Raw genomic sequence first — 57,671 nt, 5'->3', positions numbered from 1 at the left:
GCGTCAGGCGGAGTCGATCGCCCGTGCCGCTCGCGACGGGCGCGCGGGGTTGCTGCGGCTCACGTACGAGGCCACGGCCATGCGGAGTGGTCTGCCGAACCTGATCCAGTCGTTCCGGAAGGCCGTTCCAGACGTAAAGATGGATCTTACGGAGGTCGACACGCACACGCAGATCCGCTCCCTCCGCGAAGAGCAATCGGATGTCGGCTTTCTATTCTTACCGATCGACGAGCGCGGGCTCCGCGTCCGGTCCCTCCACGTGGCCCCGATGATCGCCGTTCTACCAGAGACGCATCGCCTTGCCGGGCGGGACACGGTTGCTCTTCGCGAAATGGAAGCCGAGCCACACGTGATGTGGGCGCGGGACGTCGCCCCGAGGATTTTCGACGCGTATGTTCGGGCGTGTCACGACGTGGGATTCGCCCCGCGCATCGTTCAAGAGATCCGGGGCGGGGAGAGCTTCCTGGGTCTGGTGGAGGCGGGACTGGGCGTGTCCATCGCTCATCACTCGAACCTCCAGATTCAGCGCCCCGGCGTCCGCTACGCCGTGATCACCGAACCCGAGATCCCGCTGAACCTGGGCGTTGCCTATCGGCAGCAGGATGACTCGCAGGTCGTCGCGCGACTCTTAGAGATGCTGGAGCAGGCGAACGCTTTTGGGGAGTAGATTGTGGGTCGTTAATTGTTAATTGGATGGGAGTCGGGTGCGGTGGTGACAGCGCTCGGAGAGAATGATTCCTGATTCTGAATAATTACGTCTAAATCGGCAGCGACCGTAATGCACGGAACGAGCGGGCTCGCATTTTAATGAGGAAGCGCAGAGCGCTTCAACGGAAGATAGGTTCTGATTGGATTATATCTGGTCGTAGGATTCAACTGGATTGTTCGATCATGCTCCAATCCACAACGAATCAACGCCGCAGTGTGGAGGGGTTTGTCGCGGGTTGTTAGAGGTCGGTAGGATTGATCCCGCTGGGAGTAGCAGCACGGATCGCATGGAGTGCACAATCCTAAGAAGCTGTTTGGCGGATGGATCGATAGCCGAGACACAGTGGGCGAAGCCCGCGTGGAGCGCTCAAGCGAGTCATGTAGTGGAACTACCTGGCGAGCGAAGTAGCTCCACAGGGCAAGATCCACGAAGTCGCAGGCCCGAGACAGTCCGCCAAACAGCTTCTAAATCCCTAAATCCCCAATCGACAACGTCTGAGCGGTCTAACGTGCAACGAATCAACGGCTGAACCGTCGTTCGTTGATCGCAACTAGTTGACTGGATTACGTCTCGGCTTGAGTCGCTGGCCGAAGCGTTCCCTCAATGCTCCAATCCACAACCCGGAATCCACAATCGACCATCGTCTCCTACCCTTTCACCGGCGTCAACCGTTCGGCCTCGACCTCAGACGTGGGCGCGGACGCCGGGGCCATTTGCTCTAGCCGTTCGGGTTTCGGCGGATCGTACGACATCTCAAGGTTGCGGGTCGAGAGGATCGTGAGCAGTGGGATCGCGAAGAACACGGCGGCGATGTAGCCGATGGCGTAAGCCCGGTTGGTAACCGCCCAGTCGCCCAGTTTCTCTGCCAGTCGGATGGGAATCCGTCGGAGCTGGTCGATCGGGAGGAAGAGGGCGATGCCGTAGACGTTGAAGAAGAGGTGGGCCAGCGCGACTTTCACAGCTGCAATGCCCTGGAGCGCCTCCACGCTTCCCGGCGCGCCGGACGACGATAGCACCAGGGCCGCCAGAATCGCCGTCATCGTGGTGCCCACATTGGCGCCGAGAACGAACGGGTAGATCTGCGTGACGGTGAGGATGCCGGCGCCGACGAGCGGGACGGTGAGCGACGTGGTGATCGAGGAGCTTTGCACGAGGAAGGTGAGTCCCACGCCGAAGAGCATCGACACCACCGGGTGGCCGAAGATGTAGTCATGGAGCATCCGCTCCGAGCGGCCGAGGACCAGGCTCTTCAGAAGTTTGACGAGGAACCGCAATGAGAGAAACAGCAGCCCAAGACCAGCGAGCAGAACCAGGATGCCACTTTCGCCGGTCGCGGCGATGAGGAAGCCTGCGATGGGTTCGGTGATTTGCTTCACGGGGCTGAGCAGCTGTGTGCCACCGAGATTGGTCAACGACTCCGTGAAGTAGGCGGCCGGCGTCGAGACGACCTGAAACATCAGTTCGAGAGGAAACAGGACGGCGACGGCGAGGAAGTTGAAAAAGTCCTGCACCGTGGCGCCTGCCATCGCCCGCCGAAACTCCTCCTTGCGTGTCACCGACCCGAGGGAGACAATCGTGTTGGTGACGCTCGTGCCGATGTTAGCGCCCATCACGATCGGGATAGCGCCGGCGATGTCGAGGGCACCGGCTGCGACGAGCGAGACCGTGAGCGTGGTGGTCGTCGATGAGGACTGCACCAGCGAGGTCGCCAGAATCCCGATAAAGAGCCCCACAAACGGGTTCGACGTCATCTTCAGCAGCGACTCGGCTAACCCACCGCCCATCAGCTTGAACGAGTCGCCCATGAGCTCAAGGCTGGTGAAGAACATCACCAGGACGAGAGCGAGCAGAAGGAAGCGAAGAAGCTGATCCTGAGGGGAAGGAGTGGTCTTCGAAGCTTCGGAGAGAGGTTTCATAAGACAAGACGGGCAGTCGAGGAACGAGGGGCAAGAGCGTGAGCCTCGTTCCGATTAATCACTGTTGAGGCGAGAAGTGGCCGTTTCCATCAATTCTGCGAGTCCGGGTTCGTCGACCGTTGACAGCGCATCCGAGGCGGTTAACCACTGCCGCTGTCGCTCGTGATCTTCCGGCCATTCGTCGTGGATCTGCTCCACGTGTAGGAGCCACATTCGAATGGTCGTTTCCCCACTATGCCGGTAGGTGCCAAGCTCCGGCTGGACGAGTGTGCCTTCCACACCGGCTTCCTCAAGAGCTTCCAGGCACGCTGATCCTGGCTTTCCGTGTTCAGGCTCGATGTTTCCCTTTGGGCAAATCCATCGACCGCTCGTCCGCGTGGTGATAATCAGAAACTCCACGCGATCGGCAACGCGGCGAAATGGAATGGCACCTACCTGCTCGATGGACATGGCGTAGGGGATTGTCAGAAGGACATCTCGTACTTGCGGTTACATGCTACGAGGTTGAACCGTTCTGATCGTTTTTCGGTAAGATCGTGATGTTTTCGACATCGATCTCGGGTCGGCGCATAAAGGAGTTTTCGACCTCTCCGGAGATTTCGATCCGCGTATCGGCTCCAATCTCATGTTTGGGAAAGTCGTCGCTCTCGATCTCAATGCGGATCTGACCCGTCTCGTCGCTGAACATGTACTTTTCGGTGCTCAGTTGTTCGAGGATGGTCCCGCGGAGCGTCACCTGCTGATCGTCTTGCGGGTCTTCAAGAACCTGCGCGACAGTCGAGGGCGACGGGCTGGCGCCAGGTCCGGTGTATTGAGCGAGAACGGAACCTGGGAGGATGAGAAGTGCAACCAGCAGGCCAACGAGCGACGTAATTGCGCTGAAGTGAGAGCGAAGAGATATGTTTTTCATGGCTATTCGGGATGCGAGAAGCGGAGTGTTGCCGGAGCGGCCGATGCAAGTGGCGCGCTTCGTCCGATAATTCACTCCCGTATACCATTTGATCCTTACCACTCGCTTACGGCGAGCTTACAAATTTGTAAGGAAGGCACGGTAGGTGTCGAGGTGTGGAAGTATGGATGTGTGAACGTGTGGACGTGAAGCGAGGGACCTGGACCGAAACACTTCGCATTTCGCCCTTCACATTTCGAATTCGATGTCCACCTCATGACTCGACGGGCAGATAGACGCGAAATGTGGAGCCTTCGCCCGGGGTGCTGTCGACCGTGACGCGGCCGTCGTGTGCGTGAGCTATGGCACGGACGAGGCTGAGCCCCAGCCCGAGGCCTTTCTCCGACCGGCTCCGGTCCCCGCGATACAGTCGGTCCCAGATTCGTGGCAGGTCCTTTTCCGGGATGCCGATTCCGGTGTCGCGGATGGTGATGCATGCCGCCGCTTCGGCTCGCTCGGGAAACGACGTTTGCTCTGCCGTCACCGATACGGAACCGCCTTCCGGTGTGTACTTGACGGCGTTGTCGAGAAGGTTGGCGAGGATCTGACGGGTCCGGCCCGGATCGACATGCACCGTGAGGTTGGCGGGAACGTCGACGTGGAGCGCAACGCCTTTTTCTTCCGCGACCATCTGGTACGCATCCGCCACGTCCCGGACGAGATCCAGCACGGCCACGGATTCGGTGGCAAGACTCAGTGTGTCGGCTTCGGCCTCGGCGACGTCCATGATGCCATCGAGCATTTCGAGCACGACATCCGATGTGTCGACCAGGTCGGCAAGGGCCTCCCGCAGAGCCTCCGGGTCCTTCTCCTGTTGAAGTGAGAGCTCTGCCTGGGCGCGCAGCCGCGTCATCGGGGTGCGGAGGTCGTGGGCCACATTGTCGAGCGTGTCGCGCATTCCGCGGACGAGTCGCTCGATGCGGTCCAGCATCTGGTTGAACAGGTAGACGAGCGTTGCGAATTCGCCCGCTGCTTCGTCGGCCGGGGCGCGCGTCTGCACGTCGCCGGTTTCGATGACGGTATGGAAGGTCTGGACCAGCCGGCGGACGGGGCGAAGGGCGCGATAGGCCAGGATCGTCCCGCCGAGAAGAGCGATCAGGATGACGGGCAAAAGGATCGCGAGAAAGGCGGATTGCATCGACTGCAGCACATCTGCGCGCACGTCCGCGTCAATGCCGACTTGTAGCACACGGTCCGGTGCTACGCGAACGGCGAGTGCAGCGAGTGGGTCGCCATCACGGGCGGCGCCGAGCGGGATCCAGTCGCGGTTGTCCGGGGGTGGATGCTGGGTTAGAGGGACGATGTCCTCGCGAAGCCAGTCGTCCGGGTTATACAAGAAAAGCGTTCGGCCACTGGCGTCTGCGAGTCGGACGAGCAATTCCTGCTGGCGTTCATCCCCGGTACGATCGTTCAGAGTCACTCGTAGCTGCTGGACCCCTCCCGCTCGATACGCCTCAACGAGTTCGTCGGCCTGCTCTTCGATGAAGCCGCGATCTGGCTGCTGGAGGAAAAACAGCAGCAGTCCGTACGTGAGTCCGGCAAGGACAGCGACGCTCACGATGAAGATGAGCGCATAGCCGGCGACCAGTCGCACGCCCAGTGTGTGGGCGCGCCATCGATCCGAGAGCCGGTCAAGGAGTGCGGAGAACATATCCGGAGCCGCGGACCGTGTGAATGAGTTTGGGTTCGAAGCCGTCGTCGACCTTGCTTCTCAGACGGTGAACGAGTACCTCCACGACGTTCGTCTGCGGGGTAAAGTTGAAGTCCCAGACGTGCTCCAGGATCATGGTTTTCGACACCACCTTTCCCTGGTTGCGGACGAGGTATTCGAGCAGGGAAAACTCCCGCGGTTGGAGGTCGAGTTCTTCCCCGGCCCGTGTCACCGTTCGCGACATGCGGTCGAGTTCGATGGGGCCGGCAGAGAGAGTTGAGGAGTCCACGGAGCCCGTGTTGCGTCGGACGAGGGCTTGAACCCGCGCCAGAAGTTCGGCGAAGGCGAACGGTTTCGTCAGGTAGTCGTCTCCGCCGACCTGCAATCCTTCCACGCGCTCATCCACGGACCGCTTGGCGCTGAGGATCAGGACCGGCGTACTATCGCCTCGCTGACGAAGGCCCTGGATCAGGCTCAACCCATCGCGCGACGGCAGCATCAGGTCGACGATGGCGGCATCATAGTCTTCGTTGAGACCCATCCGGAAGCCCTCTTCACCATCTCCCGTGCGGTCGACCACGTAACCGGCTTCCTCCAGTCCCTGTTGGACGAACTGGGCGATCTGATCGTCGTCTTCTACCAGGAGAACGCGCATAAAAACGGGGGAGGTGAGGTGCGAGGATGGTTCGGACGCACTTCCAGGCACGAACGAGGTTCCTGTTGGAGCTGGACGCACGACGGCACGTTGGGAGTCCGACCTGGCTCGGTCGCTCATGGGGCATCTGGTTAAAAGGCGGAGCGCACCACGCCTCCATCCACGCGGAGGGCCGCACCGTTTGTTGCGGAGGCGTTTTCGCTGCAGACGTACGCGATCATTGACGCGATTTCTTCGGGCTCTTCGAACCGCTGCAGCAGAGAGGTGGGCCGGGCTTCGTTGAAGAACTGCTCCTCGATCTCCTCGGCGGTCAAGCCTTGCTCTTCCGCCAGGCGCTCGACGAAGTCGCCGACACCCTCCGATGCCGTCGGGCCCGGAAGGACGCTATTGACGGTCACGTTGCCCGCTCCTTTCGTTGTTTCCGCGATGCCGCGTGCGAGACCGATCTGCGCGGTCTTCGTCACACCGTAATGGATCATCTCCTCCGGAATCTGCACGCCGGACTCGCTGGAGACGAACACGACGCGACCCCAGCCGCGCTTCTTCATTCCGGGAAGGTAATGCCGGGTGAGTCGAACGCCGCTCATCACGTTCACCTCGAAATGCTTCATCCACGCCTCGTCGTCGGTGTCTGCAAAGTCCGATGGTTCGAAGATGCCGACGTTGTTCACCAGGATGTCGATATCGGGTTCGGCGTCCGTCACTTTTTCGACCCCGTCCGCCGTGCCAAGGTCCGCGGCCACACCGCGCACCGTCGCTCCTGCCACAGCATCCGTGATGCGTTCGACGGCAGCATCTACGCGGTCGGCGGTGCGTCCGTTAATAATGACCGTGGCGCCCTCCTCCGCCAGCTGTCGAGCCGTGGCCCATCCGATTCCGGCGGTTGATCCGGAGATGAATGCGGTTTTGCCTTCAATCTGCAAATCCATATCGGTGCTAGGTTTAGACGGTGTCAAGTGAGCGCTCCTTCGACGTTGGATTCCTTCGGTCCAATCAGCGGCTCTGCATCGCGTTCGGGCGCTCCTGGTGAAATAACATCCGTGTGACAGAGCGCGGATCGTGGCGAATGGCCATGTGTTGCGATTCGCCCAGTTACGCGTCGATCTTCTGCAGTTGCTCTGCCTCGGTGATCACCTCCCGGCTGAGGAGGAGGCTGCTTATCACGCTGGTGAGCCCGCCCGCAGCGAAGATCATCGCCATGATGACAAACTGGTAGAGCGCGGCGTAGATCGGGTTTTCTCCGGCCAAAATCATTCCCGCCATGATGCCCGGAATCCAGACCCAGCCCAGGCTCTTGAGCGAGTCGACGACCGGGATCAGCGACGCGCGGACGCTGTCGCGCACTCGTTCGGCCAGCACGGCCTGCGGCGGCGCTCCGAGCGACAGGCCAACCTCAATCACGTCGCGATTGCTGTCGATTTCCTCCTTGAAGCGGTCGAGCGCAAGGCCGTTGATCTTCATCGCGTTGGCGATCACCATGCTGCCTACCGGGACGAGGCTGCGGACGGTGGCTTCGATCGCGCCCGCCCAGGTCATCAGCACGATCACGATGCCCGCTCCGACGCCGATCGCGAGTAGTGAGATCCGCGTCACGCCGGGTAAGCCCTCGCCACGCTGGCGCGAGATCCACGTAGCGCCCGCGACCATGCCGATCAGAATGACCCCGCTCCACGCGAGCGGGACCGTCAGCAGCACGCCGATCAGCAAACCCATCGCGACGATCTGCACGAAGCCGCGAACGAAGGCGGTCGCGAGTTCGGTTTCGAGCTGAAGCTTGCGCCAGCGTGAGAGTCCGACGACAACGGTGGCGAGCACGGTTGCGGCTGCAACCTGTAGGAGGCCGTCCATGACGACCGGCTCCTGGGCTCTCGTCCAGACATCGGCAAACGTAGAAGAGAGATCCATGGGCAGCTCAGGTATCGAGAATGTCGTCGAGGGGGCCGGAAGCCTGGACACGGCCGTTGTCGAGCCGAATTCCGCGCGTGCCGAGGCGCCGGGCGCGGTCGGTGTCGTGTGTGACAAGGACGGCCGTGATCGACAGGTCGCGCATCACGTCGGCGAGGAGGGACTCGACCTGACGGGCCGCTTCCGCGTCGAGGCTGGATGCGGGCTCGTCCAGAAGCACGACCTCCGGTTCGTTGTAGAGCGTCCGGGCGATCGCGACACGCTGGGCTTCGCCGCCCGACAAATCTTCAGCGTCGCGGTCGGCAAATCCGGCGAGGCCGAGCCGCTTGAGCAGATCCGCCACGCGCTCCTCGTCGACCGGCTCGCCGCGGAGGCGCGACCCCCACGCCACGTTCTCGGCCACCGAGCCGTCGATCAGCGTGGGCTGCTGCGGCACCATGCCGACGCGCTTGCGGAGCGTCTGCGGTGGAATCTGGCGGTAGTCCTCGCCCTGCAGGTGGACGGTGCCGCCGGTGGGTTCGTCGAGGCGGTTGAGCAGGCGGAGCAAGCTGGACTTGCCGGCACCGGACGGGCCGAAAATGACGAACACGTCGCCGGCTTCGACCTCAAAGTCGACGTCATCGACGAGCGTCTCCCCGTCCACGGACCGGGAGAGCTGGTGAGCAGAAAGTACACTCATAGGCTGACGTTGCAGGAAAAAGCGAGTCGGTCTCGTTCACGTAGGGCGCATCGCAATGCGCCCGCACAAGCATCGCGATGCGCCCTTACGCAGCGGGCTGGCGTCGTGGTGCTGCGCAGGCCGGTTGACTGTGGGGCGCCTCCTGAAGAAACGCGACCGGTGCGGCAATGACAACCGCGTCGGTCGGAGAGGCGGGACGAGATCAGCCCGCCGCACGCCACAGGTAGAGGCTCGCCAGACTCCGCCGCGGGCGCCACGAATCGGCGATCTCACGCATGCGGGACCGGTCGGACTCGCCATAGAGGGTTGTCATGCCGTTGCGAATGCCCAGGTCTTCGACAGGGAATACGTCCGGCCGGCCCAGGGCGAACATCAAAAACATCTTGGCCGTCCAGATGCCCACGCCGCGGATGTCGGTGAGTGCGTCGATGACCATTTCGTCATTCAGATCTGCGAAGGAGGCGCGGGTCCATTCGTGCTGAAGGAAGGCTTCCGCGACGTTACGGACGTACTCGGTCTTCTGTCGAGAGAGTCCACAGTTTCGCAGACGCTCGGGCTCCGCTTGGAGAAGTGCCTGAGGAGTGATATCGCAGGTTTCGAACAGGCGGTTCCGGATCGTGCGTGCGGAGGCTACCGAGAGTTGCTGGTTTACGATCGAGGTCACAAGCCGTTCGAAAGGATCATCGGCGGCTTCGAGAGCAAGAGGTCCATTCGTCGCCCAGACGTCATCCACATGAGCCTGAAGTATATCGTCATCGAAGGGGTCGTGCATATCACATGTCTATACAATTCGTATGTGGAAGACGTCCGTTGCGTCTCGCACGCAATTGTCGGTGTCTCAAGCGGCTGCGTGGGCTCCTCCGTCATCGTGCTTTGACACGCCGGAGATCTCACCTTCAGCGACGCCGGGTGTTTCTGCACTGAACATCTGCCTGTAAATGTGCGAGCATGTGGTTTCAACAGCAGGGTCCGGTGTGCGTCGCCGGGGCGGGCTGCAGGCGACGGTCCGAGCGGGAAAATCATTCGTCGAAGGATAACGGGCACTCGTCGAATCGGCGCAACAAACAGGCGATGGATGTCCGATGCTAAGCGTCGAACAATCGCGGTCCCCAGTTTCCCCGACGCCTTCGATGACATACGCTTCTTGCATTCAGCGGCTCGCCTTCCCGGTTCTGTTCACGTTACTGATCGGTGCCACAGTAGGCACGTCGTACGCTCAACCGTACGCCGGCCCATCGCCCTCGACCTCCTCGACGTTCCAGAGGGTCTCTTCGCCTTCAACCGAAGGCCGGTCGGCCGCAGAGTCGTTGCCTGACTGGGCTTCTCCTTCCCACCATGGCTCCTACTCCAAGGGCGGTAATGGACGCGGCCCGGGTAACGGCAACCGGCGGCCATGCAGAAATCCCAATCCGCCGCCGTGGTGCGACGACGATGGATATGGGGGGATGGACAATCCCGATCCCGTACCTGTCGATGGAGGTCTGGTTCTGCTTGCCGCAGCCGGTGGGGTGTTCGCCGTCCTTCGCCTGCGTCGCAACGACCATCAGGCCGCGTGACGATTGCCGGTGAAAGCCGAGCCCGGTCGCTTTTCGTCACGGTTGTCGTCACGGGTAGCGACCCGATTGAGGTGTGGCTGGAGGTATGGACGTTTCGAGGTGTTGCGAGCCGTGCCGCAAACACCCAAACACCTGAACACCCAAACCTAGCTACTGGACACTTTCATTAAAGCGTGGGTCACTTCAGCATTCCCGGCGCGGCGGCTCCGAAATGCACGGGAGTATGTGGGTATGGGCGTGTGAGCCTGCGGCGTCATTGACCTTCACACCTCGTGTATGAGACGCACGAGGTCCGTTTCTCAATGACATACGGAGACCGTCCGGTTTGAAATTAAAACGGTCCGGTAGCGAGTACCCGAACACCTAAACCCCAAACACAAAAAAGAGGCACGCCGCGAACGGCGCACCTCTTCTTGGTTTGAGCATCATGTGTTGGAGTTCGATCCCTTGTCGGATACATCAGGAGGATTCGCTGAGCGGTCGGACGAGGCGTTCGAAGACCTGGCCGCCGTCGATATCCGTCGGGATCTCGTCGAGTCGGTCGTAACGCCGTGCGTCGATCCAGCGGTGGCCGCCCTCGGCCCAGAGCGAGTAGCGCCGCTGGAAGAGGATCTCGTCGATCAGCGAATCGCGGTCGGTCGGACCGGAGTAAGGACTGAGTCCCCACGTCTCGCGGATGATATCGATCGCATCGACGGCCTCCGTCGGCTGGTCGAGCTGTGCGTTCGCCTCGGCGTAGATCAGGATCAACTCCTCGTTTCGGATGAAGGGCACCGGCGAGGTTTGGGTCTCATACCGGTTGTCCTGGTAGAACAGCTCGACGCTGCCAAGATTTGGGTTGACGATCGGATCGGTCCGCTCGAAGAACTTATTGGCCACGCGCTCATCGCCCGGAAGAGCATCGTCGATCATCGACGGGTGCACCATCAAGATCTGATTGGTGTTGGCATCACGCGGGTAAAAGAGCGGGTTAAAAAGATCCGGCGGATTGCCGAAGGGATGGTAGACGCCGGCATTCATGCTGGCCTCCCCTTCTGTGAGCGACAGAAAAGAGTCATCGAGCGCGTCGAGGGCCCCCTGCCAGTCTTCGGCGTAGATGGCGGCCCGGGCGGCGATCGCGCGGTTGACCTCTTGCATGCCCTCCGGTGTACTGAAGCCGGTGAAGCCCGACGTGAGTGTGAAGTTGAAGGTGTCGCCCGCAGCGTCCAGATTGTTATTGCCCTCGTCGAGGATGGTTCGAATTTCCGCGAGAGCGTCGTCATACGGTAGGAACGGTCCCGGATTCAGCGGGTCGTTGACGTCGATCCGAATGGAGCCGTCCGGGTTTCGGTACTGCCCCTGGAGGGGAATCAGATACTGGAAGCCTTGAATGGTTTGCGCAAAGCCGATGTAGCCCGCGGCTTGTTGCTCATTGACAGCGTCGGTCGCGTTGACGGAGTTGATTAATGTGTTGGCCTGCTTGATCGCCTCATACGGCGTGTCGTAGGCGGAGCCGTCGACAAAGAACTCAGGATCCGGCGTCGTGCCGTCGAAGCCGAGCCAGTTCGTGATGAAGCGCGGGTCGGAGGCATAGGCGGCGTACACCTCTCGGCCGAACGAACCGAAGAGCTGCGTCAGGTCGGCGTTGCCATCGGTGTAGGCGCGGTGCTGGAATTCCAGACCTGCCACCAGGTCTTGCAACTGCGCCTGCGTGGCGTTTTCCTGAACGGCGTCCACGGACGGACTATCGGCATCGGTGACCTCGTCGGGGTCGAAGAAGTCGCACGCCGGCAGAAGCAGAGCGACGGCGAGAATCAGTATGGGAAGACGGTATCGAGTCATAATCTACAAATCGGTCGAGGCAACGGTCGGGAATGTGGGCGTCTCGGCCCGGGCGAGGCGGCGGCACGCGGCCGCCGGCCTCTGCGCGGGCGGGAACGGGATCAGTAGGTCAGACGCAGGTGGAAGGTGATGCGCCGTGAGCTCGGGTACGGCGATACCTCCACGGACTGCGCGATAGCCTGCGTTCCGAAGACCGAGACCTCCGGATCGTAGCTGGAGTAGTCCGAGAACAACAGCAGGTTGTTTCCGGATACGCCCACCCGGGCCCGGCTGAGGACGTTGCCAAAGGTTCTCTCGAGAAAGGAGGACGGGATGTTGTAGTACAGCGACGCTTCGCGGAGCTTTACGTACGACGACCCCTCGATGAACTGTGCTGCGCCGGGGCCGAACATGTCGGCACGGTCGCGTCCGTTGGGGACCCCGTCGTTGTCGTGGTCTTCGTTCCAGTCGGACGTGGTGCCGCCGCTGTCCGTGAGGAATCGTGTCAGGTTGATGTTTTCCCCGCCTTTCTTCCAGTGAAAGAGGAAACCGAGTTCGAAGTCGCGGAAGAGCGTGAACTGGTTCGAGAACGACATCTGGAAGTCGGGCTGCGCGTCCCCGTACACGGTGAAGGGTGTGTCGCCATCATCAAGCGCCGGCGTGCCGACGATGGTTGTTGGCGAGTACCCCTCCTGGATCAGGTACGTCCCGAGGGCTGCGCCGAAGCCGCCCGTCGTGAATCGGTCAATGTTCAGCTCCGTGATCTCGGAGGTGTTCGCCCAGAACAGATTGCGCGACGTCCAGGCGAAGCGCTCCGTTTGTATCGGGGCAAGCGTCAGGCCGACCTCCCACCCCACGTTGCGAAGCGTGCCGGCATTGACGGCGATCTCGGTGATACCGGTAGAGACCGCATTCTCGCGGTCCAGGATCAGGTCTGAGACCGTTTTGCGATAGTGTGTCAGTTCGAGGCTGACACGGTTCTCGAAGGCGCTGATGTCGGTGCCGAACTCGAACTCTTCCGCTCGTTCGGGTTTTAGCGTCGGGTCGACACCGCGGGTATCGATGGTGGAAGCCAGGTTTCCGTCAATGTTCTGGCTGGCGAGCGACTCGAAGGTTACGCCGTACTGCGGAAGGCCGCCGGTTTGTCCGAACGCGCTGCGCAGTTTCAACTGGCTCAGGAACGACGGCAGCCCGATATCAAACTCGTGCACGTTGACGGCCAGCGAGGCTTTCGGATAGACGTAGTACTCGTCCTGGGAGGCGTTCAGCGTGGAGCGGTCGAGGCGAACGCCCGCAGATCCGATGATGCGATCCCTCCAGTTGGCATCCTGCTGCCCGAAGAAGCCAATGTCCCGTACCTTGACGGTGTTGTAGACATCGTTAGGAAGTTGATTCACGATCTCCTGCACGCTGGCGTTGACCGGGTTCGTCTGCTCCGGCGGAAGGCCACGGCCGCGGACGAGTTGGCGATTCGTGTCCTGCGTGAAGCGGGAAAAACCGGTCTGGGTCGTCAGGTTCAGGTCCCCACCGCCGAGACTAGTGGCCTGATTGAAGACGAGCACAGCCTGCAGGTTGGTGTTGAAGTCGTCCTGCTTGCCCCGGATCACATCGCCGGGGTTCGCGCCGGCCTGCTGAAACTGGAAGAACGGCGGGAAATACACCGTGCTGTTGCTGTTCAGGTAGTCAAACCCGCCCTGACCGCGGAGCCGTAGCGATGTGCTGTTGCTCCGGATTAGATCGGCCTCGGCCGAGAAGGACTGGACGAAACGGCTGACCTCCTGGTTGTTGGTGGCACCGTCAATCACGCGCAGCGGGTTTTCCGCAAAGTACGGATTGTCCGGAAAACTGCCGTCCTCATTCTGGAACAGATCCGCATAGCTCCGAACGTAGGCAAGCGTATATCCGACCGAGCCGCCGGTGCTGTTCTGGTTTCCTGTAAAACCGCGGTCGTTGTCCGTGTACACGTAGTTGGACTGCGACGTCAGGCGCACCCGCTCGTGGAGCCGGTGGTCGAGGTTGGCACGGAGGGAGCGACGGACAAATCCGGTGTTCTCGATGATGCCCTCTTCATCCTTCAGGTTGCCGGACACGAAGAATTGGGTTTGGTCATCCCCACCGGATACGCTGAGCTGCGTGTTCGTCGTGAGGCCGGTGTTTCCGTAGACCTCATCCTCGTAGTCGGTGCTATTGCCCTCGCGGAAGCGGGCAATCTCATCCTGGAAGCTTTGCGTGCCAGGCTCTTCGAAGAGCGCGATCTTGTCTTCGCTCCAGGAGGCGGTGCCCAGCAGGTTCAGTGCCGAGACGGCGCCTACGTCCTGTGAGAAGCTGACGCTCGTACGGCCGGCCTGTCCGCGCTTTGTCTGGATGATAACAACACCCGCGTTCGCCCGCTGCCCGTAAATGGCCGCGGCGGAAGGGCCTTTCAGGACCTCGACACTCTCGATGTCCTCGGGACTCAGGTCCGCCAGACGGTTCGACACGTTATCCTGGCTCGGGCCACCGGCGTCGTCGAGTGTGGAGCGACCGGTCGTGATCTGACTGTTGTTGACGTACACGCCGTCAATGATGTAGAGCGGCTGGGAGGAGCCGGCGCCCAGCGTGCTGATGCCACGAAGCTGCACGTTGTTGCCGCCCCCCGGTGCCCCGCTCTGCGCGGTAATGTTGACACCCGGAATTTTGCCCTGCAGCGCGTTATCCACCGTCGTCGGATCCACGCGACCAGCAATCTCTTCCGCGTCGATCTTCGTCACGGCGTTTGCGAGGTTGCGGCGTTTCACAGACGTGGCCAGACCGGTCACGACGACCTCCTCCAATCCGGCGATATCCGGTTGTAGGGCGATCTCTACCCGCCCGGTTTCGGGAGTCACGTCACGTTCGAGCGTCTGGTACCCGACGAACGAAACGCGGAGCGTTCCTTCCTCGCCTGGCACCTCGATGGAGAATTCGCCCTGCGGGTCGGTCGCAACGCCGATACTCGTCCCGACGAGGACAATATTGGCGCCGGGAATCGGGTCGCCGTTATTTGCATCGGTGACTGTACCTTCGACGGTAAATTGGGCGTGCGCTGCAGGGATAAACCCGAGGCTCACAATCAGGAGAAGAACCAGCATGCCCAGGATGGGCTTTCTCGCTGGGGGCGAAGTGCATGGGCCCGTGCAGACGAATGGGCGTCGTACCTTGTATCGCATGATGAGAAGAATTCAGACGGGAAAACGGGCGAGCGGAGCGGGGGCACGTTGATGCGAGCCTTCGGGGCTACCTGTTGTTTGCAGCACAGGCAGTTCAGATTTCATGAGTGGGGGCAGAGGGGATAGGGAGCTATTCTGTGAAGTTTGTGTGTCTTGAGTATCAAGTCACTGTAAAGTAATACGAAGTCAGCATCGTGTAATTCGCAATTGCAACGGTGTTGCAAATATGGAATCTGTTGAGGACAGGGAGGCGAGAATTGGTTGCCCTCAATGATCCCACGAAGGCAAGAACTCGCCGAGCAGAACAGTCGCCAGAGGCGGTCGGCCTGTAAGAGAGGAAAATGAAGAACGGCCTCCAGGCAGCGCTTTCCGAAGCAACATCCCAGAGACGTACGCCGAGTAAATCTCGAAACCGTCTAGACTGAGAAGCAGATCGATCTGGATAAGATATGCAGGGGTCGATGGCGCCAATTCAGAAAATCGACCGTTCGGTTTACGCTTCGCGTCGCGTATCCGCTGCGAGTAGGGCAGTTATCTCGGGGTAACGCAGGCCCATGCTCGCCTTGTGACTGCGAGCGTGGAAGGGAGGGCCGCCGAACTATAGAAGTGGTTGTCCTGGCAAGGAATCAGACTGAAGCAGTGCAATGATTTCGTCCACGGTCGCGCCAGAGAAGGGGCGCTTCATCCCGGTCCGGCTGACAAACAGAATGGTGCGAGCCTCCATGTCGTGTTTGACCGCAACCCAGGGACGTCCGACGTGTGGGCTCGGCTCGCCCAATCCATGACGATCGTCGAACGCTCGTACGGCACGCAAGAGGCGGCTCTGAGCTTTGTCAGACCACGATCCCGAAAAGTGAACCCGTAGATGATCTTCAGGGGGACGTTCCATACCTGATGCGGGCGAGCGCCGCTTTCGGTCATGAAAGCTAGAGCTGCGATTTGGACTCTAATTATTAGCGTCGGTGAGCCCGGACCTAAGAGTTGTTTTTACAATTGTCGGGAAATATATGCTCAAAGTGATATTTGTCAAGCCTGGGTCGAAGCCGTGTTGGCATGTTCACTTGCCGGGTGGCAGATCGTGTATCATGGACGCTGGATGTGCAGATTCGTCGCGAAGTTCACCGTTTATTGAAGCGCGAGATCCCTTTTCCTACGTTTGCCGATGGACCCCTCGGTCCGTCCAGTTTTATTTCAGTCATTGGTGGGACGAATAAAATAGATGCGGAATATATCGCTTGAGAATATTCTTGCGTCCGACCTGTATCTGGTTATCAGCCTGGCGAGTGATCAATCGTCGAGTGATGTCTTATCGTCTTCATGCAGCGTGTATGATGTGGTCAAATAAACGATCTCGGTGATGCCCGTTCTCGAAGACTGGCAAATCGCCGTGACACTCGTGGTACAAATATGTTGCATTTCTTTTGCAAGGCCGATAGTTTGGTTTTCAATTTCTTCACGGCCCTGCGACCGTATTCCTTGCCTCATGCGCACCTTCCTTTCGTCCCGGTTTTCGGGCATGTTGATCGTTCTCTCTCTACTTCTATGTGCGTCTGCATGTGGGAATGGGGCGTCGCTAACTGATGATGAGATGAGTAAACTCGCTCCGCCATTGCAGCAGCTCGTGCAGGGAGAGGATCCATCTTCGCTGCCCGGGCTGGACACGTCTACACGAGAAGGCGAAACCGTTTACGCCGTGATGCTTCGGGTGAGTGATGCGGAGGCCGTGCGAGAAGCCGGCATTCCGCTCAACAGTGTGATGGGGTCCGTTGCCACAGCTCGACTTACCATCGAACAGATTAAAACGAGCGCACGTCTTTCTTCCGTCTCTAGAGTCGAGCCGAGTGGCCGCTCAACGCCCCATCCTCGCTGAGTACTGCGCTGACCCCGATTCCCTTTCGTATTGATCAGACGCCTGCAGCACGTTGATGCTGTCGGGTGTTCTGGTTGTTTTTCTATCTCCAGGCCCATTGTGATGCATCGATCTTTACGCTTCCTATTCGTTCTGCTCCTTCTTCTCTTTCTGCCCGATGCTGTTCATGCGCAGGATGCTCCTCCTGATTCGCGTGTGGATGCAGCCTTCCAACGACTGCTTCAGGTAGACGCGTCTCCATCGGCCAAACGCGGTGCAGAAGCGGGTCTCCCACTTCTGCTGCAGAAAACAGCAATCCGAGGTGGAGACGGCACCGTCCGGTACCCGGCGATTATTCGTACGAATGATGTCGCCGCTCTCCGCGCCGCGGGGATCACGGTGAACTCCGCTGTCGGACCCATCGTGACCGCACGCTTGACGGCAGACGAGGTCCGGACCGCCGTCGGAATCTCCTCGGTCCGTCACATCGGGGCGAGTGGGATCTCGAAAACGCACAACGACGAAGCTGCACGAGAGGTCGGTGCGCGAATTCTGAATAGCGGCGCCGTAAATAACACGAACTACTCCGGTCAGGGTGTGCTGACGTGCATCGTGGACTCGGGGATCGACTTCGACCACGGCGACTTCATGGATGCCAGTGGCAACACACGCATCCAGTACATCTGGGACCAGGTAAACGACACCGCCGGGCAGGCACCGTCGGATCGGAGCGCGAACTTTTCGACGCTAAACTACGGGACGGAATATTCCGCGACCGATATTGACGCTGGTAATGTCAGCGAGACCGACCCTAATGGGCACGGCACGCACGTCGCAGGAACCGTGGCGAGCAGCGGGAACGCGCTCGTTTTGAGTGGCAGTCAGACGTCACCTGAGCATCGCGGAATGGCTCCAGAGGCGGACATTATCGTCGTGAAAGCCGGAAATGGATCGTTTCCCGATGCGAATGTGATTGACGCGATGAGCTATTGCGGACAGGTGGCGACCGATCAGAATAAGCCGCTCGTCGTCAACATGAGTCTCGGTTCCAATCTGGGGCCTCATGACGGAACCGCATCGCTTGATCTCGCTGTCGACGCATTTACCGACGGCTCGCCGGGCAACGGATCCATTGATCCTGGTACGGCGCCCGACAGGGTGGTCGTCGTCTCCGCCGGCAACAACGGAGGATCAGTGCAGCATGTCATGGGAACCGTCGATCCGGGCAACACGGTCAGCGAGCCGTGGACCATCGCCCAATATGCTACCCAAGATGGAACGCCCAAAGACGGCACGCCGAATGACTATTTTGCCATTCAAAAGTGGTTTGACACGGCGGGCGATGTCACGGTCACGGTTACAGCCCCGAACGGAACCGACACGTTTTCACTAGCAGCTTCGGGAACGACACCGCAGTCAGGCTCCTTCGAGACGCCGTCTGGACGGATTTTTCTGGCAAGTGGCATCGGCCCGGACAACGGCGACAGATACTTTGATATCCAGGTGCTCGACTACGAAGACGATTCGGTTACACCGACGGACGAGGTTGAGCCAACCGTCGGTCAGTGGCAGATTGAAGTCGAAAACACGGGCTCCTCTCCATTTACGTATCACGGTTGGACATGGGGGAGCGAAGTCATCGGCGGGTTCGACAATGGGAACGCGAATTACACCATCGGTTCGCCCGGCACCTCGACCGGGGCGATCACCGTGGGCTCGCATGCGCATCGATGGTACTGGGACGCTGCTGGTTACGTCGGTTATGATTTCAATTATAATGCTCGAAACGAAATCTCTAGCTTCAGCAGTCGCGGCCCTCGCCGAGACGGGGCTGTGAAGCCGGACCTGACCGCGCCCGGACAGGCGATGGTGTCCGCCTACTCGCAGGATATGCCGTCACAACCTGCATTTGGTGTGTTTGATAAGGACGGCATGCACCGTTTCTCCCAGGGGACGAGCATGTCCGCGCCGGTCGTTGCCGGCTCGGTCGCTCTCCTTCTTCAGGCCGCAAAGCAACAGGGCACGTCCCTGTCGGCCAACGACGTGCGTTCGTATCTGACCTCGAGTGCCGACACCGATGCGTATACCGACGCGTACGGAGCGGTCCCGAATGCGGAATTTGGACACGGGAAACTGGACATTCTCGGTGCGGTCGTTGACTTCCTCGGCGGAAGCGTCGACCGGGAGATGATTACGAGCTTCCAGGACTTAGGCACCGGCGGCATGGGGCGCCTGGATCTGGATGCCTCCACGCCGAAGATAGCGGTTCGCTTTCAGCCGACGGTGGATGGTTTTGTGACGGGTGGACTGCTGAGACTCTGGCACAACAACGGGTCCCCGAACAGCTCGGCAATCGAACTGACCGGGCCGCTCACCGTCGAGGTCTGGTCCGACGACGGAAGTGGCAATCCCGACACGAAGCTCGGGAATACGGTCCAGGTCGCGGCTGAACAGCTCTACGCGTTTACCCCGAACGCGCTGAACCTGGAAGCAGTTGGTGTTGACGTCACGCCTGGAACGGATTACCACCTCGTTCTCGCCCCAACCAATTCCAACGACGCCCTGTATCTCTCCGGCGACACGGCCTCGGGCGTGACGCACACGTCCGTGTTCGATGGTTCGAGCTGGTCGACGGCGAGCGCGGAGCTGCAAATGAACGTGGAGGTTGCTCGTGTCTTCGGGATCACGACGAGCCTGCCCGTCGAACTCGCATCGTTCGAAGGCTACGCTCTCGATGAGTCGGTCGAGCTGACGTGGACGACCGCAAGCGAGAAGGACAACGATGGATTCTACGTCGAACGGAAGGTCGGCGATGCAAGCAGCACCTCGCGGTGGACTTCGCTTGGCTTCGTGCAGGGAGCCGGCACGTCGGTCGAGGCGCAGCAGTATCGCTTCACCGACGCGGAGCTTCCGTTTGGAGCGCAAGACGTTTCTTACCGACTCCGGCAGGTCGACGTTGATGGCACGCCGACGTACTCGAAGGCCCGAACGATTCGCGTCAGCGGACCGAAGGAGGTCACACTTCATGCACCGTTCCCCAACCCGGTGCAGTCGGAGGCCACGTTGCAGTATGAGCTTCCGGCCGACATGCCCGTTCAGATCCACGTCTTCGATGTCCTCGGACGGCGCGTGCAGACGGTCACGGACGCACAGGAAACGAGCGGTGAGAAGACGGTCACGCTCTCAAGTGATCGTTTGGCCGCGGGCGTGTACTTCATCCGTCTGGAAGCCGGCGATACGATCCGGACCGAGCGGATGACGGTTGTGCGCTAGCGTTTTGTACGTTCACCGTAGCGAAAAAGAAAAAGGAGCCGTGGGCGTGTGCCTGCGGCTCCTTTTCTTTATGCGGGTCGTGTTTGATCGTCATCGGATCGGCGCATACGCGTACCGTGAGCCCGCCACGATGACGTTCGCCTGTCAGTGATCGGACATGGGTGTTTGTGCCTCGCTGGCGAAGAGACCGCTGTTCTGAGACTCGTGGCGGAGGAGCGTGCGCTTTCGGTCGAGGCCGCCGGCATAGCCAGTCAGCGATCCGTCATGGCCGACGACCCGGTGGCAGGGAATCACGATGGCGATGGGATTTTGGCCGTTGGCTGCGCCGACCGCCTGTGCCGCCCGGGGCTGACCGATTCGCTGCGCGATGGCGCCGTACGTGCACGTGGTGCCGTAAGGAATGGAGCCGAGCGCCGTCCACACCTTCTGCTGAAAGGGGGTGCCGCCGGGGGCGAGGGGCACGTCAAACGTTCGGAGCGTCCCCGCCCAGTATGCATCGAGCTGCTCGCGCACCTCAGCGAAGGGGGCGTTGGTCTGACGCCAACCGGTCGGGATGTCGAACGAATCATCATCGGACGCCATCCGGAGACCCGTGATCGCTTCCCCATCGGATGTGACCAGGAGTGGGCCGAGAGGGGAGTCGATGATTGTGTAGCGGATGGTTGCCATAACGCAGATCGTGATCGGTCAGGTTTTCCGCGATCGCGAGCGAAAACGGGTGAGCGCGAGTCCGGCCAGGATGACGGCAGACGCGGCGACCGTCTGCATTGTCATCGTTTCGTCCAGTAATAGCCACCCGAGCCAGAGCGCGATCACCGGGTTCACGAAGACGTACGTCGAAACAAACGCGACCGACAGGTGCCGGAGGGCGTAGAGATACGCGCTGTAGGCGATGCACGACCCGATCAGCACACTGTATACGGCGGCGCCTCCGCTGAGAAGGGTGACCGGCTCCGTCAGCGTTTCCCCGACCACGAGGCTGACGGCACCCTGCAAGGCTCCGGCCCAGAGCATCTGTGCGCCGGCTGTCGAGGCCAGGTCGGCGGGCGGAGACGTGTACCGGATCATCACCGACCCGAATGCCCAGCTGATTCCACCCGCAATGACGCCTGCGACGGCGATGAGCGACGCTTCGGCTGCGCTGGGGTCGCCGGACTGCTCCATCGCAATGAGGGCGATGCCAGTGAGACCAAGTGCCAGTCCGAGGCCGACGGCCGGGCGGAGGCGCGCACCGTCGAAGACGAAGCGGTCGACGAGGACCATGTACAGCGGGACGCCGGCGACGAGGACCGCGGCGACGCCGGTCGGGAGCCACTGAAGCGCCCAGATGTTCGCGCCGACGCCGATGCCCAGCGTCAGCATGCCCGCTCGGGCCGTCGGGTGCAGGACAATGTCTCGGACAGACGTACCGTCGTCTCCGGCATACCAGCGTGCGGCGAGAAAGACGATGATTCCGGCCGAAAGAAACCGGAGCGATGCGTACCGAAAGGGCGGGATGGACGCGATCGCGAGATCGTTGCTCAGATAGGTCGTGCCCCACACCACGCACACGATCACCCAGGCGGAAAGCGCACGAACGTGGAGCGAGTCAGACACGGCACATGAAGGTGTCGGGGAAGAGGGTCCGCCTGCAGGATAGGAGCGGTTCTGGCCGAATCACAACTGCACCAGGACTTTCCACACGGTTTCCACGTATGCCGTACGGCGGTATTCCATGGCCGGTTGGGCCGAAGGTCAGAGTGCCTCTTCCGGGTGTGCCTGTGGCGACGAGCGGACGACGGCTTCGAGCCGAGCGACGGCGCGGCCTACGCCATCTTCCACGCGGATCTGTTCGCCGAGATGAGCCGCTTTCTCCCGCATGCGCTCGTTTCGCGTTACCGTCGCAAGGGCTGCGGCGAGGCGACCGGGGGTCAGCTGTTTCTGCGGGATCGGCTCCGGGCCGACGCCGAGTGCATGCACGCGTCGTCCCCAGAAGGGCTGATCGCCGAAGAAGGGGCAGATGACCGTTGGTCGACCGGCGCGCAGTCCGGCCGCCGTGGTTCCGGCTCCCCCGTGGTGAACAACGGCCGAGCAGAGGGGAAACAGGGCGTCATGCGGGGCCTCGTCGAAGAGGTAAATCGAGTCCGGCACATCCTCGGGAACGAGTCCGCCCCACCCGCGCGAAATGAGCGCTCGCAGACCGGTTCGCCGAAGCGCATCTAGAACGGTCTGCGTCGTCCGTTCGGGGTGTTGTCTCGCCATGCTCCCGAAGCCGATGTAGACGGGCGGGTCGCCGGCCGCGAGGAAATTCTGCAGTTCATCCGGCATCGTCCAGTCCTCCGGACGATCGAGAAACCAGTAGCCGGTCGTCTCGACGCTTTCCGGCCAATCGTCGGGGTTCGGGGCGACGTGCTCACTCCACGCGTTTAGCATCGGGACTCTATCACCATCCGACGTTCGGACGACGCCCGTTCCTCGGGGGGCGGGGGGAAGACCGTTCTGCGCGCGCCATTCTCGAAAATACCGGGTGCTAACGGTGCGGACGACCGTCTGCACGAGATGGTGGGTGCCGCGATTGTAGGCTTCTCGCAGGACGCGCGGGAGAGGCAGTGGGGCAAGGCCGATGTTCGGGAAATCCGTCGTTGGTAGAAAGATCGGATACAGCGGAGTGATGACGGCCGGAATGCCGAGTTTTTCTGCAAAGTGAAGCCCGCACGCCATCTTCGGATGGTAGACGATCAGGTCCGGTTGTGCCGCCTCCGCCGCTTTCCACCCGTCCCGCACGAGTTGACGCTGGATGTCGCCATGCTCGCGAATCAGCCGCACAGCCGTTCGAACGCCGGAAATCAGGCTCGACATGTCCTCCAGCGCCGCCCGGCCTTCCACGGACTCCGTGATCGCCACGAGGTCGTCGCTGAGTGGTGCAAAGGAGAGACCGCGATCCGCAAAGAGGTTTCGGTAGCGGGGGCTTGTACAGAGCGTGACGTTGTGTCCGGCTTTTCTGAGTCCGACGGCGAGAGCAACGTGCGGCTGGACATCACCCCGCGTGCCGATGGTAAGAATCAAAATGTTCATGGCAGACGGGGTCGGAGAGAGGACGGAAGAAGCGATTCAGGACCGGCTAGCAGCGTGATTTTTTAGAAACGGCTTACTGGCGTGAGCAGGCGTTGATGCAATTCATCACGTCAGGATGCATTTCGTTGAAACAGCCGAATCAACAACGAGGTCGGCAGGTGGATCTATAGTGCATCATTCACCCGCAAACTCAGGACGTGTCCGTTTATGAATCGGATTGTTGCTACCCTCGTCGGTCTTATTCTGTTCGTCGTGCTTCCAGTGGATGCGCTCTCCCAGGACGACGATCCAGGAGGCCGGGGACGTATCGAAGGAATCGTGGTCGAAGCGGGCCCCGAGACTCCGCTCGTTGGAGCGACCGTGTCCGTCCGCTCGCCGATCGACTCGTCTCTGGTAAGCGGTGCGACCACGGATGCCAACGGTGCGTTCGTCGTGAGCGGCCTTCCGCTCGACACGTATACTGTGGTCGTCAGCTTTGTGGGCTATGCGAACACGCGCCTGACGGACGTCCGGTTGACGCAGTCTCGCCCGAGTCGAGACCTGGAGACGATCCAGGTGCGGGAAAAGACGCAGCAGCTTGATGAGGTCACGGTCAGTGCCGAACGGCCTGCCGTCGAGGTGCGAACCGATCGCACGGTGTACAATACGGATCGGCAGATTGTCACGGCGGGTGGATCGGCGCGAACCGTTTTGAATGATCTGCCGTCGATCCAGGTCGACCTGGACGGGAGCATTAGCCTGCGCGGGAGTGAGGGTGTGGTGGTGCACGTGAACGGCGAGCCGACCTCGCTCTCCGGGCAGTCGCTGGCGAGTTTCCTCGAAAGCCTGCCGGCCTCCGCCGTCGAGCGAGTAGAGGTGATCCCGAATCCGTCCGCGAAAGAGGAGCCGGAAGGGGCGGCCGGCATCATCAACATCGTTTTGAGACGAAACCGCGGGTCTGGATGGAGCGGAGGCGCGACGGCCGGCGTGGGCACGCAGTCGTCCGTCAACACCTCAGTGAATGCGGGCTACCAGAACAATGGATGGCGCCTGTTTGCGAACTACGGATTTCGCCGCGGCTCGGAGGACGAAGGCGGGACGCGCCTGCGCCGCAACTTTACCACGGACCCGACGACCATTCTCGACCAGTCCGAGACGGAGCAGGAGACCGAGCGCTCGCACACGGGGAACGTCCAGCTCGAGTATCGCCCCACCCAGGCGACGACCTTCTCCTTGGAATCGGTCTTCAGTACGGAATCCGAAGAGCAGGAGAGCCGGACCAATTATCTTCGGAGCATATCTTCTGGGTCGACCACCGATCGGTACGCCCGTTTAAATGATGGCCTGAGCGACGAGGAGAGCGTTGACGCGCGGTTTTCGGGGCGCCACGAGTTCGGAGAAGACCACGAACTCTCCGCACAGATCCGGTATGAGCGCGAGTGGGAGTCCGAAGATGCCCGTTATATGGAGCGCGCTCTCGCAACGGACGGGCAACTCGATTCGGTTCGCGATCGAGAGCGAGAAGACATGGGTGAGACGGAGGACGAGGGCACGATCGAGATCGACTACACGCGAGCCGTGGGCGACCTCATGATCGAAACTGGATACCAGGGGGAAACCCGCACGCAGAAGTCGGATCAGGTCTTCGAGGTGTTCGACATGCAGTCCAACGCCTACCAGATTGAGGAAACGAGCGACTTCGACTATAACGACCGTACGCATGCCGTCTACGGGCAGCTGACCTTTCCTCTCAGCAATGCATTGGAAATGAAAGGTGGCCTTCGGGCAGAGCAGACGTCGCGGACGTTCACGCTTCCCGCGATGGATGCGTCGTTCGATAACGACTACCTGAACTTCTTCCCGAGCGCGTTTCTGACCTACAAGCAGGGAGAGCGTTACCAGGCCCGCTTGTCCTACAGCAAGCGAATTCGCCGACCTGGCACCTGGCAGTTGGATCCTGTCGACGACAACGAGGACCCCAACTTTCGCTTTCAAGGGAATCCGCAGCTGGATCCGGAATACATCCACTCGTTCGAGCTCAGCATGACGCGCAACTGGGCTCCGGCGACCGTCTCGATCACGCCCTTCTTCCGGCGGACGGTGAACGAGATCGAGCGGCGCGAGGAACTGCTGGGTAGTGGCGTGACCTTGCTCACGTTCGCTAATTTCGCTTCCAGCAATTCGTACGGCGTCGAGGTGGTCACGTCTCTAGAGGTCGATGACTGGGTGCGGGGGAATGTGACGCTGAACGCGAATCGGGTCGTCACCGACGCCAGCAACGTGGATAGCGACTTGAGCAATGACGCCATGGCCTACTCGGGTCGGGCGAACCTCACGTTTGGTCTTGGCTATGGCGTCGACCTGCAGGTGAGCCAGTACTACCGGGCACCGCAGGACATTGCCGGGGGCGAGATCGGCGCGCGGATGAGCAGCGACGTTGCCCTCCGGAAGGAACTGTTCGGGGGAAGCGGGAGCCTGAGCCTGCGCGCGAGCGACGTCTTTGACTCGCAGAACTTCGAGCTGCAACGCAGAACCGAAGCGTTTTACACCGAAAGCTCCCGCGACTGGAGTCAGCGCCGCTTCATCCTTACCTTCTCGTACGCCTTCGGTAACGACAACGGAGGTCGCCGGGGCTCTAACCGATAACGACGCCGTCTAGAGATGATGCTAAGCACACATGCGTGACGCTCCCTCTGCCGACACGTCCATATCCGACTGGCCGACGCGCCAGGAATGGCTGCTGATCATCGGCGCGTGGACCACCGTGGCTCTACTGACTGCGGTGAACGACGTGCTGGCGCCGCGCGGAGGCGGTCCGGTCGAGTGGGGCCAGTTTCCGGTCGAGCTCGGGCGCGAGATCTTCGAGTACGGCTTCTGGATCGTGCTCACACCGTGCGTGTTCTGGCTTGCCCGCCGTCTGCCGGTCGAGCGAGGCGACATCGCGCGAAACGTCGTCTTGCATCTGGTTTTCGCTGTTCTCGGAGCTTTTGCCGTCGAGTCGGCGGACTCGATTCTACGGGGGGCGATGTTCGGGCACGGGCGGGGCGGAGCGTTTTTCGACCCGGTTCGCATCGCGACCCGCCTCTGGTTCGTGAACGAGCTGGTCGTCTACTTCGTCATTCTCGCGGCCGGCTTTGCGCGGGATTATCACCTGCAGAAAAAGGAGCGCCAGGCTGAAACGGAGCGCCTGCGTGAGCGCACGGCCGTGCTGGAGAAAGAGCTCACGGAGGCGCGGCTGCAGACGCTCCGCATGCAGATCAACCCGCACTTTCTCTTCAACACGCTTCACGCCGTGAGCACGCTCGTTGGTCGCGATCCGCAGGGCGTGCGACGGATGATTACGCGACTCAGCGAACTGCTTCGTCGTGTCCTCGACGAGGACGCGCCCCAGGAAGTGCCGCTTTCCGACGAGATCGACATCCTTGAGGATTACCTGGAGATCCAGCAGATCCGTTTTCAGGGCGGTCTCGACGTCGAAATCGACGTTCCCGAAGAGCACCGATTGGTCCTTGTGCCGTACTTGCTCCTTCAGCCGTTGGCGGAGAACGCCGTCAAGCACGGCGCGGCCCGGGTTCGCGGCACCGGGCGAATCTGGATCCGCGCCACGCGCGAAGAGGACACACTCGTCGTCACGGTCCGAGACAACGGTCCCGGTTTCCACGGAGACGACATCTCATCGGGCCTCGGGCTCAAAAATGTCCGCGCTCGGCTCGAAGGGTTGTATGGCGATGCCGCAGCACTGCACGTTGCGTCGAATGAGGCGTCAAGCGACGACGAGGCGCCCGGTGTGACGGCGACGCTTCGCCTCCCCTATCACACGAGCGCCGACCTGTACGTGGTCGGGGAAGAGAGTACGGATCGGTCGGACGTGGCAACGGCCCGGTCGAACGCTGGTGCGAGTGAAGACGACCGTACTCGCGACACCGACGCAGGAACGATGCACGCGGCGTCGCTGGAGCCGGCCACCCCCGACGAATAGAATATTTTCCTGCCCATGCCATCCGTGTCGTCCCATCTTCCTCTGCGGGTTCTTATCGTTGACGACGAGCCGTTGGCCCGCGAGCGCATCCATACGCTGATCGAGAACGAAGACGTTATCTCGAGCGAGGTGGCGGTCGTGATCGGGGAGGCTCAAGACGGATCGGAGGCGATCGAGAAGATCGAGCGTCTACGGCCAACCCTCGTTTTTCTGGATGTGCAGATGCCGGGAGCGTCGGGGCTCGACGTGGTGGAAGCGGTCGGTCCGGACGACATGCCGCTGACGGTTTTTGTCACCGCCTACGATGAGTATGCCATCCAGGCGTTCGAGTGGGCTGCCGTGGACTATCTACTCAAACCGTTCGATGACGACCGCTTTGTGGAATCCGTTCGTCGCGCTCGAAAGCGGCTGGAGGGGCAAGAGCACCGCGGGATGGGGGAGGCTCTCAGGGATTTGTTGAGCGAACACGGGACGGAGCAAGCGTCGGATGACGGTGCCGAGCCGCTGGAGCGGATCGCTGTGCAGGGCCGGGGCGAGACGCGCATTGTTCACGTGGACGACATCACGCATATCACCGCCGATGGCTCGTATGCCGAACTGCATACCTCCGACGGGACGCACCTTATTCGGGAGCGGATGAAGACGCTCGACGAGCGGCTGGACAATGGCGAATTTATGCGCATCCACCGCTCTGCCATTGTTCGGCTCGACGAGGTGGTCTCCATTCGCCGGAAAGGCGGAGGAGACTATGCCGTGCGGTTGCGGAATGGCGAACGCGTAAGTCTCAGCCGAAACCGCATCGATGCGCTAAAAGAACACCTCGGGGTTGACTAAATGTTCAGAGTTCAGGGTTCAGAGTTCAGGGTTCAGAGTTTATCGTTCAGGGATAAACGCGAGGAACCGTTGCACGGCCGTGCGACGGTTCCTTATTTTTTGCGTTTCGGCATGCCTCTGACCATACGGCGCTTCAAGGAGGCGGTGTTGGCTGGGGGTAAGATTCAGAGTTCATAACCTGGTTGGCGAATGGATCGCCAACCAGCAAGGGCAGAAGGTCGCTTCACCGGTCGGGTTAAAGGTCATCCGTTTGCACAGATGCGTTAGACACAGTGACCGAGATGAACCAAGCCCAGTGTGACGAACATTGCGAGGACTGACCGTCGAGAGGTCCCTACTTTTGGATCGCCGAAGGCTGTCCGCCAAACAGGTTGTCAAGGTTCAGAGCCCCCTGGCGCCTCTCATACCCTCATACTCAAGCACCTCAACACTTTCACACTTTTCGGTCACCGGTTGTCCAATCGTGCTGGGGAATGTATCTTGTGTCGTCCCATACACCCATCACTCAGGCACGATGTCGGGATTCGATCCGCTTTCGCCGGCCAACGACGACCGTATGCTCTTCGACGACGCAACGTTGCTGGGCCGGATGCAGTCGCACGTGGAGTCCTGGATGGCTACGGGGGACGTGCGGGCGGTTTTTCTCGAGTGTTATCTCATCATGACCCGCAACATGGTGGCCCAGGTGCATGCCGACGCATTTGGCGATGCTCGGTGGGTCCACGGCCTGCTCCACCGATTCGCAGAATACTACTTCGATGCGCTGAGCGCATATGAGTCAGAGGGAATGTCACCGCCGGCAGTCTGGCAGGTGGCGTTCGATTGCTCGGCGTCCGGCGAGGCGACGGCTGTGCAGCACCTTCTTCTCGGCGTCAACGCCCACATCAATTACGACCTTGTCCTCACACTGGAGGACATACTCGCCCCCGAATGGTCGCAGCTCGATCGCGGGCATCAGGCCATACGGTACGCGGACCACTGCAGCGTCAACCGGGTCATCGCTCAGTCCGTCGACGCGGTACAAGACACGGTTTTGGAGCCGCGTATGCAGTTTCTTGAATTCGTGGATATCGCGCTCGGGCCCGTCGACGAGTACCTCGTGTCCCGGTTGATCACGTCGTGGCGGGAGGACGTATGGCGCCACACGCAAGAGTTGCTCCGGTGTCGGGATGAGCGAGAGCGCCGTGCCTATGTAGCGACGGTGGAAGCTGAGGCGCTGCGGATCGCCGAATGGATGGTGTAAGGCAAATATCCGAGCAAGACGACGCACAGCGTATGCACGTAACGCACGGAGCGTCGAGGTTGAAAAGCGATGTCCCGTTGTTCATGTTATCCCGTCGTCGCTTCGCGTCTAGATGTCGACTCGGACAAGATCGCCGGCGCGGATGAACGTACGCGAGCCCCGTTTTTCGCATGCATTCTATCGCTTGTAGCAATCTGTTTTTATGCCATACGCCATTGACTCTCGACGTTGGATGGATCGCGACACATTTGCGTTTGCCAGCGTCCGCCGCGTGTTGGCTCTCGCCATGTGTGCTGTGCCACTTTTGCTTTTTGTTGGTTGCGACAGCAGTGGATCCAACGACGACGTGTCCGTCGAGCCGTCATACTCCCTTTCTGTAACTGGTAATTCGGTGAACACGACCTTCACGGGAGCTGCCCGATGGGGCAACGGGTCGACCGACGCCAGCAATGAGGCGATGGCGGTAAACTTCTCGAGTGATGATGGCACCGGTCAGGGGTTTCTGATTCGCGGGGCCGCCCGCCCGGAAACAGGCACCGTTTCGGTCCGAAATATCGACGGCCAGAACGACAACCTGACATCTAGTTCGGACTTTTCATTCTACTACGTCAACGGACAGAGCGACACGTCCATCCAGTACCTCTCGACCGGAGGAACGATCACCATTACCGAGTCGACGGAAAACCGACTTGCGGGCAGCTTTGATATCACGGTCACCCGCATCGACCCTCTCGCACCAAACGGAGGAGAATCGAGCGCGACGATCACGGGGACATTTGACGCACCGTACGACGAGAGCGGGGTTGGCGCTTTTACTCCGCAAGCGAAGCGCGGGCCCGGAGGCGGTTGAGCACCTTCTCTTTTTTCCAGAAGATGAGCGCGAAGCCGATGACCATCGGCACGCCCCACCAGAGTGCGCCGCGTTCCCACATGGACCAGCCGGCGGGTCCGTACTGCGCAAAGTGCGACCCTGTGGCCATCACCAGGCCGACGTATGAGAAGGTGATCCAGAAGTAGTGGTGCTCCAGCCAGCCGTCGTGGTATTCGCGGCGGAGGGGAAAGTAGATGGCGAGAGTAAGCGTTGCGCCGCTAACGATGGCCATGACATGGAAGGGCCCGAACGCTCCCGTAAGCTGAAAGATGGCGAATGAGGTCAAGATGAGACCCGCCATGGCACCGGTGTATATCCAGCCAGCTCGTCGGTGCCGACGCGTTCCCTTCTGCGCCATCAGATTCCATGCTCCAGCGACCAAGGCGATGACGCCGAGCGCGACGTGAACAAAGATCACCATCTCAGGGGCTACATTATGGCATAAATAGGTGGTTCAATAATAGAGATGTGTCTTCGGTTCATCAAGCCCGCGTCACCATATTCTGATGCGATCGGCCATTTTAGATGAACCAGATCGTTGCCGCGGCGGTGGCTATGATTGCTGCCATGCCTCCGAGAATCGGTCGGCGGATGCTTTTCGTTCCCGTGAAGAAGACGATGCCGCCTTTCAGCAGCGTATTTGCCGCGGCCCCGATGACGATGGCCCGGGCAGCGGTTTCCGCCTCTACATCGCCCGCTGGTCCGCTCAGCCGGGCCATCGAGAGAGTGATGGCGTCCACATCCGCCAGGCCGGAGACCAGGCTCGTCACGTAAATGCCAGCGTCTCCGAAGTAATTTTGTGCGGCGCTGGTCGCGACGAGAATGACGGCATACAGGATGCCGAAGGTGATGGCCGGGGTGAGGCGAAACGGGTTTTTCATTTCCGTCGCATCACTCTCCGCTCCCGAGTCGTGCGCCATGTAGAGGTAGACGGCGTACAGGATTCCGGCTGCCATCATCGCGAGAATCGGGATACCGACGACTCGTAGAAGCGAGACGTTGACGGCGGCCACCTCCACCAGCACGCGGAGAAACATGACCGTCCACGCCAGCACGACGCCCATGCTGAAGGAGCGGGCGAGGCTGGGCGCGTCGCGGCTCCGCTGGGCGAGGCTGAGCGTGACCGCGGTGCTGGAGGCCAGTCCACCCAGAATACCGGTGAGGCCCACGCCGCGCCGTGCGCCGACGACCTGGATCGCCACGTATCCCAGAAAGCTGATGCCGGAAATGAGGATGACGATCAGCCAGACGTCGTAGGGCACGAGGACATCGAACGGAGGGGGACCGTACCCTTGCTGCGGCAGGATCGGCAGGATGACTGCCGTGATGACGGCAAACTTCAGCGTGGCGAAGACATCCTCCCGGCTAATGGTTTTGGCGAATGAACGCGTTTGAACCTTGAGCGCGAGCAGCACGGTCGTTGCCACGCCCAGTGCTGCTGCGAGTTCGATCTCGTCCCACGCGCACAGCATGCCCACCGAGAGAGTGAGGAGGGCAGCGATCTCCGTCGTGAGCCCCGTATTGGCCTCCTTCGCCTCCTGATAGTGGGCCACGCCCAGAAGCACGGCGACACCGGCTAAAATCATTGCTAACAGGGCGGGGGCCTGAGCAACGTCGGCCAGGAGGGCAAACGAGGCTCCCAGTAGACTGATAAGCGGAAACGTGCGCGCACCGGCCAGCAATTCGTCTTCTTGCTGGTGCTCGTGTTCCTGAAACGCATATTCGCGCTGGAGGCCGATCAGAAGCCCGATGACCAGCGCGGCACCAAAACGGTAAAACAGATCCGGTAGGCTTGCGTCCATGAGTCGTTGGGGCCGATTCGAGGAGAGGGTGGTGGTAAATCGGGCGGATGGGGTCTGGTTCGACGCCAAGCGGCATCGACCCAACACCTAAAGCGCGTAGATCCGCGTGGTTACGGGGCCGAACCGTGTGCGAGCAGGTCGATCGGTCTCCCGCGCTATCGACCGGTTGTGCTTTTCCTACACACCGGGTGTAAGCATGCCCGTGCTCCTGCCATACGTGTCTGCTTCGTTACTATCGGGTGGATACTTCCTGCATTTCCAGTCGTCCAGTGCGCACAATTTCGCCTTCATGAAATGTAAACATAACTGTGATGTTATCAAAGACGGCAGTTTTATCTCGATACGTAGCTGTTCTCGTAGCGCTCACCCTTGGTTTGTTCGGTTCGGGTTGTGACGCCCTGACGACGAGCGAATCTGCGGATCTGGGGAGCGAAGCTTCGACCCTGACGAAATCTGCGGAAGCCGCTCGCGGGGATAATGCACGCGGCTCGTCGGTTGCCGATCGCCGAGGCCAGGGGAGCGGCCCGATCGCCGACGTGCGCGTCGGCCACCTCTCGCCGGATGCCCCGGCTGTAGACGTGTACGTCGGCGTCGAGCCGGGCGAGGGAAGTCCCGCGATCCCGAACCTGTCATACGCGAACTTCGCGCCGAACGCCGACGGCGACTACGTCGGTCTCCGCTTCGGAACGTACGATATCGCCGTGACGCCTGCCGGAGCAGCGGGACCGCAAGTCATTGACGTCGACGGGCTGTCGCTGGACGCGAACAAGGACTACACAATTCTCGCGATCGGCGAATTGAGTCCGGAAAATGGAGAGCCCGGCATTCAGGCGCTCCCGCTCGTAGACAACGGAGACGATGAGCCGGCCCTTCCGCCGCGCGACAAAACACTCGTTCGCTTCGTGCACGCATCCCCCGATGCAGGAGCCGTCGATATCGCTGTCGACGGTCAGATCGTACTCGTCGGAGTCACGTTCGCTGCTGCGAGCCCGTACCTGGAGGTAGCTTCCGGCGACCGTACCGTCGAGATCTTAAAGGGTGGGACGGCGGTCTTGACGATTCCGGTCGGCCTGGTCGAAGGCACGAAGATCACTGCCTACGTGATCGGGAATGCGACGCCGGAGCCGGGTGATGCCGCGCTTTCTGCCGTAACGACACTGGATGCGACCAGCCCCGGTGGCACCGGTCCACTCGGACGCTAACGATTTCATCCTCTGAAGTCATCACAGTCAGCTCTCTGCCGGGTTTGTGCGAGTGAGGGCTGGCCTTTTTCGCAGAGAAAATAGATGGTATGGCCGCGGGGTGGGCTAATCGAGGCTGAGGAAGCGTGCGTTGACAGCGACGATCACCGTGCTCAGGCTCATCAGCACCGCCCCGGCCGCCGGACTGAGGAGGAGGCCGAACGATACGCCGACGCCCGCCGCAAGGGGGATTGCGACGACGTTGTAGCCCGTCGCCCACCACAGGTTCTGGACCATCTTCTGGTAGGTCGAGCGGGCGAGGCGGATGACGTTGACCGCGTCGCGCGGGTCGCTGTCGACCAGCACGATGTCGGCGGTTTCGGCAGCGACATCCGTGCCGGCACCGATCGCCATCCCCACATCGGCGGAGGCAAGGGCCGGTGCATCGTTGACGCCGTCGCCGGTCATCGCCACGATCCGACCGCTGGCTTTCAGTTCCTCAATGACATCATTCTTCTGATCGGGAAGGACCTCCGCGATGACGCGGTCGACCCCGATCTCGGCGGCGACCCAGTTCGCGACGCGCTCGTTGTCGCCCGTCAGCATCACCACGTCGATGCCGAGGTCGTGGAGCGTTTGGATGGCTTCCTTCGATTCTGAGCGGATGACGTCTGCGAGCGCCAGTGCGCCGATGGGTGTGTCGCCGCGGAGGACGTAGACGACCGTTTTCCCTTGCTCGCCGAGCGAGGCAGCGTCATGCTCCGGAAGGTCGGTTTCCGTCTCGGCCGCTACCGGACTGAGCACGCGAATCTCGGCACCCTCGACCGTGGCATGCACGCCCTTGCCCGTGATCGCCTCGAAGTCGGTTGCATCCGGTATGTCGATGCCGCGATCTTCTGCCGAGCGCAGGACGCCGGCGGCGATCGGATGCTCGCTGTGTCTTTCGACCGCCGCGGCGAGGCGGAGGACCTCCGTCTCCGAGGCGTCGCCGAAGACAAGAATGTCGGTTACACCGAAGCGTCCCTCTGTCAGCGTACCTGTTTTGTCGAAGACGACCGTGTCCAGGTCGCGGGCGCGCTCGAAGGCGCTTCGGTCGCGAATCAGGAGACCGCGCTGGGCTCCGATGCCCGTGCTGACCGCCACGACGAGCGGGATGGCCAGCCCAAGTGCGTGCGGGCAGGTGATGACCATGACGGTGACCGCTCGCTCGAGACTGAACACGAACGTCTCGTCCACCGCGCCAAACCAGATGCCGAATGTGAGGCCGCCGGCCGTGATCGCTATGAGCGTGAGCCAGGAGGCGGCGCGGTCGGCCAGATTTTGCGTGCGGCTCTGCGACGCCTGCGCCTCGCGGACGAGCGAGATGACCTGGTTGAGGTAGCTGTCTTCACCGGTCTTCGTGACCTCGACGACGAGCGATCCGGTGCCGTTGACGGATCCCGCGATGACGTCGTCTCCGTCCGTCTTCTCGACGGGCACGCTCTCACCGGTGAGCATGCTTTCGTTTATACTCGACCTGCCCTCGATCACCGAGCCATCGGCCGGGATCTTTTCGCCCGACTTGACGCGGATCCGGTCGCCGGGTCTCAGGTCCGCGATCTTGATCTCTTCCGTGTCCCCGCTCTCGGTGATCCGGTGTGCCGTGTTCGGCATCAGCCGAGCCAGCTCCTCCAGCGCGCGGCTCGCGCCCATCACGGAGCGCATCTCGATCCAGTGGCCGACCAGCATCAGGTCGATCAGCGTGGCGGTTTCCCAGAAGAACATCTTGCCCGCGACGCCGAGGGCCACCGCCGCGCTGTAGATGTAGGCAACGCTGACAGCGAGGCCGACCAGCGTCATCATGCCCGGCTCCTTCTCCTTCAGTTCGTCGACGAGCCCCGTTAGAAAGGGCCAGCCGCCATAGCTGTAGACGACGGTCGACAGGCCGAGCAGGACCCAGATGTCGCCAGGGAAGGCGAGCGCGCCCTCCCAGCCGAGAAACGACTGGATCATCGGGCTTAAGACGAGGATCGGCACCGTGACCGCCAGACTCACGAAGAAGCGGCGACGGTAGTCCTTCACCATCGCCGCGTGATGTTCGTGGTGCGAATGCCCCCCGCCGTCGCCATGGTCGCCGTCGCCGTAGTCGCCGGCGGCATGATCGTGGTGAGAATAGCCACCGGAGGCGGAATGCTCGGACCCCTCCTGTTCAGCATGCGACACGGCGTGCGGTGAAGACGTATCGGTCACGAGAACGCGGGAGCGGTGAGAGGGGCGATTTGCTGTCGTTACCTGAGCATTTGTGCTTACAGGCGGTCGAGCACCGAGCGAAGTTTGTCACGGATTTTCGTGGCGATCGGCTCGAGATCCGGGTTGTCGACGGCCTGCATGGACGCGACGGGGTCCACGGCAGCGACTTCCGTATGTCCGTCCTTCTCCTGCAGGATGACGTTGCATGGGAGCATCGTGCCGATCTTGTCTTCCGCCTGCAGAGCCTCGTAGGCCGCCGGTGGGTTGCAGGCGCCCAGAATTTTGTACGGGTGAAAATCAGCATCCAGCTTCTTCTTGAGCGTCGCCTTGATGTCGATTTCCGTCAGTACGCCGAAGCCTTCCTCGGACAACGCTTCACGGACACGTTCCTCGGCTTCATCGATGGGAAGGTCGATTTCGCGGGTGTAGTAATATGCCGTCTGGGTCGTCATAGTCGAATGTTCGAGAATCTATTTTCAGGTTACCGAATGAAGGGTAGGCTGCGGGCGCTGTCGTCGCGTAGGCTCACTGCAAAGACCGATGCGTTACCGATCGCGCTCGAGACGTTCCTTTCTATCTTCGTATTCCTCGGTCGAGATCTCGCCATCGGCATACCGCTTTTGAAGTCGCTCGAGCGGGGTCTCGTCGGATGACGTCGATATGCTGTCGGCCCCGGGGCGCCGGACAAACGTCCAGATCGCCAGACCGATGAGCAAGATCCAGAAGATCCACCAGAAGCCGTGCATTCCCCACATGATGTGTGACCCGTCAAACATGTGATGTTCAGCGCCGAACATGATATTGTGATCTCCGGTCGTGACGTCCGAACCGAGGGTTGTGAGCCCTCGCCCGTGGAACCTCTGGCAAGGTCGTAACTGTTATCGCAACGTCTGCATGTCGTTGCATGGATGACTTGTAGTTACAAACGCTTTACTCGTCGAGCAAGGTGTCCACATTTCGTCGTCGCAGAAAGAGTCGGATAGGAAATGGTATGAGACGTTTGGCCGCCGATTCTCATCCTCTGGCGACGGTCGGCGTGAGGCGTTGCTGTTGAGAGGAAAGATGGGTCGTGAATTGCGGGATGGATCGCTGAACGCGACCCGGTTCGTAAGCGGTGGGTGTCGCCGCAGCGAGTCGTTTGGTGACAACCTGTGTGGCGGACAGCCTCTGGCCATGCAAGGGTACGGACCTTCTGACGGTCGGTCCTCGCGATGTTCGCCACACCGAGCTATCGTGGATCTCACGCGCCGTGTCTACTGCATTCATGCCAGGCAGTGATCTTCAATCGTACTTGTTCACGATCCACCCGCCAAACAGGTTAACATCGTATGTCATCGTCGCCTCCGCGTCTCGGTTTGAGAGAAAACCTCGGGCAGTTCATCATGCTCGTGGTCGTGAATGCCTTTGTCGGAGGCATGGTTGGCCTGGAGCGAACCGTTCTTCCGCTTCTTGCCGAAGACGAGTTTGGCATCGCCTCGCGGACGGCCATCCTGTCGTTTATCGCGACGTTCGGGCTCACGAAGGCCCTGGCCAACACCGTAGCGGGGCATCTGGGCGACCGGTACGGGCGGAAGCGGGTGCTGGTGGCGGGGTGGCTGGTCGGGCTGCCCGTTCCACTGATCGTTATTGCCGCGCCGACGTGGGAGTGGGTCGTATTTGCCAACGTCCTTCTCGGCATCAACCAGGGGCTGGCGTGGTCGATGACGATCATCATGAAGGTGGACCTCGTCGGGCCGAAGCAGCGCGGACTTGCGATGGGGCTGAATGAAGCGGCGGGCTATCTCGCGGTGTCGGCAGCGGCCCTGGCGACGGGCTACATTGCCGGTGCGTACGCCCTGCGACCGGAGCCCTTCTACCTCGGCATTGGACTGGCTATCATCGGATTGCTCGCGTCGGTGTTCTTCGTCCGGGATACGTCCGCCCACGCCAAAAAAGAGGAGGCAGACTGGGAGGCTGTGAACGAAGACGACGGGCGCTTCGAGGTGTCGTATGCTGAGGCCTTTCGCATCACAAGCTGGAGGGATCGTGCCCTCTTCGCGGTCAGTCAGGCCGGCCTCATCAATAACATGAACGACGGGCTGGCCTGGGGCCTCTTTCCGATTTACTTCGCCACCCTAGGGCTGCCGGTGGAGCAGATTGGTCTGCTGACGGCGCTCTACCCTGCGGTCTGGGGACTCGGACAAATGGGGACCGGTGCGCTCTCCGATCGCTGGGGACGGAAGTGGATGATTGCCGCGGGGATGGCCGTGCAGGCAGTCGGGCTGTTCACGCTGATAGCGGGCGAGGCGTTCGGCGTCCTCGCGGGTGCGATGATCCTGATGGGAGCGGGAACGGCGATGGTGTACCCGACATTGCTCGCCGCCATCAGCGACGTGGCGCATCCCTCGTGGCGGGGCACGTCGATCGGCGTGTATCGCCTCTGGCGCGACGGCGGCTACGTGGTCGGCGCGCTCGTCGCCGGGATCACGGCCGACGCGCTGGGGATGGAGGGATCCATTATCATCATCGGGGCGCTGACCGCGGCGTCCGCTGTCGTTGTGTCAACGGTGATGTACGAAACGCTATCTCCAGACGGACGTCGGCAGGCGCGAGAGGCAACCGAGTAGCTGTAGATGCGAGGACGGTGTGTTCGTGCAACTACGTTCCTTCTATCGGGCTGTGGCGCGTATGCCGCTGACGTTGTGGCGTCGTCCCGCTAATGTCCGGACGCTGTTCTCAGCTCGGACGATTCCGCTCGCTGTCTCGATGATAGCACTCCTTCCTCACTCCGCCGCCGCACGGGCACGTTCGCTCTCCCCAATCCACCGTCGCACGGCCGTGCGACGGTGGTGGAGGTGAGCTGGGGGAAGAACAATGTGCCCACAGTTTCGGCCGTGCATCGGTTTATGTGCCGGCGGAGGATCGGACAAAGATCATGTAAGTATATTTGTATCATAAATATCAGTAAAACATATTATTTGTATATTTTGCTGTGCTGCCTGTGGGGCGATTTAATTGTCCCCGGGTTCAGGAATGACTTGGATCGGCCGCCTTCAGCGTCTACATTCCCTGCTTTTCTCCTGTGTCACCACGGTCGTTTATGTCGCCGCACTATGAGCGCTACGTCACGCATTACACGTCGCGCCGAACGACGGGATGGGACTACGCCGGGACGGCTGTGTATTTCGTGACGATCTGTACGCACCGGCTGACCCGCATCTTTGGAAGGGTTCGAAGCGGGAGAATGGAGTTGAATTCGGTCGGGCGCATCGTGGCCGAGGAGTGGCAGCGGTCCGAAGAGATTCGCGACGAGATGACCCTCGACGCTTTTATTGTGATGCCGGATCACCTGCACGGCATCGTCTGGATGGACTCGGCCGACGATGACGCCTCATCTCCAACCCCACCGACGCACGGCCGTGCGTCGGTGCTCAAGAAAAAGACAACTGGGGAGAAAGATGAGCACAAAGAGAGTGAGAAAGAACGGCAACTGCATCGCCCGGCTCGTTCGCTCGGGTCGTTTGTGGCCGGATTCAAATGTGCTGCGACCCGCCGCATCAATCGGCACCGGGACACGCCTGGCGCCTCTGTTTGGAAGCGGAATTATCATGACCGAATCATTCGGTCCGCGCGTCACCTGCGCATGGCGCGCCAGTACATTCGCGACAATCCTGCTCGCTGGCATGCCAAGCGGCAGACTAACGGTTGAGAATCCGGGCTTGTGAGTTTCTCGCGGTTGCAAGGATTAATATCTTATCCCCACTCTCACTCTCACCGTCGCACGGCCGTGCGACGGTGAGAGCCAGGGCGCTAGAGAGCCAAGGTGGCAAGACGGCAGGGGGCATAGGCGCAAAGCCGGGAGGCCGTGCGTCGGGAGAGCGAGGCGTATGGGTTGTGCAGATCATAATAGATGCGCGCGTCATTTCGCTTTGCACATCCTCAATGCTTATCGTTTCCCTCCTCTCTGTCTGTAAGAAGTTGCTGCATTTCTGGATGTGCGTATGAGCATCTCTTCTTTCGTTTCGACTGGACTGCGTCACGATTCTGGGCGCGCATCGGGCGTGCCGGTGGCGCGTTTGGCCATCAGTAGCGTGCTGGCTCTTCTCGCCGTCACGCTGTTGCCCGCCTGTCTCCACGCGCAGAGTGGTTCAGGAAACGGCGACGTGGTACCTCCTCGGATTCGCTTCGAGCGCCTCACCCTCGAAGACGGTCTCTCGCAGGGGCACATCTACGACATCCTGCAGGATCGGCGCGGGTTCATGTGGTTTGCGACGGAGAGCGGGCTGAATCGCTACGATGGTCACGATTTCAAGGTCTACGAGCCCCGCCCGTTCGACAGCGAATCCCTCTCGGACGGCACGATCAACGATATCCATGAGGCGCAGGACGGCTCGATCTGGGTGGCGACGCAGTTCGGCGGCGTGAACCGGCTAGATCCTCTGACCGATACGGTGACGCGCTTTCAGCACGACCCGGACGACCCGCGTAGCCTGCCTCCAGGGCCGGTCAATGTCGTGTACGAAGACCGCGGCGGGATCCTCTGGGTTGGGACGGACAATGGTCTTGCTCGAATGGCACCGGGGCGGCCTGGACGTTTCACGCACTTCCGCCACGCCTCCGATGACCCGCGTAGCATCAGCAGTAGTACGGTTCGGTCGATTCGGGACGACGCGGAGGGTCGGCTCTGGATCACGACGGCGAACGGGTTAAACCGGATGGACCTCGACGCGCCCGGACACTTCACTCGTTTTCTCGATGCATCGACCTCGCCGAATTCGAGCGGTCCGACCTCGGAGCATTCGTTGCACGGACAATATGCATCGCCGCAGCGCCCCGATGTGCGGTGGATCGGTTCGGACGACGGACTCATCCGGTTCGACGCGACCGACGGCTCGAGCCGGCGCTTTTACCCGCATTCGGAGCGTGCGCCAGGGGAGAATATTGTGATGAACGTGAGCCCGGACCCTGTCGATTCCGGTGCGCTCTGGGTCGCGACGATGCGGCGCGGACTGGCTCGATTTCAAACGAATACGGCGTCCTTCACCCGATACGACAGTAACCCGACCGATCGGCACGGTCTGCTAGATCTGGCCAGCACACACGTCTTCACGGGCCGATCGGGCATGATCTGGGTCGGGACGGCCGGGGCTGGCATCAACCTGTTCAATCCCCATACGATGGCGATCGCTCGGTACGGCGTGTCGATGGCCGGACCGGGCTTGCTTCGAAATCCGAACGTGTGGGGCGTGGAGGTGACCGGCGACAGCACCCTCTGGGTGTCAACGAGCGAGTCGTATCTGCATCGGATCAACCTGGGCACGGGAGTGATGCGCGTCTGGCAGGCAGATCCCGCCAACCCGCTGGATCCGATGCGCCCGGCGGCGACTGCGTTCGATTTCGCGGAGCATGCCGATGGGACGCTCTGGGTCGGGACGGAGAAGAGCCTGGATCGCTATGATCCGACGACGGAACGCTTTCGGCATTACCGGCACGACCCGGCGGACTCCACAAGCATCAGCAATCACAACATCAACGTTCTGGAGTACGACCGATCGGGAGCGCTGTGGGTCGGGACGCCGGGAGGGCTGAATCGTTATGATCCCGAGACCGACGCCTTCGTCCGGTACGAGCATGATGAAGCGACCCCGGACGGACGCGATTGGATCGGGTACGTGTTCGAAGACCGGGCCGGACGGCTATGGGTGGCACATGATGAGGGTGTCTGCCAGTTGGACCGCTCGACCGGCGCGTTCGTCACGCACTTTCACCACGATCCCGGGGATCCGTCCTCGCTGACGAATGGCCGGTTCGGGTGGATTCACGAACGGCCGCAGGAGCCCGGCGTGCTCTGGGTCTCGAGCCTCGACGGGGGCGGACTCGATCGAATTGATACACGGACCGGCGCCATCACTCATTACACGACTGAAACGGCGAATTTTCCCGACGACACGATGTATGCCATCCTGGAAGGGAGTGATGGCCGACTATGGTTGAGCACCAACCACGGACTCATTCGCTTCGACCCGGATGCGACGCCGCCGCACCGTCCGGTTCGCCAATTTGGGTTGGAGAGCGGCCTTCAGGGGCTGGAGTTTAACCAGCATGCAGCCACGGAGCGGGACGGGCAACTCGTATTCGGCGGGGTCAATGGCCTCAACGTATTTCGTCCCGCCGCGATGGAAGGAAATGAAGTTGCGCCGAAGGTAACACTCACCAATCTGCGTGTTTGGAATCAGCCGCTGACCGTCGGCCCCGACTCGCCACTCCAGCAGCCTGTCGCACAGACGGAGGCCCTTCACCTCACACACGATCAGAACCAGGTCACGATCGAGTTTCTCGCGCTTCACTTCAAGAATCCGAAGAGCAATCGGTATCGTTATCGGCTGGAGGGGTACGACGATCAGTGGGTCGACGCGGGAACGCGGCGCGAGGCCACGTACACGAACCTGCCGCCGGGTACCTACACGTTCCGGGTTCGCGCGTCGAATGTGGACGGTGTGTGGAGCGAAACGGGCGCGTCTCTGCAGCTGCACATTTCTCCTCCGTGGTGGCAGACATCGTTCGCGTACGTTCTCTACATTCTTCTCTTGGGTGGCGTGATCGGCGGTGGAGTGTACGTGCAGCGTCAGCGTCAGCAACGCCTGGAAGATGCCGTCGATGCACGAACCCGACAGGTGCGGGATCAGAACGAGCAACTCGCTCGGCAGGCGGAGGAACTGAAAGAGCTGGATGCGGCGAAGCGCCGATTCTTTGCCAACATCAGCCACGAATTCCGGACACCGCTGACGATTCTGCTCGGCCCCACGAGGGACGCTCTGCGCTCCGATGCACCGATGTCGAACGAGGACGTGGAGCGAGTGCACCGTAATGGGTTGAGGCTGCAGGCACTCATCGACCAGCTACTGGATCTGAGTGCGCTCGATGCGGGCGGGATGGATCATGCACCCGAATGGCACGACCTGGGACCGATTGTTCAGGCCACGGCCTCGATCTTTGCTCCTCTCGCAAAACGGGGCGAGATCGAGATGGACATCGATCTTCCAGCATCTCCCGTTTACGTCTACGTCGATGCGGAGCATCTCCAGACGGCACTCAAAAATCTCGTGTCGAACGCGATCAAGTACACGCCTTCCGGCGGCCGCGTCGACATCGTCCTCTCCTGGAGCGAACGATCTGACAGTGGGAAAGGGGCCATCGGAGAGGTGGAAATTCGTGTGTCCGACTCCGGGCCGGGGATTCCGGAAACGGAGAAGGAGCACGTGTTCGATCGCTTCCATCGGGGAGATAGCGTCGCCGCTCGGACCGCAGGCGGATCGGGGATTGGGCTCAGCCTTGCACATGAACTGGTTACCCTAAATGACGGGCGCCTCGAAGTAGAGAGCCGGTCGGAGAGCGGGACGACGTTTGTGATCGGCCTTTCGGCCCGGACATCGGTTCCCGGCGGGGCGGGAGCACCTGCTCTGTCGTCCGGGCTCGAGGACGAGATGTGTCCACCTGCTGGCATGCCAGTTGATCTTTCGCATGACGCAGCAGCGGAAGAAGGCGAGAGTACGACGACGGAGAAAAGAGAGCGTAAAGCAAAAGAAGAAGACGAGCGTCCGGTGGTTCTGGTCGTAGACGACAATCAGGACGTGCGGCGGTACATCCGGTCCGTTCTTGAAAGCGACGAAGAGACTCGCGTCAACTCCGGACATCCTGACTTCGCGGTGATTGAAGCGGCGAACGGGCGACTTGGGCTGAATATCGCGAAGGAGCGGTTGCCGGATTGCATCGTCGCGGACGTGATGATGCCGGAGATGGACGGGTTCGAGATGGGGCGAGCACTGATGGACGACCCAATGACCGAGGGCATTCCTCTGCTCTACCTCACCGCGCGGGCAGCGCCTGAGGACGAGGTGGATGGCCTGCGTCTTGGCGCGGACGATTACCTCGTCAAACCGTTCGACAGCCAGTTGCTTCGGGTCCGCGTGAACGGTCTCATTCAAAAGCGGATGCGCCTGCGCGAACTGCACCAACGGTCGGAAATGACGCCGCCGGGAGGCGATGGTCAGGACATAGAGCCCGTGCCGCCGAGCCCGTTTGTTGCATCGGTCCGCAGCGCGATCGCGGACAATCTCAGTGACCCGGACTTCGGTGTGGGCGAACTCGCCGAGGCGGTCGCGCTGAGCCGGTCGCAGCTCTATCGTCGGCTGAAGGACGAGCTGGATCAGACGCCGAGCGCACTTCTGCGGACCGAACGTCTTCAACACGCTCGTCGTCTGCTGAAATCGCAGGAGGGAACGGTCTCGGAGATTGCGTATGCGGTCGGTTTCAACAGCCTGTCGTACTTCTCCACGGCTTTCCGAAAACACTACGACGAATCGCCCTCGGACGTCCCAGTCGAGCCGGCGTCGTAAAGACGGAAAAAAGCAGGGCACGGAGAGAAACGATGCCTGTCTCGAGGCGGTCGCGCCTCCCAATCGGTTTGTCTGGACTGAGGATAATGGCTGTTTGGCGTCTGCCAGTCCAGTACGTGCCCGGGGCCAAAATCGGCACCCGTAGGTGTGATCTATCCGTTTTGACGCGTGATGCAACGTGTGCAACAGGATTCGCAACGTGAGCGAAAGCGGTTGCAACGATGATGTCGTACGATGAGGGTCGGTCTGTGGTGGCTGCGTGGTTTGCAGCATTTGATTCCATCGCTGTTTTGCTCGTCGGCCGCCCGCATCATGTCCCAATCGCTCTCCACCGAATGGTGAAGTTACCAACGTCTTGTTCGCTGCTGTCGAAGCTGGTGTACGTGCTTGCACTCGTCATGTGGAGTACGCCGCACGCGAACGCAGATAGCATACGCCGGGCAGCGGAGGCAAGCTCGTTTGTTGAAACGGCTGCAGCGGAGGACTCGACGCAGGGACAGGGCATACACGCTACGGCGTCGCCAAAGCGGGAAGAATCGACGGAGGGGCCCGCGGATTACTTCGCGTTTCAGGCCAAGATTCTCGACGTTTCCACCGGCGCGATTTCGGCGCTTGAGAGCGTACCAAGTGGAGCGCTTCTCGACAAAAATCCCGGGTTGCTATTCGAGCCCGGCGAGGTCGAGGTCCGAGCAAACGGGTTGAGTATCACCGGAACGGGGACCGGGTTCATTCATCACCCACAGCTCCGGCCGTGGCCGTTAACCGTCAAGTTCAGCACGGACTTCGTTATCGGGACATCGCCCTTTCGCATCATCACGGGACGCGCTGAATTTCGGCGCGGTGTGCGGACCATTGCCTACGTCGACCGGGACGGGTTGCACATTCCGAAAACCCAGGACGACCTTCCGTCGCGCGACAGCCTCCTCGCGAAGCTGCCCGCCAATCTCCCCCTTCCGGATTCGCGGCTCGCCTATCTTCGGATTCGTCAGGGAGGACAGCCGGATGCACCCCTTCTGGTGGACGCGCAGGTCAACGCGGACGGGAGTGTGTCATTGTCCGGTGCGCAGGGATCGGGGCCGACGCTCCACATTCCCTCGGTGGGGACGAGCACCGATGCGCGGTTCGCGTCGTATCTCACGATCGACCCGGTCACGCTTCAGGCCCTGGACGGCAAAGTGGAGGCAATTCAGGGACCGGAGAACCCGATTTATGACTTCGACAATCCGGCGTGGAATCTACCGTTTCTTTTGACCGGCGTCGATTATGATCCGCAGGTGGGTGGACTGCACCTGAGCGGGCACTTCAAGGTCCTGGAAGGATTGTTGCCTCAAAAGGACGCGCTACGGTATCGTGTCGGGGAGAACGGTCGAGCCGCCGGGACCGTGGATCGCCGAGGGGGCGCGGACATCCGGGTCGCAGGCGATTCCGACCGTGTCACCCTCCGGCCGAAGACGCTTTCTGCGTTTCTCGATCTGCCGCTTCTTGGCGCGGTCCCGTCGTTCGATGTGGATTTGAACGCCGTCTATCGTATCCAGCAAAACGGCCAGCTGGCAGCCGGCGCCACGGTCCAGCTTCATTCGACGCCCGGTGGGCTCAGGACGAGCGGTGTGACGTCGCTTCCGGATGCCAACACGGTGCCGTTGCGCTTCGATGGCGTAGAACTCGAACTCGATGGCGTCAAGGCACTCGACGCGGTGTACCGCACGGACGGCTCGCAGATGCTTCGTGCCGAGCTTCGAGCAAATATCGGTAGCAGCGCCGTTCCGTTTTCCGTTCCGCTTGACCACGTCCAGCTTGATGCGGCCGGCTTCTTCCTACCCACACAGACATTTGAGCAGAGCGAGTCGACCGGATCATCTCCGTCTACCTTCGACTACGGGCCGCTGGCCATGCGCGTCATCGCGATGCGACTTTCGGAGACGACCTTCGACTGGTTCAGATGGAGCCCCGGCACCCCGACGGGGATCGATCCAGCCTTCGATTTCGATGCCCGTCTTCAGGGGTTTGCCGGCACGTCGTCGCGACTGGCACAGGAATCCCTCACCGTTCAGGACGCTCGGATCGAGGACGGCGGCCTCCGCGGCGAGCTGATCGAGCGAACCTTGTCGGGGGGAGCCGAGGTGCCGGTCGGAGAGGCGTCGATCCGCATCTCGACGATCGCCGGAGAGATCACTCCGGTGACAGGTGCAGATAGTGGTGCAGACATTCAGTTTCAGGCTGCGCTGGCGGAAAGCAACGGCGTTTCCCTGGACAAGACTGCCGGAGGCGACTGTACGTCGACGATCGAGTTGTCTCTCGTTGGCGACGCCGGCTTCTCAGGCTCCGGTCCGTACACGCTCTGCGGAACGGTGGCCCGTGACCGACTGTCGCTGGCCTACGAACCCGACGCGACCCTCGAGTTTCTCTACGAAAACGACACACAGGCCATTCACCTGTCGGGGAGCGTCACGGCTACGATTCAGCCGGGGCCATCCCTGCGCAGCGGAACGGGATCGGGAACCGTCGCCATGAACCTCGCGGACGGGACGGTTCTGAACGAGAGTCTGGAGCTACAGAATGTGAGGTGGGACTACCCGAGCAGCGCGCCGGTCTTCTCGTTCCGCGCCGATCGTGCTGGGGTTGCGGCAGGGGATCTCACCTTCAGCGGGGACGGTCGAGTCGCAACGAGCGGGGACTCGGCGCGGGTTGTATTCGATGCGCTCACCGTTCCGTTCGAGAACCCGGCGATTACATCCGGTGAGGTGCGATTCGAGGAATCGATTGTACTTGGGGCGGCGTTGCCGACTGTTGATTGGCACCTTCCGGGAGGCCTCGACCTGCCGACCGGTGCAGCAGATGAGGTGCGGATGTCGCTCCCGGCCGGACAGGTGCTCTCGTCGAGTGGCATGATGATCGACGGATCGGCTCGCGGGGCGTACACACACGACGTGAGCGGCCAGACGTATGCGGAGTCAGGACTCGAGGCGACGTACGACCAGCTCCAGTTCAGCTTCGACACGGTGATACAGGTGGAGTCGGGAGAGGCGACGCTCTCGCAGAATGGCAATCGCCAGGCGTGGGTCAACGCGGACGGCTTCTTCCTTGAAGATGTGCCGGCCACGCAGCAGAAGACATTGCCCGATCGCCTGGCACTCGGAAAGGAGGACATCGGATACCTGCGCATTCGCAAGGCGGATGGGTCGCTCCTGGTAGATGTCGAATCAACGGATTCTGGCGGATGGCGCGTTCGGACGCGTCCGGGAGAGCCGGCGCCCGTGGTTTTTGCGGGGCTGGGTGATGCGGAAGGCACGCTGGAGTACGACGTGCGGGTCACCAACGCGCTCAAGCTCCGAGACATCAACGCTACGGGTCTTGCGGATACGGCCGCGGTGGACGGTACGCCGCTCCGCATTCACGAGATGACGTACAGCCAGGCGGACGGCCTCATCGTCCGTGGCAATATGGGTATGGACGGGGCGCTGGCGGACCTCTCCATTCCCTTTCGGGCGACGGTAGCATCAAGCGGGTTTGCTGGCGGGGACGTGCTCATGGGCGTGCAGCCGACGGGTCACCACGACCCGGCCTACAACGCCGAGGCGCCGATCGATACCGTGCGTTTCGATGATTCGGAGAACGACATCGCGGAGGCCGTGACGGTGCTGGCGCGCGGGGCGACGATGAATTACGCCAATCAGCAGTTCACCATCCACGGAGACATTGCGAGCCCCGTCTTCGGAGGCGTCGAGTTGAATCCAGACGCTGGCTGTGCGTACGGCGAATCCTACGAGCAGGCGCCCGGTCCGCTGGACCGATCGCAGACGGGAGGCAGTGGATATGCCGCGTCCGCGACCATGCAGGCGTGTGCTGCTACCGTCCACTACCGCGCGTCCTGGCAGGGGAATAGCTGGGAGGTGACGCCCGAGGCCGAAGCGGCGGGCGGTACGCTCCCGATCGGAAAGAAGGGGACGTTCGAATACGTGGCCGGTGGCCTGACGGTCACGACGGGTTCCACGTTTGCCCTCGAAATGGAGGGCACGCTGGCCGTGCCCGGCATTTCCGTTGGCCTCGACGTGGCGGTCAACAACCTGCACCTCGGGTCCGACAGTCTGTATGCAGAGCCGGAGCAGGTGACCCAGCAGCAGATCGAGATTCGGCGCAACCTATTGGTGCTCCGCCCCGATAGCGAGACGCTGCGGATTTCGGTGCGCAAGAGCGGGGCTCTGGCCGTTCGCTTCGATGGCGACATGATGCTGAACACCGCAAAGGTGGAGCCGACGGGCACCGGTGAGTGGACGTATCTCCCGGAAGACCAGTCGGGACGCGACGCCTTTCAGCCGGCACAGGCCGTGCGCGATCGTAGCCTGCAAAACGCGTATGCCGATGCCGAGCACAGCTGTTCAAACGCTCAAGTTACCGCCAATCCTGACCAGACGCAGGCGATGCTGTTCGAAGACATGCGTTTGGATACCGACGGTGGGCTGAGCTTCGGGGAGGGCGAGGTCAACCTGCTGGCCGGCTACCGGCCGGTCGCTCTGGTGGGCGACAAGGTGTGCATCGACTACCTCGGCATCGGGTCCAAAGACGGTGAGACGGAAGACGACCAGGTACCCTTCATTCGCCTCGGCGTGGTCGCAGACATTCCAACGCTCAGTAAGAAAAAGTCCATCGGGCGGCGCACCGCGGCCAGCTCAGGCACCGCGGGGTCCGACTCGTCGCACGTGCAGATGACGGGCATCGTGCAGACGAGCTTCACGGACAACAGCTTCGAGGTCGACCTTTACGGCGTGTTCGATGGCGGCACGACGTCCTCAGGGATGGAGCAGCTGCAGGCGTTCAACCGCGATGCGGACCAGGAGACGCGCGAAGCCTTTTTCCAGCAGACCTACGACCCGACGATCAACAACTCCCCGCTGGAGGTCAGTCTGTTCGACAAGGCTGTCCTCGAGGTTACGGGACTCGGGCTCGAGCTCGACTTCGAGAACGTCGACTACAGGGTGAGCACCGCGCTCGCGGTTCACGTTTACCGGAACAAGAAGTCGTCCGGGACCGGATCGACGGCCACGCAGAATGCCGGAAGTTCAGGGACGGGAGGATCGCCTCGCCGGAGCGCGCGCATCGTGGACGAGCCCGATCGGACGGCCCCCGACGGTCGCTGGTACACGACGATGATGTTCGGCGACCCGCGGAAGCTGGCAGACGGCGGCGGGATCTGGTTCCGCTTCAGCCGCGGGCAATACGACGAGTACACGATGGATCCGGACTCAACGGGGAACGCGGCCGGAAACACCTCCGATGATGGCGGCAGCTTCTTCACCGTTGAGGAGGAAGGCGTGGGTAAGTTCAGCATGGGGTGGAATCTCACGGCAGAGTCCGGCAGCGGGCTGTTGAGCTTGAACGGTGGACTCTTCTCCGCGACCCTCACCAAGCTGCACGTAAATCCGCAGGATTCGTACGTCACGATGGACGGGAATGCCTCCCTGGATTTGAGCAAAGTGCAGGGGCAGTTTGGCATCAAAGGCTTCACGGCCGGGCGGGACACGTTCAGCATCGGTCGTCCGCAGGGACCGTTCATGCTGGCCGTGGACAACTACATGGCGATGGAGGTGGGGTGCATCGACTGGGGATCACGGCAGCCGGGGCAAAGTCCGCTATCGTTCAAGCGGCCCCTCGAGAAGCGCGACGAGAGCGGCGTGATTAGTCTTAAGGATACGACCATCACGAATGTCGAGAACTACTTCCAGTTTTCGGCCTGCACGGACGTTGGCAACAATCCCGGCTCGACGGGTGGACGGGCACTCCGTCTGGCTGTGTTCTCGAATAAAGACCCAAACACATTTGTCCCGACGAGCTCGAGATACGACCAGGCGAATAATCCGGGGGCGCCGACGACGCGGGACTCCACCCTGTTCAAGGGCTCCCTGTTTTCCGGAAGCGTCCGGCAGATCGTGTTTTACGAACAGACGAACGGAGACACGTACTTCAAGCTCGATCGTGCCGAGCTAGCGATGGGAGGGAGCGGGCAGGTCGAAGCGTCCATTCGCGGAAGCATCGAGGTTCAAACGCAGGACAGCAACGTCGGCATTGAGCTCTCCGGGCTCGGGCAACTCGGCGTGGGGAAAGACCCAACATCGGCCAGTGGGTTCAAGAAAACGTACGCCTTCACCGCCATCGGGAAGTTTTCGAACATCGATGATGAGTTGTCGATGGGCTTCTTTCTCGGATACTCGGGGCTCACGGTGCCAATCGTGCCGGGGGTCGTGGACCTGAAAGGAGCCGGGGGCGGATTTTTCTGGAACCCCGACGAGGACGATGTCAGCCAGGTGTACACCAACCTGCGGCAGATGACGGGGGGGCAGTTCAAAAGTCAAAATCCGAACGGCCTGCCGAGGAGCGACAATCTAAAGCTCGCTGTGATGCTGTACGCGCAGGCTGGCATTGGTGGGAGCGGCGGGACGTACGCGGCGGAGGCGTTCACGCTGGTAACCGTGACCGACCAGTTCTTCACGCTGGACCTTGCCGGCGTGATCACGAGTCCCGACGCCAATCTGATCGACAACGAGGCGGGTAGCGCCGAGGAGATCGGGGATGCCGTCGGGCGAGACTTCACCAACATGGAGAAGGCGCCGGGGGCGGGCGTCGGGCGCGTCAAGTTCGGCGGCTACCTGACGGTGCTCTGGCAGGACCACATCCGCGGGTTGCAGGGCGGCGTGGCGTTGTACTACGCCGAGCGCGCGCCGGGCGTGGGCATCATCGCAACGGGGCAGGGGAAGATCGACGTGTTCTTCCAGGAGGTGGCTCTCGACGACGAAAGCGGGACGTTGTGGAAAGGGGCGGAGGAGAATCGTCCCGACGCGATCAACTACGATTTCCGATGGGGGATCGCTGGGTATCTCGGGTACAAGCTCTTCCCCGACAACCCGAGTCCGTCGTCCCCGGCGTTCATCAAAGCGGAAGCCGGTCTCATCATCAATGACGCCGGGTTCCTGTTCGGGCTTGACTACACGATCGACAAAGACATCGCGATCGTCAATCTGTATGCCCACGCCGGCATCGAATTCTGGTACAACGCCGTGCGGCAGGAAATCGGCGCGTTTGCGGAGGCGGAAGCCGAGGTGCGCATCGTCGTGCTGGGTCATGCGCGCCTGGCCGTGGAACTGGGGCTCGTGAACGACAATGGATACATGCTCTTTGGGAGCGGCAGCGGGACGTTCGCCGTGTTCAACTTTATCGATGTGCACGGCCCGTTCTGGTTCTCCGCCAAGGCGACCGGCTCGGGACTCGCGTTCGATGGGGGAACGGGGCGCAACGATCGGTTCAGGGACCTGGTCGCGGAATCACAGAGCGATCTGCGAGAGGCCGCTGAGGAGACGCAGGCCACGATGGAGGCCGTTCGCAAGGCGAGCCGGAGTCTGAGTAGCTTTACTATTGATCCAGACGAAGCGCAGGAGGCAGGAAGAATCCTCGTCGAGCAGGAGATGGGTGTGCGTCGCGATGCAGCAGCCGACATGCGGGCCAACGAACGGCAGTTTGACGTGCATTGGAGCACGGCAGAGCAGAAGCGTCAAACCGTTGCGAACGAGATCATTGAAGGAACCCCGATTACCGGCGACGGGGAGACGGGGCGTGCGAATGCCCTTCAGACAGCGATCGACCGGATCGAGACGCGAGCATCTGCTCTCGAAGATCTATATGACGATATCAACTTCGAGTTGTATGAGGCTGAGTTTCTGGCAGACTCGCTGGAGCAATCCACGAATCCGGTGTCGTGCTCGGCATCCGGATCGGGAAGCACCGCGGCGAACATCGTCGAACGGTGTGCCCAAGAAGGATTCAGCATCGACTCAACGGCCGTTCAGAAGCAACAGGAGCAGTTCCTATCGTTCCAGGAGGCTGCGGCGCTCAACTCGATGCGCTTTGTCCGGATCTCGGTGGACATCATCGGGATTCTGCGGGACCTGGATGCACTGCTCTACGGCACGGACAACAGCCTCGACGCCTTTGGCGATGACTTTGCGACGGCGGTCGAGCGAAATGGCGATCTGATGATTGCTCGCCGGACGGCGATCCTCGGGACGTGGGCCTGGGCGGAGGCCGGGCTGCAGTGGCTCGACGAGGAGGCGTCCACACTCGCGCATGCCCCGAACTGGCGATCGACCTACGACGGTGAGCAAATGTTCGATTTCAGTCGAAAGGTCGCGCTGCTGTCTGCTAACCGTGCCGCCTTTATCAACGATCTGAATGATGGGACGTACGACGGCGGCTCCGTCACGGTCGGTCAAGACGACTGCTCGCTCAGTGGAAAAGAGCGGTATACCGCGTTCGCGACGTCGGAGTGGAACAGTCTGCAGAAAACGCTCAATCTGAATTGCCCCACGGCGTCCAGCAATCTAACGACGAGCCAATGGAAAGAGGTGATGGGCACACCGTACCTGAGCCAGTATATCTTCCAGCAACAGATTCGCACGCTTGCAGAGAAAAACGCCCGGGGGCTCTGGGTCGACATGCCGTCGGCGGCCCTTGAAGCGATCCGGACGGACCTGACGGACACGGTTTTTGATGAGCGCGTGACGCAGCCGTACACCCAGACGATCCGCGAGGAAATCAATCCGCTGTGGTCGGACTACTCACGCAAGGTCGACCAGGTGTACACCCGGAAGAGCCGGATCACGGAGCGGCTTGCGGGCATGTTTGAGGCGTACGGCGAGTGGGCAGAGGCGCAGCCCGACAGCGTGGATTTGCCGATCGTTGGAACGAAAGGTGCGTTCACGGCAGAGCGTGCGTTTGAGACGCGGAAAAACCTTCTGGAGACGCTCCGGGCTCCTGAAATTAAGGAACTGGACGTGACCACGACGCCCCTCAGTGCCTTCAACTACGAGGCGTTTGCGGAATCGTACAAAGCATTCAACTATTCCGGCACGAGAACCGGTGGCACCAACTGGTTGGGGATGGACTACAGCGGGGTTCAGTCGATCAAGCAGCGTCCGGTGACGCGCGTCGAATTAACCTGGGCGACGGAGGCGTCGGTCGAATTCAACACACTGTTCGATTCATGGCTTAAGATCGAGACGACGCAGCAGGCGGCATCCGGGTCGGGTACCGAAGCGACGACGCTCGTGGGCTCGGTCGGTCAACGCACGTCCTTCGAGATCCCGGTCATGCGTCGGAATTCGAATGAGACGGGCGCCGTCATGGACGTCACGCTGGGTGTGCGAAGCCGCGGCGGAGCACAGTTCCGGTTCAATCCTCGCGCCTTCGTCGTTCCGCTTGAGGAGCAAGATATCAACGGTTACAACGCAAGGTTTCGGCGGACTCGAGGAGAGTCTGAGACCGACGACCTCGTTGGGTCGCGCTATTTCACCTTTCATGCGAAGGCCAAGATGCGGGGTGCCGATGCAGCAACATGGGTCACGCCTGCAGGTGCCGTGGTTCCGTTCCGGCTGAGCCCGACCTCTAGAAGCAGTTCTGCGAAAGCGGGCTCAAGTCCGTTTGCCGTGAGCGTTCGCCCGTCCAAGACCGACTCGTGGACGCGGATTCCGGCACGACACCTCACCGATGGCGGCCCCATTCACGTGACGCTCGACCGCGACCTGGTTGAGAGCCGTTTCGAGATTCGCGTCGAGAGTCCGCTGGGCACGGTGGCCACGAAGGAATTCAACGGGGTGCTGACGGCGGCGTACGCGGTTCCAGATAGCGAGTACAACGATGGGTACCTATCGATCAAGGAAGCCGGGTACACGCCCACGATCGGGATGGGACCACCGACGATGGAGTTCCGCATGCGTCAGCAGGAGCGCAAGCGGCGGAGGGAGGAGAGTCTCTCCGGAGAGCTTCACGTGTCGGACGACCTCAACCTCTCCGAAAGCACGGAGCTACACGCCGACTTTGTCGAAGGCACCGCGCCGAGCCAGATCAACTGGGTCACGGTCGACTCCAGCGGCGCCGTCCGCGTGCCCGCTACGTTCCAGGCGCACACGACCATAGGCAATAAGGCCGATTCCCTCGTCTTTGAGTACCGGATCGAGGAAGACGAAGCGTCTTCCGGCAATGTGTCGTCGGACTGGCAGCCAATCAGCGGGGCCATCGCATCGTACGAGCGGACGGGTCGGTCGTCCATCGTGCACACGGTCACGTTCACAGAGGAGAAGCCGCTGCTGCTTGACGGCATGGGTCCCGGCTCTGTCTTCCGGGTCACCGTCCGGGCGCGCGACGCCTTCAACAATCTCTCGAAGGAATATACGCTCCCCGGCACGTTCCGCGTGGACGAAGGGCCGCCGACGCTGAGCACCGAGTTCAAGCATCTGCCACGTCCGGTGTCCGATCAGCGTGCGGGGGCAATCGCGATCCGCAACCAGGCCGTGGCTGCTCGCCCCGAAGCGCGCACAGCGGAGCAGAAACAATCGGCCCGACCGCTCACCGCTTACCGACGTCTCGTCGCGCAGGAAAAAGAGAACAGTGTAGGCATTGGGGACGGATATCAGATTGTGTACGCCACGGAAAAGGATGTGGACATCGTTCTCTCCGACGCGTCGCTTATCACCAACCAAATTTCGGTTCCGAAGCCGACGAGCAAGGCCGGTATCAACTGGGACTACGAGTCCTCCTTCAACCCTTGGGCCTACACAGGGTCGAAGCGGGATGTGAAAGTGAATCTCCGGGACGGCACGGGTCGCGCGGATTACTACCGCGTGCATTCCAATGTCGGCACCTGGGAGCCGTACTACATCCACTTCGTCGTCGAAGATCGTCTGGGTCGCCGCGTGTCGGAGACGTACGGACCCTTCGAGGCGTCCGACCCAACCCGCCCGCAGACTCCGGCAGCCGTGACGTCATCCATGGCACCCACGCTATGGCTCACCCGTCCGTCGGCCGACCCGGAAACGGGTGTCGTGGGCTATCAGGTGGCGTTGGGGAGCGGGGCCGGCAAAACCGATCTCCGTGACTGGCCATCCGGGGATGCGCCCGACCTTACCGATCCCGACCTCCCGTCCACCGGGTCCCGTGCAGCAGGCTACGACCTGAGCCCGGCGATCGACACGCTCGACTACAGCGGACGCGTGTACGTCACGGTCCGGGCCATCAACGGGCGCGGTCAGGTGTCGCAGTACGTCAGCGCCGGCTCCGTGCCCCCCGCCCGCGACGAGAGCGTGCCAGAAAGGCCGCTCGTTTCTGTTGAGGGCGTCGACTCGGTGTCCGTTCGCGCTGAGATAGCCAATGTCTACGACCGGGAGTCCGGCATCGACACCGTCCGATATCGCGTGGTGGATGGAATGAATGCCTCGGATTGGACGTCCCTTCCGATCCCGCAGGGCGCCGGAAACGACGCGAACGGTTTCCTGGCTTCGCTCGACGCCATCCCGATGATCATTCCGCGCGGCAGCCTCGGTGCGCCGCCGTGGTCGATCGAGGTGCAGGTGATCAACGGGCAGGGACTGCGGACCGAGCGACTGGTTCGGTCATCGCTGGACCCGGCCTGCATGCAACGGCTGCGCGAGCAGGTCCGTGTCTCGATGGCGGGAGCATCGGACGAGGCGATCACCGCAGCGATCGACGCAGAGAAGGATCAATGCCTCCGCTGGGAGTCGCTGCCCCGGGGATCACAGCTGAGCATGCGCTGAGGTCACCGCCCGATAGATGTTCTCGATGTACTTGCGCCAACGCCTCATTCTCTCGATGTCTATGCATCACCCGTTCCAACAGAATCGCACGTGGCTTCGTGTCGCGGTCACGACGTGGGTTTTCACTTTCATCGTTTGCAGTATGGCATCGCCCGCCCGGGCGCAGCAGCCAACGCAGGCGGCGGAGGCCATTGTCCAGGGACAGGCGCGTACGGACGGGTCCGTCTGGGTGTACCACACGGAGATGTTGCCGCTTGGGTACGGGTTCAACATCTATCGTGACGTCGGCGACGGCTTCGTCAAGCTGAACGAGGAACCGATCTTTGGGGCGACAAGCGGCGCCGAGTTGACGCAGAACATGGATGCCGTGTCCTTTACGCGCCTCGCCAGCTCACTGAACGAGGGGCGGACATCCGGGACACCGGCGTCGGACCGGGTGTCCCCGTCAGCGGACGAGTTCGACGCGCACGATGTGCTCTTCGATATTCGCAGCAACCGCGTTCGCAGCGGCATTGCGACCTTCCTTTATCCCGGAATGGCTCGATCGCTCGCCCGACTGTACGTCGACACCGAACCCCCGATGGCAGCCGATGAGGCGGTGTACCGCTTCGAGTTCGTGGACGCGCTGGGGACGCCGACGGGTGCGACCCTTCAGGGCTCTGTTGCGCTCGCACCGGCCGATCCGGCCCCGGCGATGAATCTGGAGGCATCGAACGAGGCTCACGTCGCAACGCTGTCTTGGGACTATCCGAAGCCCGATCCGACGAATTACGACGGCGTCGGCTTCTTCGAGGTGTACGCCTACCCGAATGGAGATGGATCGGCGGCCGAGCGGCTCAACAAGTACCCGGTCTTCCGCCGGGGCGACATCTCTGAATACGCCTACAACTTCGAGGTGCCGTTCGACACCACGATCACGCTCGCTGTCGAGGCGGTCGATATTGCCAACCAGCGGACGAGAACGAACATGCGCTTTACGCCAGTGGACAACATTCCGCCGAATCAGGTGCAGGGAGTTCAGGCGGAGGCCGACGACCGAGAGATTCGCATTACGTGGGAGCCGCTCGACGAACCGGACATCGTGGGATACCGCCTGTACCGTTCGGAGCGAGTCGACTCGCTTGCCGTGTGGCGTCCGCTGCACGAAAAGCCACTTCCCTCATACGCCGACACGTTTCGCGACACGACGCTCACCGCTTTCGGAGCGCAGACCTGGTTCTATCACGTCGTGAGCATCGATGAAGACGGCAACGAAGGCCCGCCGAGTGCCGCTGCAACGGGACAGATCGAAGACCACGAGCCTCCGGAGCCAATCTCTGACCTGGTCGCTACCTACGACCCGGACGCCGACATCGTCCGCCTCTCATGGACGGACGATCCACAGGCCCCAGACCTGGAAACGTATTCGATCCTGCGACGCCGCGTGCGTCGAGGTCTGCTTCAGCTTGGCGTGGAGGTCAACCGCGGAAATGTGACGGCGACGAGCTACGACGACGAGGGGCCCGACGGGCAGTTCCAGGAAGGGGCGACCTATCGATACAGCGTTGCCGCGGTGGATGGAACGCGCAATAGCAGCGAGCGACGAAGCGTCCTCGTGGAGGTGCCGGATGATGAGCCGCCCGCCGCGCCGCCACGCATTAACGCGCAGGCCGTCGAAGGGCACCGGATTGTTCTGACGTGGCCCTCCTCGCCCGCGCTCGACATCGGCAACTACGTTCTCTATCGCTCGGACGCCGGTGGGGAAATGGAGGAGATCGCCCGCTTGCCGGCCAGCGGACTTCGATTTGTCGACCGTGATTTTGATAAAGGCGTCCAGTACGCCTACACCGTCGAGGCCGTGGATCGGGCGGGGAATGCGGGGGAGCGTGCCCCTGCCGCGACGATTTCCGTCGGGGATGCGGATGCGCCGCGTCAGGTGCGGGGTGTGCGCGCGGTAACGGCCGGCAGCACCGGTGTGGACGTGACATGGGAGCCCGTACCCGACGCCGACCTCGCCGGCTATCGCGTATGGCGGATGCAAATCTCGACGGGCGTTCCGCAGCCGGCGAGCGATTCTCTCCTTCCTGCCGGCACGACGCGTTTCCTTGATGCTGAGGGCGCGGCGGGCGTCTTCTACCAGGTGACCGCCTACGACGAAGCCGGCAATCATGGTTTGACCAGCGAGCCGACGGAAGCCATTGCGACACCGTAGGAGCCGGCGACGTCGCCATCTCGAAGGATGTCCCCAGAACCGTTTCAACTCAACCAGGCAGTCCATCCGATGACGGACGAAGCTCGACATAGACCACGAACCACAGTGCACGGCCAGCGGCCGGTCGCGCGGGACGTGCTACTGTGGGTTCTCCTCGTGGTCGTCACCGTGTTTGGGCTGTTTCGTCCGCGTGCCGCTCGTGGACAGTA

At 61.4% G+C, this 57,671-nt stretch carries 36 protein-coding genes (2 of these 36 running past the window's edge); 16 read left to right on the top strand and 20 right to left on the bottom strand.

What is annotated here, in order from left to right; translation table 11 throughout:
• Window positions 1-667, top strand: the 3' portion of a protein-coding gene (locus CRI94_RS15770) for a LysR family transcriptional regulator (RefSeq protein ID WP_098078155.1). Its footprint begins 224 nt before the window's first position; only the last 667 of its 891 coding nucleotides appear in the window; its start codon lies beyond the left edge, outside the window; the stop codon is at window positions 665-667.
• 689 nt (window positions 668-1,356) lie between these two features.
• On the opposite strand, the gene CRI94_RS15765 is transcribed toward CRI94_RS15770, so the two are convergent.
• From CRI94_RS15765 to CRI94_RS15725, 9 genes are all read right to left on the bottom strand, one after another.
• On the bottom strand, window positions 1,357-2,625 hold the full coding sequence (locus CRI94_RS15765; RefSeq protein ID WP_098078152.1) for a Na/Pi symporter: 1,269 nt from the start codon (window positions 2,623-2,625) through the stop codon (window positions 1,357-1,359).
• 54 nt (window positions 2,626-2,679) lie between these two features.
• The gene (locus CRI94_RS15760) at window positions 2,680-3,075 is read right to left on the bottom strand and encodes an NUDIX hydrolase (protein WP_098078148.1); all 396 of its coding nucleotides are present in this window, start codon (window positions 3,073-3,075) and stop codon (window positions 2,680-2,682) included.
• Between the two features lie 46 nt (window positions 3,076-3,121).
• Entirely contained in the window at window positions 3,122-3,535 is a 414-nt protein-coding gene (locus tag CRI94_RS15755) for a NirD/YgiW/YdeI family stress tolerance protein (RefSeq protein WP_098078142.1), read from the bottom strand.
• A gap of 253 nt (window positions 3,536-3,788) precedes the next feature.
• Complete coding sequence (locus tag CRI94_RS15750) at window positions 3,789-5,225, bottom strand: sensor histidine kinase (RefSeq protein ID WP_098078138.1); 1,437 nt, start codon at window positions 5,223-5,225, stop codon at window positions 3,789-3,791.
• Window positions 5,206-5,880, bottom strand: coding sequence for a winged helix-turn-helix domain-containing protein (locus CRI94_RS15745; RefSeq protein WP_098078135.1), 675 nt, complete (start codon window positions 5,878-5,880; stop codon window positions 5,206-5,208). The genes CRI94_RS15750 and CRI94_RS15745 overlap by 20 nt, the downstream gene beginning before the upstream one ends.
• Window positions 5,881-6,011: 131 nt before the next feature.
• The gene (locus CRI94_RS15740; RefSeq protein ID WP_098078131.1) at window positions 6,012-6,809 is read right to left on the bottom strand and encodes an SDR family NAD(P)-dependent oxidoreductase; all 798 of its coding nucleotides are present in this window, start codon (window positions 6,807-6,809) and stop codon (window positions 6,012-6,014) included.
• A gap of 163 nt (window positions 6,810-6,972) precedes the next feature.
• A complete protein-coding gene (locus CRI94_RS15735) occupies window positions 6,973-7,785 on the bottom strand; it encodes an ABC transporter permease (RefSeq protein WP_098078128.1) in 813 nt (270 codons plus the stop codon).
• Between the two features lie 7 nt (window positions 7,786-7,792).
• Window positions 7,793-8,464, bottom strand: a complete 672-nt coding sequence (locus CRI94_RS15730; protein ID WP_098078125.1) for an ABC transporter ATP-binding protein — start codon at window positions 8,462-8,464, stop codon at window positions 7,793-7,795.
• 202 nt (window positions 8,465-8,666) lie between these two features.
• A complete protein-coding gene (locus CRI94_RS15725) occupies window positions 8,667-9,236 on the bottom strand; it encodes a DNA-3-methyladenine glycosylase family protein (protein WP_098078121.1) in 570 nt (189 codons plus the stop codon).
• A 358-nt stretch (window positions 9,237-9,594) separates the two neighbouring features.
• On the opposite strand from CRI94_RS15725, the gene CRI94_RS17555 reads away from it, so the two are divergent.
• Window positions 9,595-10,020, top strand: coding sequence for a PID-CTERM protein-sorting domain-containing protein (locus CRI94_RS17555; protein ID WP_143815450.1), 426 nt, complete (start codon window positions 9,595-9,597; stop codon window positions 10,018-10,020).
• A 459-nt stretch (window positions 10,021-10,479) separates the two neighbouring features.
• Here the strand turns inward: CRI94_RS17555 and CRI94_RS15720 are convergent, their stop codons facing one another.
• The 3 genes from CRI94_RS15720 to CRI94_RS15710 all read right to left on the bottom strand — a co-directional run bounded on the left by CRI94_RS15720 (window position 10,480) and on the right by CRI94_RS15710 (window position 15,897).
• Window positions 10,480-11,841 carry a RagB/SusD family nutrient uptake outer membrane protein gene (locus tag CRI94_RS15720; protein WP_098078118.1) on the bottom strand — a complete coding sequence of 454 codons (1,362 nt, stop codon included), beginning with the start codon at window positions 11,839-11,841 and terminating at the stop codon, window positions 10,480-10,482.
• 101 nt (window positions 11,842-11,942) lie between these two features.
• The gene (locus CRI94_RS15715; protein ID WP_098078113.1) at window positions 11,943-14,930 is read right to left on the bottom strand and encodes a SusC/RagA family TonB-linked outer membrane protein; all 2,988 of its coding nucleotides are present in this window, start codon (window positions 14,928-14,930) and stop codon (window positions 11,943-11,945) included.
• Between the two features lie 676 nt (window positions 14,931-15,606).
• Complete coding sequence (locus tag CRI94_RS15710) at window positions 15,607-15,897, bottom strand: hypothetical protein (RefSeq protein ID WP_098078110.1); 291 nt, start codon at window positions 15,895-15,897, stop codon at window positions 15,607-15,609.
• 699 nt (window positions 15,898-16,596) lie between these two features.
• On the opposite strand from CRI94_RS15710, the gene CRI94_RS15700 reads away from it, so the two are divergent.
• Together CRI94_RS15700 and CRI94_RS15695 are read left to right on the top strand one after the other, a co-directional pair.
• Window positions 16,597-16,878, top strand: a complete 282-nt coding sequence (locus CRI94_RS15700; protein WP_143815449.1) for a hypothetical protein — start codon at window positions 16,597-16,599, stop codon at window positions 16,876-16,878.
• 102 nt (window positions 16,879-16,980) lie between these two features.
• Complete coding sequence (locus CRI94_RS15695) at window positions 16,981-20,130, top strand: S8/S53 family peptidase (protein WP_098078099.1); 3,150 nt, start codon at window positions 16,981-16,983, stop codon at window positions 20,128-20,130.
• Between the two features lie 144 nt (window positions 20,131-20,274).
• Here the strand turns inward: CRI94_RS15695 and CRI94_RS15690 are convergent, their stop codons facing one another.
• From CRI94_RS15690 to CRI94_RS15680, 3 genes are all read right to left on the bottom strand, one after another.
• Entirely contained in the window at window positions 20,275-20,799 is a 525-nt protein-coding gene (locus CRI94_RS15690; RefSeq protein WP_098078096.1) for a methylated-DNA--[protein]-cysteine S-methyltransferase, read from the bottom strand.
• A gap of 18 nt (window positions 20,800-20,817) precedes the next feature.
• Window positions 20,818-21,726, bottom strand: coding sequence for an EamA family transporter (locus CRI94_RS15685; protein WP_098078093.1), 909 nt, complete (start codon window positions 21,724-21,726; stop codon window positions 20,818-20,820).
• A gap of 138 nt (window positions 21,727-21,864) precedes the next feature.
• Complete coding sequence (locus tag CRI94_RS15680) at window positions 21,865-23,184, bottom strand: glycosyltransferase (protein ID WP_098078089.1); 1,320 nt, start codon at window positions 23,182-23,184, stop codon at window positions 21,865-21,867.
• A gap of 207 nt (window positions 23,185-23,391) precedes the next feature.
• Here CRI94_RS15680 and CRI94_RS15675 point away from each other — a divergent pair, with 207 nt between their 5' ends.
• The 5 genes from CRI94_RS15675 to CRI94_RS15655 all read left to right on the top strand — a co-directional run bounded on the left by CRI94_RS15675 (window position 23,392) and on the right by CRI94_RS15655 (window position 30,069).
• Window positions 23,392-25,809 carry a TonB-dependent receptor gene (locus CRI94_RS15675; protein WP_098078086.1) on the top strand — a complete coding sequence of 806 codons (2,418 nt, stop codon included), beginning with the start codon at window positions 23,392-23,394 and terminating at the stop codon, window positions 25,807-25,809.
• Window positions 25,810-25,840: 31 nt separating this feature from the next.
• Window positions 25,841-27,142 carry a sensor histidine kinase gene (locus CRI94_RS15670; RefSeq protein ID WP_098078083.1) on the top strand — a complete coding sequence of 434 codons (1,302 nt, stop codon included), beginning with the start codon at window positions 25,841-25,843 and terminating at the stop codon, window positions 27,140-27,142.
• A gap of 15 nt (window positions 27,143-27,157) precedes the next feature.
• Entirely contained in the window at window positions 27,158-27,976 is an 819-nt protein-coding gene (locus CRI94_RS15665; protein WP_245846227.1) for a LytR/AlgR family response regulator transcription factor, read from the top strand.
• A 514-nt stretch (window positions 27,977-28,490) separates the two neighbouring features.
• The gene (locus tag CRI94_RS15660; protein ID WP_098078079.1) at window positions 28,491-29,219 is read left to right on the top strand and encodes a DUF5995 family protein; all 729 of its coding nucleotides are present in this window, start codon (window positions 28,491-28,493) and stop codon (window positions 29,217-29,219) included.
• A gap of 202 nt (window positions 29,220-29,421) precedes the next feature.
• Window positions 29,422-30,069: a hypothetical protein gene (locus CRI94_RS15655; RefSeq protein WP_098078076.1), complete on the top strand. Its 648-nt coding sequence runs from the start codon at window positions 29,422-29,424 to the stop codon at window positions 30,067-30,069.
• Here the strand turns inward: CRI94_RS15655 and CRI94_RS15650 are convergent.
• Both CRI94_RS15650 and CRI94_RS15645 read right to left on the bottom strand, forming a co-directional pair.
• Window positions 30,032-30,511 carry a DUF2306 domain-containing protein gene (locus CRI94_RS15650; protein ID WP_098078073.1) on the bottom strand — a complete coding sequence of 160 codons (480 nt, stop codon included), beginning with the start codon at window positions 30,509-30,511 and terminating at the stop codon, window positions 30,032-30,034. The genes CRI94_RS15655 and CRI94_RS15650 overlap by 38 nt on opposite strands.
• A gap of 100 nt (window positions 30,512-30,611) precedes the next feature.
• Window positions 30,612-31,892, bottom strand: a complete 1,281-nt coding sequence (locus tag CRI94_RS15645; protein ID WP_098078069.1) for an MgtC/SapB family protein — start codon at window positions 31,890-31,892, stop codon at window positions 30,612-30,614.
• A 311-nt stretch (window positions 31,893-32,203) separates the two neighbouring features.
• Between CRI94_RS15645 and CRI94_RS15640 the strand changes: the two genes are divergently transcribed.
• Window positions 32,204-33,094, top strand: a complete 891-nt coding sequence (locus tag CRI94_RS15640) for a DUF4397 domain-containing protein (RefSeq protein WP_098078064.1) — start codon at window positions 32,204-32,206, stop codon at window positions 33,092-33,094.
• Window positions 33,095-33,199: 105 nt separating this feature from the next.
• Here CRI94_RS15640 and CRI94_RS15635 read toward each other — a convergent pair whose 3' ends face one another.
• The 3 genes from CRI94_RS15635 to CRI94_RS15625 all read right to left on the bottom strand — a co-directional run bounded on the left by CRI94_RS15635 (window position 33,200) and on the right by CRI94_RS15625 (window position 36,078).
• Complete coding sequence (locus tag CRI94_RS15635) at window positions 33,200-35,302, bottom strand: copper-translocating P-type ATPase (protein ID WP_245846226.1); 2,103 nt, start codon at window positions 35,300-35,302, stop codon at window positions 33,200-33,202.
• A gap of 56 nt (window positions 35,303-35,358) precedes the next feature.
• Window positions 35,359-35,754: a DUF302 domain-containing protein gene (locus CRI94_RS15630; protein WP_098078061.1), complete on the bottom strand. Its 396-nt coding sequence runs from the start codon at window positions 35,752-35,754 to the stop codon at window positions 35,359-35,361.
• A gap of 93 nt (window positions 35,755-35,847) precedes the next feature.
• A complete protein-coding gene (locus tag CRI94_RS15625) occupies window positions 35,848-36,078 on the bottom strand; it encodes an SHOCT domain-containing protein (protein ID WP_098078205.1) in 231 nt (76 codons plus the stop codon).
• A gap of 552 nt (window positions 36,079-36,630) precedes the next feature.
• Here CRI94_RS15625 and CRI94_RS15620 point away from each other — a divergent pair.
• The 6 genes from CRI94_RS15620 to CRI94_RS15595 all read left to right on the top strand — a co-directional run.
• Window positions 36,631-37,908, top strand: a complete 1,278-nt coding sequence (locus CRI94_RS15620) for an MFS transporter (RefSeq protein WP_098078056.1) — start codon at window positions 36,631-36,633, stop codon at window positions 37,906-37,908.
• A 473-nt stretch (window positions 37,909-38,381) separates the two neighbouring features.
• Window positions 38,382-38,990, top strand: coding sequence for a transposase (locus tag CRI94_RS15615; protein ID WP_098078053.1), 609 nt, complete (start codon window positions 38,382-38,384; stop codon window positions 38,988-38,990).
• A 292-nt stretch (window positions 38,991-39,282) separates the two neighbouring features.
• Entirely contained in the window at window positions 39,283-43,677 is a 4,395-nt protein-coding gene (locus CRI94_RS15610; RefSeq protein ID WP_098078050.1) for a hybrid sensor histidine kinase/response regulator transcription factor, read from the top strand.
• A gap of 335 nt (window positions 43,678-44,012) precedes the next feature.
• Entirely contained in the window at window positions 44,013-55,271 is an 11,259-nt protein-coding gene (locus CRI94_RS15605) for a hypothetical protein (RefSeq protein ID WP_143815448.1), read from the top strand.
• A gap of 142 nt (window positions 55,272-55,413) precedes the next feature.
• Complete coding sequence (locus CRI94_RS15600; protein WP_143815447.1) at window positions 55,414-57,462, top strand: fibronectin type III domain-containing protein; 2,049 nt, start codon at window positions 55,414-55,416, stop codon at window positions 57,460-57,462.
• A gap of 69 nt (window positions 57,463-57,531) precedes the next feature.
• Window positions 57,532-57,671 carry the 5' portion of an AsmA family protein gene (locus CRI94_RS15595; RefSeq protein WP_143815446.1) on the top strand. 1,687 nt of this gene lie beyond the right edge of the window, so the window shows 140 of its 1,827 coding nt (coding positions 1-140); it begins with the start codon at window positions 57,532-57,534; the stop codon falls past the right edge of the window.

Source organism: Longibacter salinarum (assembly GCF_002554795.1).
Taxonomy (GTDB): Bacteria; Bacteroidota; Rhodothermia; order Rhodothermales; family Salinibacteraceae; genus Longibacter; species Longibacter salinarum.
The sequence above is the reverse complement of the archived record's forward strand: the minus strand, read 5'-3'. Positions and strand labels throughout refer to the sequence as shown.

Bases quoted from the DNA above. Each gene is read 5' to 3' on its own strand.
- CRI94_RS15765 (WP_098078152.1), bottom strand. From the start codon at position 2,625: ATGAAACCTCTCTCCGAAGCTTCGAAGACCACTCCTTCCCCTCAGGAT.
- CRI94_RS15760 (WP_098078148.1), bottom strand. From the start codon at position 3,075: ATGTCCATCGAGCAGGTAGGTGCCATTCCATTTCGCCGCGTTGCCGAT.
- CRI94_RS15755 (WP_098078142.1), bottom strand. From the start codon at position 3,535: ATGAAAAACATATCTCTTCGCTCTCACTTCAGCGCAATTACGTCGCTC.
- CRI94_RS15750 (WP_098078138.1), bottom strand. From the start codon at position 5,225: ATGTTCTCCGCACTCCTTGACCGGCTCTCGGATCGATGGCGCGCCCAC.
- CRI94_RS15745 (WP_098078135.1), bottom strand. From the start codon at position 5,880: ATGCGCGTTCTCCTGGTAGAAGACGACGATCAGATCGCCCAGTTCGTC.
- CRI94_RS15740 (WP_098078131.1), bottom strand. From the start codon at position 6,809: ATGGATTTGCAGATTGAAGGCAAAACCGCATTCATCTCCGGATCAACC.
- CRI94_RS15735 (WP_098078128.1), bottom strand. From the start codon at position 7,785: ATGGATCTCTCTTCTACGTTTGCCGATGTCTGGACGAGAGCCCAGGAG.
- CRI94_RS15730 (WP_098078125.1), bottom strand. From the start codon at position 8,464: ATGAGTGTACTTTCTGCTCACCAGCTCTCCCGGTCCGTGGACGGGGAG.
- CRI94_RS15725 (WP_098078121.1), bottom strand. From the start codon at position 9,236: ATGCACGACCCCTTCGATGACGATATACTTCAGGCTCATGTGGATGAC.
- CRI94_RS17555 (WP_143815450.1), top strand. From the start codon at position 9,595: ATGACATACGCTTCTTGCATTCAGCGGCTCGCCTTCCCGGTTCTGTTC.
- CRI94_RS15720 (WP_098078118.1), bottom strand. From the start codon at position 11,841: ATGACTCGATACCGTCTTCCCATACTGATTCTCGCCGTCGCTCTGCTT.
- CRI94_RS15715 (WP_098078113.1), bottom strand. From the start codon at position 14,930: ATGCTGGTTCTTCTCCTGATTGTGAGCCTCGGGTTTATCCCTGCAGCG.
- CRI94_RS15710 (WP_098078110.1), bottom strand. From the start codon at position 15,897: ATGGAACGTCCCCCTGAAGATCATCTACGGGTTCACTTTTCGGGATCG.
- CRI94_RS15700 (WP_143815449.1), top strand. From the start codon at position 16,597: ATGAGTAAACTCGCTCCGCCATTGCAGCAGCTCGTGCAGGGAGAGGAT.
- CRI94_RS15695 (WP_098078099.1), top strand. From the start codon at position 16,981: ATGCATCGATCTTTACGCTTCCTATTCGTTCTGCTCCTTCTTCTCTTT.
- CRI94_RS15690 (WP_098078096.1), bottom strand. From the start codon at position 20,799: ATGGCAACCATCCGCTACACAATCATCGACTCCCCTCTCGGCCCACTC.
- CRI94_RS15680 (WP_098078089.1), bottom strand. From the start codon at position 23,184: ATGAACATTTTGATTCTTACCATCGGCACGCGGGGTGATGTCCAGCCG.
- CRI94_RS15675 (WP_098078086.1), top strand. From the start codon at position 23,392: ATGAATCGGATTGTTGCTACCCTCGTCGGTCTTATTCTGTTCGTCGTG.
- CRI94_RS15670 (WP_098078083.1), top strand. From the start codon at position 25,841: ATGCGTGACGCTCCCTCTGCCGACACGTCCATATCCGACTGGCCGACG.
- CRI94_RS15665 (WP_245846227.1), top strand. From the start codon at position 27,158: ATGCCATCCGTGTCGTCCCATCTTCCTCTGCGGGTTCTTATCGTTGAC.
- CRI94_RS15660 (WP_098078079.1), top strand. From the start codon at position 28,491: ATGTCGGGATTCGATCCGCTTTCGCCGGCCAACGACGACCGTATGCTC.
- CRI94_RS15655 (WP_098078076.1), top strand. From the start codon at position 29,422: ATGCCATACGCCATTGACTCTCGACGTTGGATGGATCGCGACACATTT.
- CRI94_RS15650 (WP_098078073.1), bottom strand. From the start codon at position 30,511: ATGGTGATCTTTGTTCACGTCGCGCTCGGCGTCATCGCCTTGGTCGCT.
- CRI94_RS15645 (WP_098078069.1), bottom strand. From the start codon at position 31,892: ATGGACGCAAGCCTACCGGATCTGTTTTACCGTTTTGGTGCCGCGCTG.
- CRI94_RS15640 (WP_098078064.1), top strand. From the start codon at position 32,204: ATGTTATCAAAGACGGCAGTTTTATCTCGATACGTAGCTGTTCTCGTA.
- CRI94_RS15630 (WP_098078061.1), bottom strand. From the start codon at position 35,754: ATGACGACCCAGACGGCATATTACTACACCCGCGAAATCGACCTTCCC.
- CRI94_RS15625 (WP_098078205.1), bottom strand. From the start codon at position 36,078: ATGTTTGACGGGTCACACATCATGTGGGGAATGCACGGCTTCTGGTGG.
- CRI94_RS15620 (WP_098078056.1), top strand. From the start codon at position 36,631: ATGTCATCGTCGCCTCCGCGTCTCGGTTTGAGAGAAAACCTCGGGCAG.
- CRI94_RS15615 (WP_098078053.1), top strand. From the start codon at position 38,382: ATGTCGCCGCACTATGAGCGCTACGTCACGCATTACACGTCGCGCCGA.
- CRI94_RS15610 (WP_098078050.1), top strand. From the start codon at position 39,283: ATGAGCATCTCTTCTTTCGTTTCGACTGGACTGCGTCACGATTCTGGG.
- CRI94_RS15605 (WP_143815448.1), top strand. From the start codon at position 44,013: ATGGTGAAGTTACCAACGTCTTGTTCGCTGCTGTCGAAGCTGGTGTAC.
- CRI94_RS15600 (WP_143815447.1), top strand. From the start codon at position 55,414: ATGGCATCGCCCGCCCGGGCGCAGCAGCCAACGCAGGCGGCGGAGGCC.